This is a genomic window from Methylobacterium sp. XJLW, assembly GCF_003254375.1.
GTDB lineage: Bacteria > Pseudomonadota > Alphaproteobacteria > Rhizobiales > Beijerinckiaceae > Methylobacterium > Methylobacterium fujisawaense.
In genome coordinates this window covers 1,694,633-1,751,695 of the sequence record NZ_CP016429.1, presented here as the reverse complement: position 1 = coordinate 1,751,695, position 57,063 = coordinate 1,694,633, and the positions used below count along the sequence as shown (strand labels likewise).

47 protein-coding genes and 4 pseudogenes (2 of these 51 only partly in view) are annotated in these 57,063 nt (G+C 68.4%); 27 read left to right on the top strand and 24 right to left on the bottom strand.

What is annotated here, in order from left to right:
- Positions 1-560: the 3' portion of an amino acid ABC transporter ATP-binding protein gene (locus tag A3862_RS08105; RefSeq protein ID WP_043759968.1), read on the top strand. Its footprint begins 208 nt before the window's first position; the window shows 560 of its 768 coding nt (coding positions 209-768); its start codon lies off the left edge, out of view; it ends in the stop codon at positions 558-560.
- A 596-nt stretch (positions 561-1,156) separates the two neighbouring features.
- On the opposite strand, the gene A3862_RS08100 is transcribed toward A3862_RS08105, so the two are convergent.
- Entirely contained in the window at positions 1,157-2,608 is a 1,452-nt protein-coding gene (locus tag A3862_RS08100; protein WP_043347199.1) for a carbohydrate porin, read from the bottom strand.
- A 685-nt stretch (positions 2,609-3,293) separates the two neighbouring features.
- Here A3862_RS08100 and A3862_RS08095 point away from each other — a divergent pair.
- From A3862_RS08095 to eutC, 11 genes and pseudogenes are all read left to right on the top strand, one after another.
- Positions 3,294-4,853, top strand: a complete 1,560-nt coding sequence (locus A3862_RS08095; RefSeq protein WP_043347205.1) for an ABC transporter substrate-binding protein — start codon at positions 3,294-3,296, stop codon at positions 4,851-4,853.
- A gap of 56 nt (positions 4,854-4,909) precedes the next feature.
- Positions 4,910-5,890, top strand: a complete 981-nt coding sequence (locus tag A3862_RS08090) for an ABC transporter permease (RefSeq protein ID WP_043347197.1) — start codon at positions 4,910-4,912, stop codon at positions 5,888-5,890.
- On the top strand, positions 5,890-6,810 hold the full coding sequence (locus A3862_RS08085) for an ABC transporter permease (RefSeq protein WP_052083744.1): 921 nt from the start codon (positions 5,890-5,892) through the stop codon (positions 6,808-6,810). The genes A3862_RS08090 and A3862_RS08085 overlap by 1 nt, the downstream gene beginning before the upstream one ends.
- A gap of 5 nt (positions 6,811-6,815) precedes the next feature.
- The gene (locus A3862_RS08080; RefSeq protein ID WP_111474317.1) at positions 6,816-8,660 is read left to right on the top strand and encodes an ABC transporter ATP-binding protein; all 1,845 of its coding nucleotides are present in this window, start codon (positions 6,816-6,818) and stop codon (positions 8,658-8,660) included.
- A gap of 105 nt (positions 8,661-8,765) precedes the next feature.
- The gene (locus A3862_RS08075) at positions 8,766-9,524 is read left to right on the top strand and encodes a DeoR/GlpR family DNA-binding transcription regulator (protein WP_043347193.1); all 759 of its coding nucleotides are present in this window, start codon (positions 8,766-8,768) and stop codon (positions 9,522-9,524) included.
- A complete protein-coding gene (locus tag A3862_RS08070; RefSeq protein ID WP_111473497.1) occupies positions 9,517-10,809 on the top strand; it encodes a Zn-dependent hydrolase in 1,293 nt (430 codons plus the stop codon). The genes A3862_RS08075 and A3862_RS08070 overlap by 8 nt, the downstream gene beginning before the upstream one ends.
- Positions 10,806-11,786: a phosphotransferase gene (locus A3862_RS08065; protein WP_111473496.1), complete on the top strand. Its 981-nt coding sequence runs from the start codon at positions 10,806-10,808 to the stop codon at positions 11,784-11,786. Before A3862_RS08070 ends, A3862_RS08065 begins: the two co-directional genes overlap by 4 nt.
- 10 nt (positions 11,787-11,796) lie before the next feature.
- Positions 11,797-12,732: a phosphotransferase gene (locus A3862_RS08060; protein ID WP_111473495.1), complete on the top strand. Its 936-nt coding sequence runs from the start codon at positions 11,797-11,799 to the stop codon at positions 12,730-12,732.
- 2 nt (positions 12,733-12,734) lie between these two features.
- The gene (gene hisN, locus A3862_RS08055) at positions 12,735-13,523 is read left to right on the top strand and encodes a histidinol-phosphatase (protein ID WP_111473494.1); all 789 of its coding nucleotides are present in this window, start codon (positions 12,735-12,737) and stop codon (positions 13,521-13,523) included.
- A 29-nt stretch (positions 13,524-13,552) separates the two neighbouring features.
- A pseudogene (locus tag A3862_RS08050) lies at positions 13,553-14,954 on the top strand (ethanolamine ammonia-lyase subunit EutB).
- Entirely contained in the window at positions 14,951-15,742 is a 792-nt protein-coding gene (eutC, locus tag A3862_RS08045) for an ethanolamine ammonia-lyase subunit EutC (RefSeq protein ID WP_111473493.1), read from the top strand. The pseudogene A3862_RS08050 and the gene eutC overlap by 4 nt, the downstream one beginning before the upstream one ends.
- A 33-nt stretch (positions 15,743-15,775) precedes the next feature.
- Here eutC and A3862_RS08040 read toward each other — a convergent pair whose 3' ends face one another.
- The 8 genes and pseudogenes from A3862_RS08040 to A3862_RS08005 all read right to left on the bottom strand — a co-directional run.
- A complete protein-coding gene (locus A3862_RS08040; protein WP_111473492.1) occupies positions 15,776-17,332 on the bottom strand; it encodes an amidase in 1,557 nt (518 codons plus the stop codon).
- A gap of 43 nt (positions 17,333-17,375) precedes the next feature.
- Positions 17,376-18,101: an ABC transporter ATP-binding protein gene (locus A3862_RS08035; protein ID WP_164706355.1), complete on the bottom strand. Its 726-nt coding sequence runs from the start codon at positions 18,099-18,101 to the stop codon at positions 17,376-17,378.
- Position 18,102: 1 nt separating this feature from the next.
- Entirely contained in the window at positions 18,103-18,861 is a 759-nt protein-coding gene (locus tag A3862_RS08030) for an ATP-binding cassette domain-containing protein (protein ID WP_111473490.1), read from the bottom strand.
- Positions 18,858-19,919: an ABC transporter permease subunit gene (locus A3862_RS08025; protein ID WP_111473489.1), complete on the bottom strand. Its 1,062-nt coding sequence runs from the start codon at positions 19,917-19,919 to the stop codon at positions 18,858-18,860. Before A3862_RS08025 ends, A3862_RS08030 begins: the two co-directional genes overlap by 4 nt.
- On the bottom strand, positions 19,916-20,782 hold the full coding sequence (locus tag A3862_RS08020; protein WP_111473488.1) for a branched-chain amino acid ABC transporter permease: 867 nt from the start codon (positions 20,780-20,782) through the stop codon (positions 19,916-19,918). Before A3862_RS08020 ends, A3862_RS08025 begins: the two co-directional genes overlap by 4 nt.
- A gap of 5 nt (positions 20,783-20,787) precedes the next feature.
- Positions 20,788-22,023 (bottom strand): urea ABC transporter substrate-binding protein, encoded by a 1,236-nt coding sequence (locus A3862_RS08015; RefSeq protein WP_111473487.1) that lies wholly within the window; start codon positions 22,021-22,023, stop codon positions 20,788-20,790.
- 403 nt (positions 22,024-22,426) lie between these two features.
- Positions 22,427-23,052: pseudogene (locus A3862_RS08010) on the bottom strand (solute symporter family protein); the annotation flags it as partial.
- A 495-nt stretch (positions 23,053-23,547) separates the two neighbouring features.
- A pseudogene (locus A3862_RS08005) lies at positions 23,548-24,048 on the bottom strand (transposase); the annotation flags it as partial.
- Positions 24,049-24,740: 692 nt separating this feature from the next.
- Here A3862_RS08005 and A3862_RS08000 point away from each other — a divergent pair.
- Positions 24,741-27,383 (top strand): bifunctional diguanylate cyclase/phosphodiesterase, encoded by a 2,643-nt coding sequence (locus A3862_RS08000; protein WP_164706354.1) that lies wholly within the window; start codon positions 24,741-24,743, stop codon positions 27,381-27,383.
- Between the two features lie 290 nt (positions 27,384-27,673).
- Positions 27,674-27,805 (top strand): annotated as a pseudogene (locus A3862_RS07995) (transposase); the annotation flags it as partial.
- A 105-nt stretch (positions 27,806-27,910) separates the two neighbouring features.
- Here the strand turns inward: A3862_RS07995 and A3862_RS07990 are convergent.
- From A3862_RS07990 to A3862_RS07980, 3 genes are all read right to left on the bottom strand, one after another.
- A complete protein-coding gene (locus A3862_RS07990) occupies positions 27,911-29,596 on the bottom strand; it encodes a methyl-accepting chemotaxis protein (RefSeq protein WP_043759983.1) in 1,686 nt (561 codons plus the stop codon).
- Between the two features lie 432 nt (positions 29,597-30,028).
- On the bottom strand, positions 30,029-30,418 hold the full coding sequence (locus A3862_RS07985) for a carboxymuconolactone decarboxylase family protein (protein WP_043759985.1): 390 nt from the start codon (positions 30,416-30,418) through the stop codon (positions 30,029-30,031).
- Positions 30,354-30,782: a MerR family transcriptional regulator gene (locus A3862_RS07980; RefSeq protein WP_043759986.1), complete on the bottom strand. Its 429-nt coding sequence runs from the start codon at positions 30,780-30,782 to the stop codon at positions 30,354-30,356. The genes A3862_RS07985 and A3862_RS07980 overlap by 65 nt, the downstream gene beginning before the upstream one ends.
- Before the next feature lie 460 nt (positions 30,783-31,242).
- Between A3862_RS07980 and A3862_RS07975 the strand changes: the two genes are divergently transcribed.
- The 3 genes from A3862_RS07975 to A3862_RS07965 all read left to right on the top strand — a co-directional run bounded on the left by A3862_RS07975 (position 31,243) and on the right by A3862_RS07965 (position 36,018).
- The gene (locus A3862_RS07975; RefSeq protein ID WP_078947229.1) at positions 31,243-33,039 is read left to right on the top strand and encodes a putative bifunctional diguanylate cyclase/phosphodiesterase; all 1,797 of its coding nucleotides are present in this window, start codon (positions 31,243-31,245) and stop codon (positions 33,037-33,039) included.
- Between the two features lie 1,206 nt (positions 33,040-34,245).
- A complete protein-coding gene (locus tag A3862_RS07970; RefSeq protein ID WP_111473485.1) occupies positions 34,246-34,548 on the top strand; it encodes a hypothetical protein in 303 nt (100 codons plus the stop codon).
- A 162-nt stretch (positions 34,549-34,710) separates the two neighbouring features.
- Positions 34,711-36,018, top strand: a complete 1,308-nt coding sequence (locus tag A3862_RS07965; protein ID WP_236961856.1) for a TAXI family TRAP transporter solute-binding subunit — start codon at positions 34,711-34,713, stop codon at positions 36,016-36,018.
- A 75-nt stretch (positions 36,019-36,093) separates the two neighbouring features.
- On the opposite strand, the gene A3862_RS07960 is transcribed toward A3862_RS07965, so the two are convergent.
- Entirely contained in the window at positions 36,094-36,708 is a 615-nt protein-coding gene (locus A3862_RS07960; protein ID WP_111473483.1) for a hypothetical protein, read from the bottom strand.
- A gap of 128 nt (positions 36,709-36,836) precedes the next feature.
- Positions 36,837-37,505, bottom strand: a complete 669-nt coding sequence (locus A3862_RS07955) for a DUF892 family protein (RefSeq protein ID WP_124262957.1) — start codon at positions 37,503-37,505, stop codon at positions 36,837-36,839.
- Between the two features lie 336 nt (positions 37,506-37,841).
- Between A3862_RS07955 and A3862_RS07950 the strand changes: the two genes are divergently transcribed.
- A complete protein-coding gene (locus tag A3862_RS07950; RefSeq protein ID WP_043389152.1) occupies positions 37,842-38,273 on the top strand; it encodes a hypothetical protein in 432 nt (143 codons plus the stop codon).
- 114 nt (positions 38,274-38,387) lie between these two features.
- Positions 38,388-38,813: a hypothetical protein gene (locus A3862_RS07945; RefSeq protein WP_111474316.1), complete on the top strand. Its 426-nt coding sequence runs from the start codon at positions 38,388-38,390 to the stop codon at positions 38,811-38,813.
- A gap of 82 nt (positions 38,814-38,895) precedes the next feature.
- Here the strand turns inward: A3862_RS07945 and A3862_RS07940 are convergent, their stop codons facing one another.
- The 4 genes from A3862_RS07940 to A3862_RS07925 all read right to left on the bottom strand — a co-directional run bounded on the left by A3862_RS07940 (position 38,896) and on the right by A3862_RS07925 (position 43,565).
- The gene (locus A3862_RS07940; RefSeq protein ID WP_236961854.1) at positions 38,896-39,249 is read right to left on the bottom strand and encodes a GCG_CRPN prefix-to-repeats domain-containing protein; all 354 of its coding nucleotides are present in this window, start codon (positions 39,247-39,249) and stop codon (positions 38,896-38,898) included.
- Positions 39,246-40,535 carry an AraC family transcriptional regulator gene (locus A3862_RS07935; protein WP_164706353.1) on the bottom strand — a complete coding sequence of 430 codons (1,290 nt, stop codon included), beginning with the start codon at positions 40,533-40,535 and terminating at the stop codon, positions 39,246-39,248. Before A3862_RS07935 ends, A3862_RS07940 begins: the two co-directional genes overlap by 4 nt.
- 578 nt (positions 40,536-41,113) lie before the next feature.
- Positions 41,114-42,595: a carbohydrate porin gene (locus A3862_RS07930; RefSeq protein ID WP_111473480.1), complete on the bottom strand. Its 1,482-nt coding sequence runs from the start codon at positions 42,593-42,595 to the stop codon at positions 41,114-41,116.
- A 67-nt stretch (positions 42,596-42,662) separates the two neighbouring features.
- Positions 42,663-43,565 (bottom strand): PTS fructose transporter subunit IIC, encoded by a 903-nt coding sequence (locus A3862_RS07925; RefSeq protein ID WP_236961852.1) that lies wholly within the window; start codon positions 43,563-43,565, stop codon positions 42,663-42,665.
- Here A3862_RS07925 and A3862_RS07920 point away from each other — a divergent pair.
- Together A3862_RS07920 and A3862_RS07915 are read left to right on the top strand one after the other, a co-directional pair.
- A complete protein-coding gene (locus tag A3862_RS07920; protein ID WP_236961850.1) occupies positions 43,551-44,186 on the top strand; it encodes a LacI family DNA-binding transcriptional regulator in 636 nt (211 codons plus the stop codon). The genes A3862_RS07925 and A3862_RS07920 overlap by 15 nt on opposite strands.
- Positions 44,187-44,556: 370 nt before the next feature.
- On the top strand, positions 44,557-46,254 hold the full coding sequence (locus tag A3862_RS07915) for a dihydroxy-acid dehydratase (protein ID WP_043389141.1): 1,698 nt from the start codon (positions 44,557-44,559) through the stop codon (positions 46,252-46,254).
- A 60-nt stretch (positions 46,255-46,314) separates the two neighbouring features.
- Here A3862_RS07915 and A3862_RS07910 read toward each other — a convergent pair whose 3' ends face one another.
- The 3 genes from A3862_RS07910 to A3862_RS31035 form a co-directional block, all read right to left on the bottom strand.
- Complete coding sequence (locus A3862_RS07910; protein ID WP_043761640.1) at positions 46,315-47,727, bottom strand: FAD-binding oxidoreductase; 1,413 nt, start codon at positions 47,725-47,727, stop codon at positions 46,315-46,317.
- A gap of 86 nt (positions 47,728-47,813) precedes the next feature.
- Positions 47,814-48,296 (bottom strand): nucleoside deaminase, encoded by a 483-nt coding sequence (locus tag A3862_RS07905; RefSeq protein WP_043389139.1) that lies wholly within the window; start codon positions 48,294-48,296, stop codon positions 47,814-47,816.
- A gap of 313 nt (positions 48,297-48,609) precedes the next feature.
- Complete coding sequence (locus tag A3862_RS31035) at positions 48,610-49,326, bottom strand: hypothetical protein (protein WP_124262956.1); 717 nt, start codon at positions 49,324-49,326, stop codon at positions 48,610-48,612.
- 17 nt (positions 49,327-49,343) lie between these two features.
- On the opposite strand from A3862_RS31035, the gene A3862_RS07900 reads away from it, so the two are divergent.
- Together A3862_RS07900 and A3862_RS07895 are read left to right on the top strand one after the other, a co-directional pair.
- Positions 49,344-50,300 (top strand): antibiotic biosynthesis monooxygenase, encoded by a 957-nt coding sequence (locus tag A3862_RS07900; RefSeq protein ID WP_043760000.1) that lies wholly within the window; start codon positions 49,344-49,346, stop codon positions 50,298-50,300.
- A gap of 23 nt (positions 50,301-50,323) precedes the next feature.
- On the top strand, positions 50,324-51,463 hold the full coding sequence (locus tag A3862_RS07895) for a hypothetical protein (protein WP_043760002.1): 1,140 nt from the start codon (positions 50,324-50,326) through the stop codon (positions 51,461-51,463).
- A 97-nt stretch (positions 51,464-51,560) separates the two neighbouring features.
- On the opposite strand, the gene A3862_RS07890 is transcribed toward A3862_RS07895, so the two are convergent.
- The 3 genes from A3862_RS07890 to A3862_RS31460 all read right to left on the bottom strand — a co-directional run bounded on the left by A3862_RS07890 (position 51,561) and on the right by A3862_RS31460 (position 52,563).
- The gene (locus tag A3862_RS07890; RefSeq protein ID WP_043389132.1) at positions 51,561-51,926 is read right to left on the bottom strand and encodes a response regulator; all 366 of its coding nucleotides are present in this window, start codon (positions 51,924-51,926) and stop codon (positions 51,561-51,563) included.
- A 35-nt stretch (positions 51,927-51,961) separates the two neighbouring features.
- A complete protein-coding gene (locus A3862_RS07885; RefSeq protein ID WP_043389130.1) occupies positions 51,962-52,243 on the bottom strand; it encodes an STAS domain-containing protein in 282 nt (93 codons plus the stop codon).
- Between the two features lie 173 nt (positions 52,244-52,416).
- Positions 52,417-52,563 (bottom strand): hypothetical protein, encoded by a 147-nt coding sequence (locus A3862_RS31460; RefSeq protein WP_158498479.1) that lies wholly within the window; start codon positions 52,561-52,563, stop codon positions 52,417-52,419.
- 3 nt (positions 52,564-52,566) lie between these two features.
- Here A3862_RS31460 and A3862_RS32435 point away from each other — a divergent pair, with 3 nt between their 5' ends.
- The 4 genes from A3862_RS32435 to A3862_RS07865 all read left to right on the top strand — a co-directional run.
- Positions 52,567-53,799 (top strand): methyl-accepting chemotaxis protein, encoded by a 1,233-nt coding sequence (locus A3862_RS32435; protein ID WP_111473479.1) that lies wholly within the window; start codon positions 52,567-52,569, stop codon positions 53,797-53,799.
- A 528-nt stretch (positions 53,800-54,327) separates the two neighbouring features.
- Positions 54,328-56,406: a chemotaxis protein CheA gene (locus tag A3862_RS07875; RefSeq protein ID WP_043354087.1), complete on the top strand. Its 2,079-nt coding sequence runs from the start codon at positions 54,328-54,330 to the stop codon at positions 56,404-56,406.
- The gene (locus tag A3862_RS07870; protein WP_043354088.1) at positions 56,406-56,891 is read left to right on the top strand and encodes a chemotaxis protein CheW; all 486 of its coding nucleotides are present in this window, start codon (positions 56,406-56,408) and stop codon (positions 56,889-56,891) included. The genes A3862_RS07875 and A3862_RS07870 overlap by 1 nt, the downstream gene beginning before the upstream one ends.
- A gap of 48 nt (positions 56,892-56,939) precedes the next feature.
- A protein-coding gene (locus tag A3862_RS07865; RefSeq protein ID WP_111473478.1) for a HAMP domain-containing methyl-accepting chemotaxis protein crosses the window boundary here: on the top strand, positions 56,940-57,063 show its beginning. It continues 2,072 nt past the right edge of the window; the window shows 124 of its 2,196 coding nt (coding positions 1-124); its start codon is at positions 56,940-56,942; the stop codon falls past the right edge of the window.

Genomic DNA, 57,063 nt, shown 5'->3' with positions numbered 1-57,063 from the left:
CCATCGGGCGGAGCGGGAATGGCAGGGCCACGAGGCCGATGGCACGGCGCGAGCTGGCGTCCACGCGAACCAGCATCGCCATGGTGTTCCAGCACTTCGCCCTCTGGCCGCATCTGACCGTGCTCGGCAACGTGACCGAGGCGCCGGTCCACGTCCTCGGCCGTCCCAAGCGAGAGGCCGAGGAGGAGGGCCGCGCGATCCTGGCCCGTGTCGGCCTCACCGAGAAGGCCGACGTCTACCCGCACACGCTGTCCGGCGGTCAAAAGCAGCGCGTCGCGATCAGTCGCGCGCTCGCCATGAGGCCCAAGGTCATCCTCTTCGATGAGCCCACCAGCGCCCTCGACCCCGAGATGGTCGGAGAGGTGCTGAGCGTCATCCGCGAGCTTGCGCGGGAGGGGCTGACCATGGTGATCGTAACCCATGAGATGAGCTTCGCGCGCGAAATCGCCGACACAATCGTCTTCATGGACGGGGGCCGCATCCGAGAGATTGCGGCGCCAACGGATTTCTTCACCAATCCTCAGTCCGACCGGGCCCGACGGTTCATCTTCCGACCTTGATGGACCCTATAATCTCTCGCAGTACGACGTCTTTCTGAGCAAACGCACCGATGTGAGTGTTTGCTGCGATGGGATGGCCGCATCCGCCAAAGGCAGATTCCGGCTTGCGCCTTGTTTCCGTTGAAAGTTTTCAGAAGACGATTTTGCTGGAGCGGGTGAGCAGACACGTTGCTGAAGAAGCCCGTGCAGAACAGGTGTTCTTTGTCGGATGCCCAGATTGAACCGAGGTGCGCGCGAGGCCTCGCAGTCATCCAAGTATGAGGACGTTCTTGGATGAGAAGTCTCGACTGATCGTTGTGAAACATCTGACGAATCCGTGATCAAGCAGCACATCCTTGCCAACGCGCCGGCTCATCAGCCTCAGCGACGGGGCTAATTCCTCGATTCGATGCTGCTTGCCTCGACCAACTGCCCCTCCATCGTCCTTTCCCTGATGCGGCGGCAGATGACATTCCGTCTGCGCTTGGCGCTGTGTGACGGCCGCCTTAGCAATGTTCGCCTGCGGCCGGAATCGGTGCGGCGCGGCAGACAAGACTGTCACGCCGTCGCCGGAGAGGGGCTGGCCGAGCCCGTCGCTCAGCCAGAATTGGCAAGCCTCAGCCTGGAGCCAACCCGAGCAGCGTGCCGAGTGGGACCGACAGGGTGAAGCCGCCGTAGAAGCCGTCCTTGGGGCGGCGCGCCGTGTAGGGATTGAAGTAGGAATTGCCGTTCACGAGGTACTGGACCACCGGCTCAAGGATCACGCCGCCCGGCATGGCGAAATGGGCATTGAGCTCGAATACGAACTTGTCTCGGGAGAAGGGAGCGCCCGACCCGCCGGAGATGAAATTCGCGTCGGCGAGGAAGCGCGTGTAGTTCTCGTTGAGGCGCTGCCAGTTGATCTTGATGCCGTAGGTGTCGAGGGGACGGCCCTGGTCCGGCGCCTGCAGGAGCAATCCGACGAAGCTGTTGAAGCGGATCGGGATCGTCGGATCGAAGGCATATCCGGTTCCGGTATAGACCGAGATCGCGGTCGGGTGGGGATTGACCTCGCGTCCGCCATCGGCCCGCCAGAGGGTCTGCGTACCGGTCAGCACAATACCTGACGTCCCGGATTTCTGGAGGACCGGCGTGCCGGGATTGAGGCCTTTGGACGTGCCGAAGACGGTCTTGAAGTTGTCGTCATGATCGGCCGAGTTGTAGAAACCCGTCAACGAAGCGCGTCCGGGATAGGCTTCCTGCGTGTAATCGGTCACGCGGCCGATCTCGAACATGGCGAGGGCGCCCGACAGGCGCTCATAGCCCCAATCGTAGCCCGAGAGCACGTTGGTTCCGGGATTCACGCTGAAGGCGCCGGCCTGGATGTACGTGGTCGGCGATGTCTTGTAGGCGAAGTTCGCCCCCCAGACCGAGTAGAGCGGCGAGGTCCAGCCTGCATTGAAATACAGGATGTCCTGGAAGCAGGAGTTGATCGAGTTGCAGGGCGGCAGGGCGTAATAGCGGCCCGGATGGGTGCGGCCGACCTCGATGACGAGGCGGTCGTCCAACAGCTTCTGCTGATAGGTCAGGAGCGACAGGCGGTTGTCGTTCGGATTGTAGGGCGGCTGATACCCGATCGTGGTATCGCCGATATCGCCGGCCATGTTGAGGTTGCGCACCAGGCCGAAGAGCGTCTCGGTGAAATTGATGCTGCCGCCCGCGATGCCGGCAAGCTTCTGCATGTCCGCCGTCATCGACAGGACGAAATAGGCGGAGTTCGATTGCTGCCCCGTGCGCAGACCCGCGGACGGGTTGGCTTGGTAGAAGTCGTACATGTTGATGTCGAAGGTGAAGCCGGCCGCCGCCATCTCGGTCGCCCAAGGCGCGAGCGGACCGACGCGGATTGGCGACGTCGCCTTTGCTGCGATATCCGGGTTCGTCCGCGCCTGCGTCTGGTCGCTCAATGTCTCCACCGGCGTCGCGGTCTGAGCCGCGGCCGGAAGTGCGGTCAGGCCCGATCCGAGCACGAGCAGGCCCAGGACCGCGCCGGTCCCGGATGGTGAGGCGAAGCGCGAAATGTCCCCGATCATCGTGATCTCCGTTCGGGGGTCCGGCCGGCGCATGCCCGGGCGCGGACCGGCCGCGGGGCGGCAGGCCGAGCGGCCGGGAGCCGTCGGGACCCATTCGGTGCCGGTGGTGTGACTGGTTCGGCGTTCTGCGCGCCTTCTCGATGACGGGCCGATCACGGTTCGGTCGTCAGCCGAATCCGGTCTCGCCGAAGGACACCGCTACTCTTGCGGGTCCGAGCTCATCGCTGCCTCAACGTGTCATGAGAGATTCTGCATCGTCAATGGGGCGTGCATGGTTTTTGTGGAGTCTGACCGAGTCGAGATGTTTCGGCCACAGTTGAGCGCGAGAGGGCGGCATCGGCCCGTCATGGTGGAACTGCGATTTAATCCCGCTACTTTTGCTGAAGACGCCGGAAAACCGTCTACTTTGCGTTGTATATTCGCGAGTTTGCGTCTCGGATCGGCTCGATACATGAAGTCGAGGGCGATTTTGCTCACCGCATGGGCATCTTCGGTGCCAACGGACCGATAATCGGCAGCGTGTTTACTCTGTGAGCACGGTGCTCACACGTCACGCACCTTCGCGTCTACGCGCGGCGATGATCGCGAGTCCGCCGTACTTCGGCGATGCACGACACTGGCACGTGGCTTGCTGTGTGGTTTTTGACCGATGTGTGTCGTCGGTTCGAAGGTGGAGGGCGACGGGATGGATCGCAGGCGGTTCCTTCAGCGGCTCGGTACGATCGCCGCGTGCGCGCAGATCAACCCCGACTTCCTGATCGCCTCGGCCTCCGCCCAGAGCGCGCGGCCTCTGGTCTTCCTGTCGGCGGAGAACATCACCGGGAACTGGGACCCGACGGCCCACACGACGCTCTCGCAGAAGAACATCGAGGGTTTCGTGATGGGATTCCTCACCCGCACACCGATGACGCTCGATGATCCGGGCAAGGTGGTCTACGAACTGGCGACCGACATCAAGCTTCTCGACCCGCACCGCCTGCAGATCACCCTGCGCGACGGGGTCACATTCCACGACGGGAAGCCCTTCAAGGCCGAGGACGTGAAGGCGACCTTCGAGTACGGCGCGCAGCCCGATCGACCGGCGCAATGGTATCCCGGACCGACCGACACGCTCACGATCACGACGCCCGACGACCGTACGGTGATCGTCGACACGACGAAGGGCGGCTACCCGGCGCACCTCTTCGTCTTCCTGGCCTCGTTCCTGCCGATCATGTCGGCGAAGGACGTGGCCGAGGGCCCCGGCGGCGTCCTCGCCAAGCGCCTCAACGGCACAGGCCCGTTCCGCTTCGTCGAGCAGCGCGGCAACACCACGGTGCTCAAGGCCCACGAGGGCTACTTCAAGGGGAAGCCGGCGATCCCCGGCATCGACTTCACCTTCACGGCGGATTCGACCACCCGGATGCTCTCCCTGATGAACGGGCAAGCTTCCATCGTCGAGCGCCTGGAGCCCGAGCAGGTCGAGACCGTCAAGGGCAACCCGAAGATCGCCGTCAGCCGGATCGTCTCGGTCGAGAACAAGTATCTGTGGTTCCGTTGCTCCAAGCCGCCGTTCAACGACGTCCGCCTGCGCCTCGCCGCCTGCCACGCGATCGACCGGAGCGTGATCCTCGATGTCCTCGGCTCCGCGGGCCACGCCTCGTCGAACTTCGTCTCGCCGGTGAAGTTCGGCTATGTCGACCTGAAGAACTATCCCGCCTACGACCCCGACAAGGCGCAGGCGCTGCTGGCGGAGGCCGGCTTCCCGAAAGGGAAGGGCTTGCCGCCGCTGGAATACATCACCTCGGTCGGTTTCTACCCGAAGACCAAGGAATACGGTGAGATCATCACCGCGATGCTGAACGAACAGGGCTTTCCGGTCACCCTCACCGTGCTGGAACCCGCGGCCTGGAATGAACGCCTCTATCATCGCCCCGGCGGCGGGCCGGGCCACATGATCGATTGCGGCTGGTCGACCGGATCGCCCGAGCCCGACTTGGTGCTGCGCACGCATTTCCACGCGTCCTCGCACCGCATCACGGGTCTGGAGGATCCGGAGGTCGACGCGAGCCTCGACAAGGAGCGGAACGCGCCGACCCTGGAGGCGCGCAAGACGATCCTGCAGACCGAGACCATGCCGCTCCTGGCCGCCAAGGCGCCGGCCCTCTCGCTTTTCACCTCGGCGATGATCCACGCGATGCAGGCCGACCTGAAGGGCCTCTTCATCTATCCCGACGGCTCGATCGACGCCGCGCGCACGGCCTGATCTGCATCCCATCCCCGCCGCCTCCGGCGGCGCGTCACCCGTAGCCCCATCGCCCGATGTTCGTGCTCAGCTTCCTCGCCCGGCGCCTCGCGCAGGGGGCGATCATCATCACCCTGGTTTCGCTCCTGATCTTCACGCTCCTGCGCGTCGTTCCGGGCGACCCGGTGCGCCTGATGGTCGGCGGGATGGCGCCGGATTCCCTCGTGGAGCAGATCGCCAACCGGATGGGCCTGCGCGATCCGATCCTGGTCCAGTTCGGCCGCTACGCCGGGCAGGTGGTGCGCGGCGACCTCGGCCACAGCTTCGTGCGGCCCGCCAACGGCGCCGCCACGGGCGGCGCGAATTTCGACGACGCGACCCGGGCCGAGCGCGCGCCCGTTGCCGCCCTCATCGGCGAGGCCCTGCCGATGACGCTGCAGCTCGCTGCCCTGGCCCTGGCCTTCGCCCTGGCCTTCTCGTCGCTCGTCGGCATCGCCGCGGGGCTGAGGCCGGGCGGCCTCGCGGACAGGTTCGCGTTCGCGGTCTCGTCGATCTTCATCTCGCTGCCGAACTTCTGGCTCGCGATCGTGCTCGCGCTGCTGTTCTCGGTGAAGCTCGGCTGGCTCCCGGCGGTCGGCTACGGGGGCTTCTCCTACACGATCCTCCCGGCCATCGTGCTGGCGGTGGAATTGTCGCCGGTGCTGATCCGCACCCTCTCGGGCGCCGTGGCCGCCCAGATGGGCGAGGCCTATGTCGCGGTCGGCCGCATCCGCGGGCTGACGGAGACGCGGATCGTCGGGGCGCATGTCCTGCGCAACGCCGCCGTACCGCTGCTCAATCTCCTCGGCGTCCAGTTCTCCAGCCTGCTCGGCGGCGTGATCATCGTCGAATACATCCTCGACTATCCCGGACTCGGCCTGCTCACCATCAACGCCGTGCTCCAGCGCGACTTCCCGCTGATCCAGGGCATCGCCATCGTCACCAGCGCGATCTTCGTCGTGATCAACATCCTCGTCGATCTGGCCGCCACGATCATCGATCCGAGGCTCGCCTACTGATGAGCGTCGAGTCGAGCCTCACCCTCGGGTCCGTCCCGGTCGATACGGGACGCTCCCGCTCAATCGGGCGCCGTATCCTCGGACGGGCGGCCCGGGCGACCGGGTTCCGCATCGGCCTCGGTCTGCTCGGTGTCCTGGTCCTGGCCACCGTCCTCTATCCCGAGCTCAGCGGCCTCGATCCCGGCAAGATGGATGTCCGCGCCCGCCTGCTGCCGCCGCTCTTCGCCGGTCCGCACTGGAGCTGGGCGCACCCGCTCGGCACGGACCAGATCGGCCGCGACATGCTCGTCCGCTGCCTGATCGGCCTGCGCTACTCCTTCCTGATCGGCGGCGCCTCGACCGCGCTGACCCTCGTCATCGGCTGTGCGCTCGGGATGGTCGCGGGCTATGTCGGCGGCCGGACCGACGCGGTGCTCATGCGCATCACCGACGCGCAGCTCTCGATCCCCATGATCATCCTGGCGATCGCCGTGCTCGGCGTGTCCCGGCCGACGATCCCCGCCATCATCCTCGTGCTCGGGCTGTCGAACTGGCCCGTCTACGCCCGCGTGATGCGCTCCGTCGCCATGGCCGAGCGCGGTCGCGAGTACGTCCGGGCCGCGCAGGTCTCGGGGGCCACCCATGCCCGGATCGTGCTGACGCTGCTGACGCCGCTCCTCGTGCCGCCGATCCTGTTCACGTCGGTGCTCGACATCGCCCGGATGATGATCTTCGAATCGACGCTGGGCTTCCTCGGTCTGGGCGTGCAGCCGCCGACGCCGACCTTCGGGAACATCATCGCGGATGGCCGGAAGTATCTGCTGAACGCGTGGTGGATCGCCACCATGCCGGGTGTGTTCCTCGGCCTGACGCTCATCGGCCTCAACCTGATCGGCGCGGCGTGCGAGCGCGCGCGCAACGCGATCCACGGAGGCGCCTGATGGACATGCCGCCGGTCCTGTCCGTCCGCGACCTGAGCGTCGACCTCGCCGGGCCTGTCGCCGGGCGCCGTATCCTCGACGCCATCGCGTTCGACGTCGCGCCGCGGGAGATCGTCGGCGTGGTCGGCGCCACCGGCGCGGGGAAGACGGTCCTGGCGAAGGCCCTGGTCAACGGCCTCGAGCCGCCGCTCACCGCGCGTGGAACGGTGCGCTTCCGCGGGCAGGACATCCTCAATCTCGCCCCGCGCGCGATGCGGCCCCTGCGCCGGGAGATCGCCTATGTCGGCGCCAACCCGATGGGCGCGCTCGACCCCACGCTGCCCGTCGGCCACCAGATCGCCGAGAAGATGCGGGCCGTGAATCCCGCCGTCGCGGCGGCGGAGGCGCGCCGCCGGGTCGTCGCGCTGCTCGACGCGGTCAGGATACCCTCCGCCGCCCGGCGCTTCCACGATTACCCGTCGCAGTTCTCCGGCGGCATGATGCAGCGCGCGCTGCTGGTGGACGCGATGATCTCGGATCCGGCGCTCCTCGTCGCCGACAACGTCACCCAGCCCCTCGACGTGACCGTGGCCGCGCAGGTCATCCGCCTGATGCGCGAGCTCACGGAGCGCTTCCAGACGGCGATCCTGTTCGTCTCCTCGTCGCTTCCGGTTGCCCGGGAAGCCGCGTCGCGCACGCTCGTCATCGATTCCGGCCGCCTCGTCGAGGAGCAGCCGACCGAGGCCCTGATCGCCCGGCCGCGGCACGCCTACACCCGCGATCTGGTCGCCCAGATCCCGACCATCTGGACCCGCTCCCCCGCGTTGCCACGCACCGGCGAGCCTGCGCGCGACCGGTCCGAATCGAGCCCGGTCATCCGCCTGGAGGACGTGTCGCAGACCTACCGGGTGCGGGAGCGGGGGACCTTCGCGGGGACGAGCGCGCTCCGCGCCGTGCGCAACGTGACCTTCGACATCCACAAGGGCGACAGCTTCGCGGTGGTCGGTGAGAGCGGCTGCGGCAAGTCGACGTTGATGCGCCTGCTCAGCCGCCTGGAGCGCCCCAGCGGCGGCCGGATCCTGTGCGACGGGCAGGACATCGCGCCGCTCTCGGGACCGGCACTCCTCGGGTTCCGCCGCAAGCTCCAGCTCGTGCTGCAGGACCCGTTCAACTCGCTGCCACCCCGCACCGGCATCGGCGCGATGCTCGAGGCGCCCCTGCGCACCCACGGATGGCGGGATGCCGGCCGTATCCGCGAGCGCGTCCGCGCGGTCATGAACGATGTCGGCCTCAGCCCCGCGCTCTACGACGCGCTGCCCGTGGGCCTGTCCGCGGGCCAGCGCCAGCGCATCAACGTCGCCCGCGCGATGGTGCTCGAGCCCGAGATACTTCTGATGGACGAGACGCTCTCGTCGCTCGACCAGACCGAGCAGTTCCGGCTGCTCGCCCTGTTCGAGAAGCTCCAGCGGGCACACGGCCTCACCTACATCTTCATCAGCCACGACCTCGCGATGGTGCGCAAAGCCTGCAACCGCATCGCCGTCATGTACCTGGGGGAGGTCGTGGAACTCGCCGACAACGAGCGCCTGTTCTTCGATCCGGGCCACCCCTACACGAAGGCCCTGCTGTCGGCGATGCCGACCCTGGAGGAGCGCCGCTACCGCCCCGAGGAGTGCCTCCTCGACGGCGAGCCGCCGAGCCCGATCGACCTTCCGGCCGGCTGCGCCTTCCGCTCGCGCTGTCCCCGCGCCTTCGCGCCCTGCGCGGCCGAGGGGCCGCACCTCGTGACGCGCGGCGCGGGCGCGCTCGCCGCCTGCCACCGCGTCACGGTTCCCGGCGCACGGCCGGTCCACGCCGACGCGGCAGGTTAACAGATGACGCAGTCCGATGAATTGCGGCCCGTCGAGGACCATGCCAACCCGTTCCTAGGTTGCGTCCCGTCACGAGGGATTACAACCCTGGGGAGACGGACGCCGATGAGTATAACCGAGCCGCGCCTGCAACTGATCCTGACGGAGTTGCAGCGCGACGGTCGCGTATCGGTCAACGAGTTGGCGAGCCGCCTCGGAATCAGCACCGAGACGGTCCGGCGCGACCTGCGGGACCTTGAGATGCGCGGGCATGCCCGCCGGGTCTACGGCGGCGCCGTCATCGACCAGAAGAAGGACGATCAGCCCTTCGACGAGCGGGCGCGCGTCGGCATGCGCGAGAAGGCGCGCATCGCGACAGCCGCCCTGGCGCTGGTGGAGGACGGCATGACCGTCTTCATCGATACCGGCACCACGACCCTGGCCTTCGCCCGGCAGTTGGTCGGCCGGCGGATCACCATCCATACCAATTCCATCGGCATCGCCACCCTGTTCGCCGACGATCCGCAATCGCAGGTGACCGTGCTCGGCGGCGAGATGAAGCCGCATTACCGCGGGCTGTTCGGCCACCGCACCGTCGCGGCCGTGCGCGAGCACGTCTACGACCTCGCCGTCATGGGCATCGTGACCGTGCATCGCGAGCACGGCTTCATGGATCTCGGCCAGGAGGAAGCGGTCCTGCGCCGCGCCGCCGTCGAGCAGACCCGGCGCTCGGTGATCCTGGCCGACAGCTCGAAATTCGGGCGGCTCGGCACGATCCGGACCCTCGGTCTCGGCGACGTCGACACGCTCGTCACCAACGCGCCCCTGGCGAGCGACTTCGCCGACGCCTTCCGACACCTGAACGTGGATGTGCTCCATGCCTGAGACACCGTCGCCGTCCTTCGTGCGGATCGATGCCGCTCGCCTCCACGGGATGATGGACGCCGTATCGCGCTTCGGTGGCGGCGGCGACGGGTCGATGACGCGCCTCGCGCTCTCGGCCCAGGACGGCGCCGCCCGCGACTGGCTCGGCGCCTGGTTCCGGGAGAACGGGTTCACGCCGCAGGTCGACCGGATCGGCAACCAGTTCGGCCGCGTCGACCTCGCCGGGGGCAACGCGCCGACGATCATGGTCGGCTCTCACCTCGACAGCCAGCCCAATGGCGGCCGCTTCGACGGTGCCCTCGGCGTCGTCGCGGCCTGCGAGGCGATCCGTGCCGTGCGCGCGTCCCTCGCGGAGCGCGGGCTGAGGTCGGCCTGCAACTTCGTCGTCGCCAACTGGACCAACGAGGAGGGCGCCCGCTTCCAGCCGAGCCTCCTCGGCAGCAGCGTGTTCGCCGGCCAGGCCGAGCTGGCCTGGGCCCTGGAGCGGCGCGACGGCGCCGGGATCGCGGTCGACGAGGCCCTGGCAGCGATCGGCTATGCGGGAACCGACACGGTCCCGGTGCCGGACGCGTTCATCGAGCTCCACATCGAGGGCGGCCCCGTGCTGGAGCGCGAGGGGAAGCGGTTCGGCGCCTTCACCCGCTACTGGGGGGCCACCAAGTACCGCCTCGCCTTCCTCGGCCGGCAGGCCCATACCGGCCCGACCCCGATGGCCGAGCGCCGGGACGCCCTGCTGGCGGCCGCCTACCTGATCGCCGACCTGAAGGACATGGTGGCCGATTACGGGCTCGACCTGCACACCTCGGTCGGGCGGCTGGAGGTCTTCCCGAACTCGCCCAACACCGTCCCGAGCGAGGCGGTGCTGTTCATCGAGCTGCGCTCCGGCGCGCCGGCGATCCTGGAGGAGGCCGAGGCGCGGCTCAGGACGTTCATCGCCGCGGCGGCGGCGCGGGCCGGCGTCGAATCGGAGGTCCGCGCCATCGATCTGCGGCCCGCGGGCGCCATGCATCCCGGCCTCGTCCGGCTCGCGGAGCGGGCCGGCGCCCGCAATGATGCGCCGCCCCGGCCCCTCGACACAATCGGCGGCCACGACGCGATCAGCCTGGCGGCGGTCTGCCCGGCGATCGTGCTGGCGGTGCCCTGCCGGGACGGGGTGATGCACCATCCGACCGAGTTCGCCACCCCGGAGGATCAGGCCTTCGGCACCCAGGTCCTGGCCGACATGCTGATGCTGTTGGCCACGGAGGGTCTCGCGGCCCTCGGCACCGGGGGAGAGGTCCGGTGAAGGCGCCGGGCGCACCCGACGGCGCTCACGAGCGGCTGGCCGAGGAGGCCCTCGCGGCGATCCCCCTCCTGGCGAACCGGCCGGTCCGCTACGGCGTGGCGTGCCCGGGCGCGGCGTCGCCGTCGTACCACGGCGTCGAGTCGGCCACCTTCCTGGTGGCGACGGCGCCGGATGCGGACCCGGACTACTTCCTCAAGGTCACCGAGCCGGCCGCGGCCGCTCTCATCGACCCCGCCGCCGCGTTCGAGGCCGCGACGCGGATCGCCGCGCTGGGGCTCGGCCCCGAGCCGCTGCATCTGGCGCAGGCACAGGGGGCGATCCTGTTCCGCCGCCTCGGCCCCGAATGGCGCCCGGCCTCCCTCGACCGCCTGCGCCGGCCCGATGCCATGACGGCGGTGATCGGGGCCTTTGACCGCATCGGCGCCGGCGCGCCGTTCGGCCGCCGGTGGAGTGTCTTCGACGGCATCCGGACCCTGCGCGCGGCCCTCGGCGCCGAGGGCGAGACCCTGCCGGCGGACCTGCCGCCGGATGCGTGGTTCCTCTTCGACTGGGGCGACGCCATCGAGGCGGCGCTCGCCGCCGCCGGGACCGGGTGCCGTCCCGCTCACGCCGACCCGCACGCCTCCAACCTGCTGTTCGCGCCGGACGGCGCGCTGCGCCTCGTCGACTTCGACATGGCCTGCGATACCGACCCGCATCATCAGCTCGGCGCCTTCCTCAACGAGGCCTGTCCGTTCGAGAGCGAGATGCGACTTGGCATCGAAATCGCTGAGGGGACCTGCCGGGCGGACGTGTTCAGCCGCTGCCGCGCCTACGCCGCCGCCGATGATCTGTACTGGGGTCTGCGGGCGCTCGCGATGGACCGTGTCTCGCCCCGGCGCAGCCTGGAGTTCCGGAAATATGCGAGCTGGCGACTTCTGCGCTGCCGCACGCGGGTCAGCCGCCCGGATTTCGAGGAAACCCTGAGGACGCTGTGAGGAGCGCGGCATGATCCCTTTCGGAGGCGGACGCACCGAGGCCGAGCGAGCCTTCGAGGCGACCCTTCACCGGGTTGCCCCGTGGCAGGGGCGGCCGATGCGCTATCGGCCGGTCCTGGGCGGCATCAGCAACACGAACTGGCGCGTCGAGGTCGCGGGCGAGGCGCACCCCTATTTCGTGAAGATGCCCGGGCGGGGCACCGAGATGTTCATCGATCGGGCCGCCGCCCGCGCCGCGAGCCGGCAGGCGGAGGCGATCGGCCTCGGCCCGCGCACCTTCGACTATCTCGACGCGGAAGACGTGGAGATCGCCGAGTTCGTGGAAGGCCGCCGGCCCTCGACCAACCGCGACTTCGCCGACGCGGCCGTGCGCAGAGAGGCGATTGCCCTCTACCGCCGCTTCCACGACGCGCCTCTGCTGCCGCTCACCAAGACGGTGTTCGACATGATCGACGAGCACGACCGTCAGGCCGTCGACCTCGGCGCGCTGCTGCCGCCCGATCAGGCTTGGCTCACCCGTCAGACGCGCCTCGCACGGGCTGCCCTGGAGGCCTCCGGCATCGACCTCGTGCCCTGCTTCAACGATCCGATGCCCGGCAACTTCCTGATCGGCGAGGACGGTTCGATCCTGCTGATCGACTTCGAATACGCCTCCAACAACGATCGCCTCTACGACCTCGCGATCTGGAGCGGAGAAATGTTCTTCTCCGAGGACGTCGATCGCACGGTGATCGAGATGTATTTCGGTCGGTACAGCGACCAGCTCTTCGCTCGGCTGATGGTCCACAAAGCTCTGGCCGACGTGAAATGGTCGACCTGGGCGATGGTGCAGAACCGCATCTCGGACCTCGACTTCGATTTCTACAAGTACGGCATCTGGAAACACATGCGCGCCCGCTCGATCATGAACGACACGCGGTGGCCTGCTTTCCTGAAGGCGCTCTAACCATGCCGGAAGCGCTTCCCTCCGCAGGCGAGATTCTGGCTTTCGCGACCGGGCTCGCCGACGCGGCCCGACCGGTGGCGATGCGCCACTTCCGCACGGAACTCGACATCATCGCAAAGGCCGATGCGAGCCCCGTGACCCTGGCGGACCGGGCGATCGAGACGCTCCTGCGCGAGCGGATTGCGGCGCGCTTTCCGGAGCACGGCATCGTCGGCGAGGAGATGGGTGTGACGCCGGGCCAGGGCCCGGTCTGGGTCATCGACCCGATCGACGGCACCAAGAGCTTCGTGACCGGGCTGCCGCTGTTCGGAACCCTGATCGCCCTCCTCGACGGCGGCCGGCCGGTGGTCGGCGTCATCGACATGCCGGCCCTCGGCGAGCGCTGGGCGGGCATGCCGGGCGCGGCCACGTTCAACGGGGCGCCGACCCGGGCCAGCACCTGCCGGTCCCTCGCCGCGGCGCGGTTCTTCACGACCACGCCCGACGGCTTTTCCGGTTCGGACGCGGCGCGCTACCGGCGCCTCGTCGACCGCGTCGGCATCCGGCGGTTCTGCGGCGACTGCTACGCCTACGGTCTGCTGGCCTCCGGCCATTGCGATCTGGTCGCGGAGACCGGTCTCCAGCCCTACGATTACCTCGCCCTCGTCCCGGTGATCGAGGCGGCCGGCGGTGTGATCACCGACTGGGCGGGCTCCGCGCTGACCCTCGACTCGGACGGGCGGGTGCTCGCCGCCGCCACGCCCGACCTGCACGAGGCCGCCCTCGACATCCTGCAGGATCGGGTTCCCTGACGTCCGACAGCGCGCCGGGAGCGCCCGCCATGGCCTACGCGACGACGATCGAAGGCACACGCTTCACCTTCCCCGACCTGCGCCGCCTGCTCGCCAAGGCGACGCCGGAGCGGTCCGGCGACCAGCTCGCCGGCCTCTGCGCCGACGGGCCGGTGGAGCGCCTGGCCGCGCAGATCGCGCTGGCGGACCTGCCGCTGAAGACCTTCCTGGCCGAGGAGCTGATCCCCTCGGAGGAGGACGAGGTCTCCGACCTGATCGCCCGCCGGCACGACGCGGCGGCCTTCGCGCCGGTCTCGTCCCTCACGGTCGGCGCCTTCCGCGAGTGGCTGCTCTCCCCGCCGCCGACGCGCGGGCGCTCGCCGCCCTCGCGCCCGGCCTCACCCCCGAGATGGTCGCGGCGGTCTCCAAGATCTGCCGGCTGCAGGACCTCGTCGCGGTGGCCGCCAAGCGGCCGGTCGTGACGCGCTTCCGCTCCACGATCGGCCTGCCCGGACGCCTCGCCACCCGCAACCAGCCGAACCATCCGACCGATTCGTCCGAGGGCATCCTGATCTCGGCCCTCGACGGCCTGCTGATGGGCTCGGGCGACGCGGTCATCGGGGTGAACCCGGCCACCGATTCCCTGCCGGACTACATCCGCATCGTCGAGCTTCTGGAGACCCTGCGGCTGCGCCTCGACGTGCCGACCCAGCATTGCTGCCTCGGCCACGTCACCGTGGCGATCGAGGCCATGGCGAAAGGCGCGCCCGTCGACCTCGTGTTCCAGTCGGTGGCCGGCTCGCAGAAGGCCAATGCCGGCTTCGGCGTCGACCTCGCCGTCCTGCGCGAGGCCTCGGAGGCGGCGCGGGCGCTGGGCCGCTGCCCGGCGGGCGGCCAGGTCATGTATTTCGAGACCGGGCAGGGCTCGGCCCTTTCGGCCGACGCCCATTGGGGCGTCGACCAGCAGACCATGGAGGCGCGCGCCTACGCGGTGGCGCGCGAGTTCGACCCGCTCCTCGTCAACACGGTCGTGGGCTTCATCGGCCCGAATACCTCTACAACGGCAAGCAGATCATCCGGGCCGGGCTGGAGGACCACTTCTGCGGCAAGCTGCTCGGCCTGCCGATGGGCGTGGACGTCTGCTACACCAACCACGCCGATGCCGACGGCGAGGACATGGACGCGCTCCTGACCCTGCTCTGCGCGGCCGGCGTCAACTTCGTCATCACCGTGCCGGGGGCGGACGACGTGATGCTGAACTACCAGTCGCTGTCCCACCACGACGCGGTCTTCGCCCGCGAGACCCTGGGCCGTCCGCCGGCCCCGGAATTCGAGGCGTGGCTGCGCGACGTGCGCATCACGGACGCGCAGGGCCGGCTCACCAGCGCCACGGGTGAGTTGCCCCCGGCCCTCGCCGCGGCCACCCGGCTCCTGCCTGGGAGGGCCGCGTGAGCGACCCGACCGAGCCGGCCAAGCCGGCCCACGCGGGCACCCCGACGCTGCGCGATCTGCGCGGGCTGACCCAGGCCCGCATCGCCCTGGGCGCGCACGGCGCCGGCCTTCCCACCGGCGCGGCGCTCGCCTTCGGCCTCGACCATGCCCGCGCCCGCGAGGCGGTCTGGACGCCCCTCGACGCGGCCGCGATCCGCACAGCGCTGCGGGCCCAGGGCCTGGAGTCGGTGGAGGTCCGCTCCGCCGTGTCCGACCGGACGGAGTACCTGCGCCGGCCGGACCGGGGCCGCAGCCTCGCTCCGGAATCCGCCACGGTGCTCGACGGGCACGGGCCGGGCTTCGACGTCGCCATCGTGATCGCGGACGGGCTCTCGGCGACGGCGGTCGCGCTGAACGCGGTCCCCGCCGCCGCGGCGCTCGCGGCGCGGGTGCGCCGGGCGGGCTGGAGCCTCGCCCCGGTGGTCGTCGCGAGCCAGGGGCGGGTGGCGATCGGCGATCCCATCGGGGCGCGGCTGGGGGCGCGTTGCGTCGTGGTGCTGATCGGGGAGCGGCCCGGCCTGTCGGCCTCGGACAGCCTCGGCTGCTACGTGACGTTCGGCCCGGAGCCGGGGCTGGCCGATTCCCGGCGCAACTGCCTCTCGAACATCCGGGAGGGCGGCCTTTCGGTCGAGGCGGCCGCCGGGCAGATGGAGGCGCTGCTGCGGGCGATGCTGGCCCAGGGCACCAGCGGCGTCGCGCTGCGCCGGGAGGATCCCGCCGATCCGACGCCGGCTCTGCCGGCCGGGTAGCCCCCGCCGCCTTCGCGGCGGGGCGCTATCCCTTCAAGCCCGGAGGTCGGGGGCCGCGCGGTGGCGGGTCGCCTGCTCGTAATCGTAGGCGAGCCCGAGGAGGTCGGCCTCGCTCCAGAGCGGCCCGACGAAGATCAGGCAGAAGGGCGAGCCCGAGGCGTAGCGGCCGGCCGGCACGACCACGCCCGGCAGCCCGGCGATGTTGATCTCGCACACGGTGGTCTCGTGGATCGTCTCCGACCCGTGCAGGGACGGCACCGCGTCGCGGGTCTGCGGGAAGACCAGGGCGTCGAGACCCTGCTCCGCCATGACCGCGGTGAAGATGTCGAGGTAGCGCTCGCGCGCCGCCAGGAAATCCGAGAGATCCGGCGGGGCGAGGGGATCCGCGCGACAGGCCGCGAAGGCCGGCACCTGATTCATCCAGTCGAGGACGCCGCCCGGGGCCAGGGGATCTTCCGCCTTCGTGGCGGCATCGAATTCGGCGAGGGTCCGGTAGGCGGCCTGCGGACCGAGCCGTTGCAGATAGTGGTGGAGGTCGTAGAGCACGCTCTCGATGCCCCGGGCATCGTAGTGATCGAGGCCGGCGACGGGCTGGCCGAGTTCCGCGAAGCCGCTGCCCGCGAAGGGATCGGCCACCAGGGTGGCGCCCCGTGCGGCAATCTCATCCTGGGCCCGGGCGTAGAGCTGGATCGTCTCCGCGGAGAGGGCCCGGTCGCGCCAGCCCGGCCCGTAGAGCCCGAGGCGTTTGCCCCGCAGGGCCGTCTCGGACAGCTTGGCAGCGTAGCCGCCCTTCGGACGGCGGCCGATCCCGGCCACGGTCTTCGGATCGGCCGCGGTGTAGCCGGCCAAGGCATCGAGGGTCAGCGCCGCATCGCGCACGCAGCGGGCGATCGGTCCGACCACGTCGCGCGTGCTGCCGGCGAGCGGCACCACCCCGGTATTGGGCACCAGGGCGAAGGTCGGCTTGATGCCGACGAGACCCTGCGCCGAGGCCGGGTTCTGGATCGAGCCGCCGGTCTCCTCGGCGAGCCCCAGCACCGCGAGGCTGGCGGCGACGGCGGTCGCGGTGCCGGCGCTCGATCCGCCGGGCAGGAGGTCGGGCGCCATGGCGTTGAGCGTCGGGCCGGCCCAGCTGTCGTTGGCGTGGCTGCCCGTGGCGCTCAGCACGGGCACGTTGGTCTTGCTGAGGATGACGCAGCCGGCTGCGCGCATCCGTGCCACCACGGGCGCGTCGGTGGCGGGCATCAGGTCGACGCCCCCGGCCTTGGCGCAGAGGAAGTGCCAGCCGGCCGTGGTTGGCAGGCCGGCGACGTCCATCGTGTCCTTGATCACGACCGGCACCCCGGCCAGCGGCCCGAGGGCCTCGCCGGCGGCCCGGCGGCGGTCGATCGCCCGCGCCTCCTCGACGGCGTGCGGGTTGAGGAAGATTACCGCGTTGTAGCGCGGGTTGTAGGTCTCGATCCGGGCCAGGAAGGCTTGGGTCAGGGCCTCGGCCGTCACGCCGCCCGCGAAGGCGGCCTGGGCGTCGGCGACGGTCATCTCGGACAGCATCCCGGCAAGATCGGGCGCGTCGGTCGGGGCGGCATCCATCGGAAACTCCGGGCTTGGGACGGACAGGCGGGGCGTCGGCGGCTCAGGCCATGCCGACGAACTCGTCGATCAGCGATCGGTCGCGTGCGACCTCGGGCGGGACCTCGCGGGTGATGACGCCCTTCTGAAGGATCAGGATGCGCTCCGAGAGGCCGGTGATGCAGGTGAGGTTCTGCTCGACGAGGAGCAGCGCGATCCCGCGCTCGCGCCCGATCCGCAGGAGGATCTCGATGATCTCCTCGATGATCGAGGGCTGGATGCCCTCCGTCGGCTCGTCCAGCAGCAGGATGGTCGGCCCGCCGCACAGGCAGCGGGCGAGCGCCAGCAATTGCTGCTCGCCGCCCGACAGGGCGCCCCCGGGCCGGTCGAGATAGGCCTTCAGCCGGGGGAAGGTGGCGAGGATGTCGGCGATGGTCTCGTCCTCGCCGCGCTTCGACAAGAGGCAGCCCATGCGCAGGTTCTCGCGCACGCTGAGCGCCGGAAAGATCTCCCGGCCCTGGGGGACGTAGCCGAGGCCCATCCGGGCCCGGGCCGTCGGGCTGCGCCGGGTGATGTCGGCCCCCTCGAACCGGACCTGTCCGGCGGTGGCCGGCAGGTAGCCCATCAGGGTGCGCAGCAGCGTGGTCTTGCCCATGCCGTTGTGGCCGAGGATGCCGACGAACTCCCCCGGGCGTACCGCGAGGGTGACGCCGCCGAGGATCGGGATGCGGCCGTAGCCGGAATGCAGGCCCTCGACGGAGAGGAGCGGCGGGCTGGCGGGGTCGGTCATGTCAGGCGGCCTGCTTGCCGAGATAGACGTCGCGGACGCGGGCATCGGCCAGCACAGCGTCCACCGTATCCTCCATGAGGATCCGGCCCTGGTTGAACACCGTCACGGTCTTTGCGATCATCCGGATGAACGGCATGTCGTGCTCCACCACGATGAGGGCGTGGGTGCGGTTGATCTCGCGGATCAGCTCCGCCGTGCGGTGGACCTCCTCGTGGGTCATGCCGGCGGCGGGCTCGTCCAGGAGGATCAGCTCGGGCTCCTGGGCCAGCACGGTAGCGATCTCGACCCATTGCCGCTGGCCGTGGGCGAGCTGGCCGACGGTCCGCCCGGCGATGCCCGTGAGGTTGAGGCGGGTCAGCGTCTCGTCGACGATGCGGCGGGTGCGGGCGATGGACTTGCGCCGCCCGGCCGCCACGAAGACGTTCTCGTGGACCGAGAGGCCGTTGAACACGTTGGGCACCTGCGTCTTGATGCCGACGCCGAGCCGCGCGATGGCGTGGGGCTCGGCCCCGGTGATGTCGGTGTCGCGCAGGCGGATCCGGCCCTCGGTGGGCTTGAGCTGCCCGGTCAGGATCTTGAAGAAGGTGCTCTTGCCGGCGCCGTTGGGGCCGATCAGGCAGCGCAGCTCGACCTCCCCGAGGGTGAAATCGACATCGGCGACCGCGGTCACGCCGCCGAACCGCATGGTCACGCCGCGAGCCTCGACGAGGGGGCGCAGCGGCGCGCCGTGATGGCCGGTGAGCGGGCTGAGGGCGTTCATCGTGCGCTCCCCGTGGCGAGCCCGTCCTGCGCCGTGCCGGCGACCCTGCGCGGCCGCCGCTCCAGCAGGCGCAGGCCGAGGCTGCGGGCGACCGGGACGAGGCCCTGGGGCACCAGCAGAACGAAGCCGACGAGGACGAGACCGAGGCCGAGGTTGGAATCCACCGCGCTCTGGCTGCCGGCGGCGATGATCAGCGCCTGGATCAGCACCGCGCCGAGCATCGGCCCGATCAGGGTGCCGAGACCGCCGACCAGCACGTAGATGATCACCTGCGCCGACATCGGCAGGGCGAAGACCGTCGGGCTGATGAAGCCGCCCCAGTTGGCGTAGAGGCAGCCGGCGAGGCCCGCGACCCCCGCGGCGATCATGAAGGCGATGAGCTTGTAGAGGCGCGGGTCGTAGCCGATCAGCTGCGCCCGGGTCTCGTTCTCGCGGATCGCCACCACCACGCGGCCGAGGCGGCTCGCCAGGATCCCCCGCAGCAGGGCGTAGACGAGGACCAGCGCGCCCATCGCGGCGTACCAGATCCCCTCGATGTCCAGGGGCTCGTCGGGATGGCCGGGCGCGTTGAGGGCGGGGATCGCCGGGATGCCGTTGAAGCCGCCGAGTTCCGCCACGCCGATCCGGTACTGGCTGCCCGAGGTGGCGTTGACGAGCTGGAACAGGATCACCGACACGGTGAGCGTGATGACGCCGATATAGGCGTCGCTGATCCGGCCGTAGAACATGAAGTAGCCGAGCAGGCCGGCAAACAGCATCGGCACCAGGATCGACAGCAGCACCGGCACGCTGCTGTCGCCCATGTTGAGGACCGCGACCGCGTAGGCGTAGCCGCCGAGCCCCAGGAAGGCCGCCTGCCCGAAGCACATCACCCCCGCGAAGCCCCAGACGAAGCCCTGCGAGAGGCCGAACATCGCGAGCGCCGCGAAGCCGGTGCATTGAACGAGGCCGAACGTATCGAGGGCGTGCGGCGCCCCGAACAGGATGGCGAGGCCGAGGGCCAGGGTCGCCAGGAATCCCGCGGCGGAGAGCCGGCGGGCGGGGGCTGCGGAGGTCATAGGCTGCGCCTCAGGTAGCGGCCGGTGATGCCTTGCGGGAGGACGCGGATCAGCAGGATCGCCGCGACGAGGAGGGCGACGTCGCCGATGACCGGCGTCGTCTTGAACGAGACGAGTTCGTTGATGACGCCGAACAGGCTGGAAGCGAGGCCGGTGCCGGTGACGATGGCGGGGCCGCCGCCGAGAACGGTGATGAAGGCGCGGGCGATGTAGGCCGCGCCCATGGCCGGGGAGACGCCCGAGATCGGGGCAAGGACCCCGCCGGCAAGGCCCGCCAGGGCGGCGCCGAGGGCGAAGGTCGCCATGTAGATGCGGTTCGGCTGCACCCCTAGCGCCGCGGCCATGCGCGGGTTCTGCATGGTCGCGCGCAGGATCAGGCCGAACTTGGTGAAGCGCAGCACCAGGAACATCGCTCCCAGCGCGGCCAAAGCCGTCGCCACGATGACGAGGCTGTAGAGGCTCGCCCCGTAGCGCCCGATGTCGAAGCTGCCGACCGGCGTCGAGACCCCGCGCACCACGTTGCCGTAGAGCGTGGTGATCAGCCCGATCAAGCCCAGGCTGATACCCCAGGTGGCGAGCATCGTGTCCATCATCCGCCCGTAGAGGAAGCGGATGACGGTGCGCTCCAGGATCAGCCCGATCACGCCGACCACGAGGGGCGGCAAGACGAGCATCGCGATCCAGATGTTGACCCCGGCGCCGCTCGCCATGACCGCCGTGTAGGCGCCGAGCATCATGAACTCGCCGTGGGCGAGATTGATGATGCGCATCATCCCGTAGATCACCCCGAGACCCAGGGTGATCAGCACCAGGGTGGCGATGCCGGTGAGGACGTTGAAGGCGAGCAGTCCCGCGAGGTCCATCGCCCTCAGCCCTTCAGGTCCGGCGTGAACTGCTTGTTCGTGCGCGGGTTCTTGATGAGATCGCAGGCGCCGCCGGTATCGGCCGGGAACGAATCCGGGAAGGTGGCGAGGATCTCCCACTTCCGGTCCTTCGGCCGGGCCAAGTAGGTGTTGCGGATGGTGTGGTGGGTGGCGCCGTCCATCGTGACCTTGCCCGTCGGGGACTCGATGGACAGGCCGCTCTCCAGGGCGGCGATAACCTTGTCGCGCTCGATCGAGCCGGCCTTCTTCACCGCCTCGGCCCAGAACAGGATGCCTTCGTAGGTGGCGGTGTCGAGCTCGCTGAGATCCGTGACGTCGGCGCCGAACTTCGCCTGCATGCCGGCGACGAAGGCCTTGCTCGCGGGTGTGTCGAGGTCGTTGTACCAGCCGTAGCAGGTGATGATCCCGTTCGTCGTGGAGGGATCCATCGTCGTCAGTTCGTCGCCGAGCCCGAACACGCTCGACCCGACCGGGATCTTGGACTTCATGCCCGCCGCGTCCCATTGGCGATAGAAGCCCGAATGGTTGGCGCCGACCAGTGCCGAGAGGACGAGATCGGGCTGCGCCTGCTGGATGCGGCTGATCGCGGACGAGAAGTTGGTGACGTCGAGGGGGAAGAAGTCGGTGCCCAGCACCGAGCCGCCGCCGTCCTTCATGAACTTCGTCATCCAGCTCGCGGTGATGTGTCCGTAATTGTAGTCCGCCGCGATGATGTAGGCCTTCTTGCCCCAGGTCTTGAGGGCATAATCGACGATGTGGTTGACGGTCTGCGCGGGGGTCGACCCGGTGCAGAACACGTTGCGGTCGCAGACGCCGCCCTCGTACTGGGTGTTGTAGAAGTAGAGAGTCCTCGCGCGGTCGAAGATGGGCCGGATCGCCTCGCGCGAAGCCGAGGTGATTCCGCCCTGGATGACGTCGACCTTGTCCTTGAGCGCGAGCTGCTGGGCATACTGGGTGTAGAGCTGCATCGACGATTGCGTGTCGTAGGCGATGAGCTGGATCGGCCGCCCCAGCAGCCCGCCGGCCTTGTTGAGTTGCTCGACCGCGTACTCGGTGGTCTCGATCATCCGCTTGCCTTCGAGGCCCAGCGCGCCCGATCCGTCGAGCAGGCTGCCGAGCTTGATCGGTTCGGCGGCGAGGCCCTTCCGCGCGACGAACGGCATCGCGACGGTGCCGGCTGCGGACGCCATCGCCAGTTTCAGCACCTTTCGACGGTCCATCGCACTCATCCCCCGAACTCCTCTTGACGTCGCGCTTCGGGTCCGGTGACCGGAAGCGGGTGCAAAGGACATTCGCAAGGTCGATGCCAATCAATCTCACAGATCGGTCAAAAATCGGAAGCGCGGCATCGGCGGAAGCGACGGGACGAGGCGCAGGCGGGGCATCGTGACAGCAGACAATCCACACAACGATCACGACGCCGCGGCAGTGAACCGGGCCACGGTGCGGTCCTACCAAGCATGGTGTCCCGTCGGAGGGTCTCGCACGCACGCCGGCCTTCAGCGACGAGAACGCTCTCCGTCCCTCTCAGGCCTCTTGAGGCCGACAGACCGTCCGCCGGAGCTTGAACGCGGGGACAGGGCGTCAATCGACACCCCATCCCATTGCGTCGGAGGCCAGAAGTCAGCGTTCCGGATAGGCTTCCCGCGCCTTCCCGAACATGATCCGGTGGCGCATCTCGCGGAAGGTGCTCGCGACGCCGTCCTCTCGAGTGAGGAGCGAGACGGCGACCGCCACGATGAAGGACAGCGGCATACTGATGATGGCCGGGTTCTTCATCGGGACGAACCACCAGGCTCGCGAGGCGTCGGCGAGGTTCTTCCCGAGCATGTCCACCTGAACGGTGGGTGACAGCCCTATCATCAGGAGGGCGGAGAACGTCCCGACGCCGATGCTGGCGACCGCCGCCGGGGTCATGAACCGCTTCCAGGTGATGGACAGAAGCAGCGCGGGAAAGTTCGCGGAGGTCGCGACGGCGAAGGCGAGCCCGGCCATGAACGCGACGTTCTGACCCTCGAAGACGATGCCCAGGAACACCGCCAGGGCGGCGATGGCGACCGTCGCGATCCGCGCGACCGTGAGCTGCTCGGACTCGGAGGAATGCCCCTGGCGAACGACGTTGACCCAGAGGTCGTGGCAGACCGTCGCCACCCCGGACAGCGTCAGTTTTGCGACGACCGCAAGCATCGTCGCGAACGCCACGGCGCAGATGAAGCCGAAAACCCGCTTCCCCCGACCGTGAGGGCGAGTTCCAGGAAGAAGGTTAGGTCATTCCAATCGAACATGCCGCGCCCTGAGCCGATCGAAGCGTAGCTCGTTCGCTTGAGCCGCGGAAGTGGCGGGCGTCGCCACGAATGCTGGCAACCCTGGCCGAGCAGACGATCGCAGGACAGGACAGCATCCACATCATGGCGGAATCGGACCTTATGGGATCGCAGGCAAACTCGCGGGCTGACACGCTCTTCGACAATCGAAGGTGGAGCGTCCTGTGTGGAAGGCGCCCGCATTGCAAGTGACGAGTTGGGCTTCGGACGCGTTGGTCGGGTGCAGTCTTGTGTCCGGCCTGTCGATGCAGGCGTTGATGTTGACCGCTGGCCCTGATGGTATCCGCGCGCTGGGTCCCACTCTGCTTTGCGGGCCATGACGCCGACGACGTATTCCGGGGTGTCCCGCCTCCCGGTCTGACCGGTTCGCCATCAAGTCTCATCGTCCGCGCAACCTGGAAAAGTCTCCTCGCCGTGCCGTCAGGCGGCAATGGCCGCCGGTATGCGGTCGCTACCGCCGCGGGTCATGATCGCCCAGGCGACCCGTGCGGTGCGATTGGCCGCCGCAACAGTCACAACGCGGACCGGCTTGCGCTGGAGCAGCGCCGGCAGCCGCGGGTCGATCGAGGTCGGCATCGCCTTCGCGCGCCGGACCAGAGGGGGCAGGCCGATCACGAGCAGGCGGCGCAGGTCGCGGTCGCCCATGCGCGAGACCCGGGCCAGGCGCTCCTTGCCGCCGCTGGAGTTCTGCAGCGGTGTCCGGCCCAGCGAGGGGGCGAACCGTCGACCATTGCGGAAGCGCTCGGGCTCACTCACCGAAGCGGCCAGCGCCGTCGCCGTCGCCGAGACGATGCCGAGACCGGGGATCGTCGCCAGGCGCCGCGACAGGTCACTGTCCCGATGCCAGGCCAGCAGCGCCTTCTCGAGCCGGGTGAGCGGGATCTGCACGGCGCCGATCTGATCGGCCAGCCCGGTCACCACGACGGTGGTAATCTCCAGGGGGATGGCTCCTGCAGCCGCGTGGCTGCTGCGTCGACAGCGACCACATCGTGGCACTCAGGTGCCGTCAGTCGGAGCGGGCGCCATCCACGCCATCTGCTTCCAGACGCACCGATGAAAAAGCGGACGCTGGTCGACACGCCTCGATGGTCGTTGCGGGCAATGTTCTGCCCGCGGCATAGAGCCTCGACCTTGCCCTCCAGCCCGCCTCCGCCGCATCCGGAAAACCGGACGACGGCATCGATGCTCCGGGCGTGCGACGCCGGAAGCTCACCACCGGCATTGTTGGGGTTGCGCTCTGCGAGCTGAGTCTAACGGTGGCTGCACTCGCGTCACGAGTGGTCGCGACAGCAGCGCGCCGGCGGTCGCTTGCCTGTTCGCGGCGCTCTACGGGCTCGGAATTCTCAGTCTGGTCGAGGGTCGACGCTGTTCACACCGCCTCAACTTCGGGATGCCACGGTGAAGCCGCACGGATGGCAAGGCGCTTCGTCGAGCTTGTGTCAAACAACTGCCCAGACGGACGCTAAGCGGACATGCCTTCGACTTGGACGTTGCGAGGATCCTCCAGAGCGCGCCGGGCGATCCGATTGGCACGACATCCAACCTTGTCCGCAACGTCGCTTACGAGGGCAGGCATCGTCCTTGCCGTGGTCCTCACCGGGGCCGGGATTCTCGTGGCGCAAAAGCTCTACGACCTGGAGATCCGCAGCACCGAGCGAAGCCTTGTCAGCCTCACGACCCTGCTTTCCGAGCAGGCCGACAGGTCGATGCAGGCGATGGAGGTCATTCAGCTGGACGTGGCGAGGGAGCTTGCCAGCGCTCGATCGTCGGCCGACCGCTCGTTCGCGTCGCTTGGCTCGAGCACGGCCATGCACGACAAGCTTCGTGCCAGCGTCTCGGCCCTACCCCAGGTCAAGGAGATATCAATCATCGACCTCCAGGGCAGGACGATCAACTCCTCGATCGACCGGCCTGCAGATAAAGAATCGTCCCGTCCTTCTTTCCTCGAAGATCTCGGCCGTGATCCCTCCGAACGGAAGATCATCGTCGCCGGCACGGCCCGGCCGGACGGTTCAGGCCTGGATCTGATCGTCGCCCACCGCATCGCGGACATCGATGGCCGATCCGTCGGCTACATGATCGGAGCCGTAGACCTCCGCTACTTCGAGCGGCTCTATGCCAGGGTCTCCCCCGACGAGGCCGACGTCATCTCGTTCGTCCACACGGATCTGACCATGCTGGCACGCCATCCGCGTCCGCCCGGCGCGATCGGACGCAAGGTCCCGCCGCTCAAATGGATGCGGGTCCAAGGGGCGGAACGTCCCACCTCCGGCGTGGAACGCATGACGACACCGATCGACGGGCAGGATCGGATCGTCGCGGCCCAGCTCATGGAGCATTATCCGATCATCATGGGCACGAGCCGCACCATCTCGGCGACGCTGACCCCATGGCGGGCGCAGACCCTGCCCTTGACCGCGACGGTGGCGCTGCTCGTCGGCGGCGTGTTTTTCATCGTCAGGATCGCCAAGGCGCAGCTTCGCGCCCAAGAGCGCCTCGCCTCGTCCAGCGCGGCGCAGGCTGCCGCCGAGGAAAGGGCATCGGCGGACCGCCGCCTGCGGGACGAATACGCCCGGTTCGGGACCGCATTGGATAGCATGAGCCAGGGGGTGCTGCTGCTCGACCACGAGAGCAGGCTCGTCGTCCTGAACGCCCGCATGACCGAGCTGTTCGACATCCCGCCGCTCCTACGCGAAGCGGGTAGCCCTCTCGATGTCCTGCTCCGTCAGATCATCGCCTCCATGTCGAAGGCCGAGGGAGATCGACTGTCGGATATCCTCGCCGCCAGTGTGAGGGAGAGCCGCCCGGCGGCACTGGTCTGCGATCTGACCGACGGCCGCATCGTCGGCGTGACGACCGCAGCCGTGCCGAGTGGCGGCATCGTCTGCACCTTCGAGGACATCACGGAACGGCACCGCGCCCAGGCCATGATCGCCCATATGGCGCATCACGACGCGCTGACCGGGTTGCCGAACCGCGTCCTGTTGCAGGAAGCCACCGGTCGGCTGCTGGCCGAACGCGGGCGCACGCCGATGGATGGCGGCGGGGGGGCATTGCTCCTGCTCGACCTGGACGGCTTTAAACAGGTCAACGACGTCCACGGCCATCCCCTCGGCGATGCGCTGCTTCGGGCGGTCGCGGCGCGGCTCTCGGCTCTGATCGCCGCCCCCGACGTCCTGGCGCGCCTCGGCGGGGACGAGTTCGCCGTCGTGCGATTCGGGCAGGACGAAGAGGCGGATGCCGTTCGACTGGCCGAACGCATCGTCTCCGCTCTCGGAACCCCGTTCGTTATCGAGGGCGTCCACCTCTCGATCGGGACGAGCATCGGAGTGGCGCGGGCGGACGTGGCGGACGGCTCGCCCGAAACGCTACTGCGCAACGCCGACATCGCCCTTTACCGGGCCAAGGCCTCCGGCAGGCGCACATGGTGCCTCTACCAACCGCAGATGGAATGCGAGAACCGTGAACGGCGGCGGCTGGAGGAGGATCTCGGCTGTGCTCTGGAGAAGGGGCAGTTCGAGCTGCACTACCAACCCATCGTCGGAGCGGCGAGCCGCGCGGTGACCGGGTACGAGGCGCTGCTGCGCTGGCGCCATCCCACGCGCGGCCTCGTCCCGCCCGCCGAGTTCATTCCGATCTGCGAGGAGACCGGCCTCATCCGCGAGATCGGCTCGTGGGTCCTACAGCGCGCCTGCGAGGACGCCGCCGGTTGGCTGCCCGGCCTGCGCGTGGCCGTAAATCTCTCGGCCGTGCAGTTCCGAGAGAAGGAACTCGTCGCCGTGGTGGAACGCGCACTCGCACGTTCGGATCTGCCGGCGAAGCTGCTGGAGCTCGAGATCACCGAAAGCGTGCTCCTTCGGGACGACCTGACGAACCTGGAGATCCTGAAGGCTTTGCATCGGATGGGCGTGTGCATCATCATGGACGATTTCGGTACGGGCTACTCTTCGTTGAACTACATGCGTTGTTTCCCGTTCGACAAGATCAAGATCGACCAGACCTTCGTTCGGAACCTGTCGAATGGCAGCCAGGGCGTCGCCGTCATGCGCGCCGCCATCGCCCTGGGTCACGCGTTGGGCATCACGGTGCTCGCCGAGGGGGTTGAAACCGTCGAGGAGCGCGATTTCCTTGTCGCTGAGGGATGCGACGAGCTGCAGGGATACCTGTTCGGTCGACCAGAACGGATCATGGACGCGCGCCGTCGCTCAGTCGACCGTCACCCGCCTGCTTCATTCCGGAACCGCCGCAGTGCATAAAAGTTGCTGCGGCGCACGTCTCAACACCGTGCAGCCCATTTGTGGGCGTTTCTTCCCTGACTTGGGCCGCTCCTTCGGGAGTGGCCTTTCTCTCATTACGTTGTTGCCGCCCTGAACGTCCGGGCGATTTGCGTACGCCTTTCACAGACCGACATTTACGGCTGGTCTCGACAATGGCTGTGGGGAAAAGCCTGGGTTGTTAAGAGTGTCCGCCAGGGTGGTAGGGCGGGATGGACGCTTCGTAATGGGCGCGGACCGGGGCTACGTCTCGGGCGAGGAGATCCAGGCCTGCGAGTCTCGACCGCGAGATCGCCGAGCGTGCTCGCGAGCACGAGATGGCGCGCAGGCTGATGACCATCCCAGGTATGGGTCCGATCACCGCCACGGCGCTGATCGCCCTAGCTCCTGCAGCCGAAACCTTCGAGCTGAGCGGGCGGCTTTAAGCCGATCCGCTTTCGTAAGGGGATGTGGCGAAGCGGACAGCATGGTTGAGGCCGTGCTCCTGAAAAGCACGGCCTCGTTAGGCTCTATGCCGCCCTCACGGTGGCTAGGAAGCGCGCAACCTCAGCACTGAGGTGCTCTGACTGGCGCGACAACTCCGAGGCCGCGCCGAGGACCTGGCTCGCCGCCGCGCCCGTCTCCTCGGCCGCACCGGCAACACCCGCGATGTTGCTTGTCACCTCACCGGTACCCTGCGCCGCCTGAGAGACATTCCTGACGATCTCCTGAGTCGCCGCACCCTGTTCCTCGACGGCTGCGGCGATCGAGGTCGCAACGCCGCTGATCTCGCGGATCCGTTCGGTGATCCCGGTGATCGACGTGACTGCTTGACCGGTCGAGGCCTGGATCTGAGCGATCTGACCCGATATCTCACCCGTCGCCTTGGCGGTCTGCTCAGCGAGCGCCTTCACCTCAGACGCTACGACCGCAAAGCCGCGCCCTGCCGCGCCGGCGCGCGCCGCCTCGATCGTCGCGTTCAGAGCCAGAAGGTTCGTCTGCCCAGCGATCGAGGAGATCATTGTGACCACATCGCCGATGCGCGACACCGCGGCGCTCAGCTCCTGAACAAGTCCGCCGGTCTGACCGGCCTCGGTAACAGCGGTCCGCGCGAGACCCGCCGAGCCGGCCACCTGCCGACCGATCTCCTGAACGGACGAACCGAGTTCCTCAGCGGCCGCAGCGACGGTGTTGACGTTCGAGGCGGCCTCCTCGGCGGCCGCGGCCACCGTGGTCGACTGGCTCGCCGTTTCCGTCGCCGTGGCGGTCATGGTCTGCGCGGTCGCCTGCAGCTCGGTCGCTGAGGACGACACCAGGCCGATGATGCCGCCGACGGCGGCCTCAAAGCTGTCAGCCATCTGCCGCATGCCGGCCTTGCGTTGTTCCTCGGCAGCCAAACGGGCCTGGGCAGTCTCTGCTTCAAGCTGCCGGGTGCGGATCAGGTTGTCCTTGAACACCTGTACGGCGGCGGCCATCGCGCCAAGCTCGTCGCGTCGGTCGGCTCCGGGAACCGTGACAGAGGTATCGCCGGCCGCGAGCGTGCCCATCGTGGCCGTCATGCGGGTGATCGGGTGCGCGACGCGGAGGAGGCTGAACAGCGTCGCTCCAAGCGCAAGGACAAGGGCGACGACCATCGCGACGTAGGTCACGCGTGCTGTTTCGTCGACGTTGGACACGGTCGTGTCCGCCTCGTCCTGAGCACCCTTTCGATTGAGGGCCACAGCTTGTGTGATGATCTGAGACAGGCCTGAGTAGAGCCTCACGATCTCAGGCTGCGTAATCTCGGTTAGCGCCTCCGGCTGGCGGCCTGCATCCATCAGCTCGACCGCATGCTTGCCGATGGCTCCGAACTCGGTCCACTCTTGCACGAACCGATCGTGGAGAGCGCGCTCCTGGGGCGAGGAGATAAGCGCTTCATAGCGTTTGCTGACCTGTTCAGCGGCTTCGATTGCCGACAAGTACTGCTTACGATGCTCGGCCAGTTGCTGTGTGTCACGCGTCGCGGCTACGAGCCGGTACTGGCGCACGCGAGCCTTATCGACGGCTGAGTTCAGCTCGCCGAGCGTTTGAACGGAGGGCAGCCAGTTGCCTGCGACTTCGGTCGCGCTGTGACGGATCGCGCTGAGCTTGAGCAGCGTGAGGGCACTCTCGCCGGCTATAATGACTGCCAGTAAAGCAAAAAGGCCGGCAAGCGCGGCCTTGATCGAGATACGCATCGATGATCCGGCGGATAGTGGAACGCTACGAGGCGTCCGATGGCATACCATCCAGCAAGGGTTACCACCTGCCTAAACGGCTACGGGTATCGCGCAACCGTGAGATCTGTTTCTGCCGACAGGGTCGGCTCGACTGAAGGGCCGGACGCGGTATCACAGTGTAGATCACGGTTGCTCGCTCTCGAAGAACGACACGAGCAAGCTCGGCATGCGTCTAGGCCCGCAATCCCCCTGAGCCGACTTTGTGTGGCGGCCGGCGACTGACGGATTTCAAGAAGCCCGGGACATGTCCATGACGCCCGATCTGGGTCGTTATAGGAATGGCGGCTTTCGGTGATTTTCCGCTGGTCCGCTTTCGGGCGACAAACGCTTCGAAGCGGACCTCGTTATGACGTTTGCGTTCGACCCGCCGCAATCACATCGGTCGGCGCATCATTTCGCGAACACCTCTTTGGCAGCGAACAGGCCATTGAGTGCCGCAGGAAAGCCTGCGTAGACGGCCATCTGCATAATGATCTCGGTAATTTCTTCGCGCGAGAGACCAACATTAAGGCCCGCCTCGATGTGGACCTTGAGCTGCGGGGCCGCATTGCCCATCGCTGTCAGAGCCGCGATGGTGGCGATCTCGCGGGCGCGCAGGTCGAGGCCGGGGCGGCTGTAGATGTCGCCGAAGGGGAACTCGAGCAGGTAGGTCGCGAAGTCGGGGGCAATGTCGGCGAGCGAGGCGACGACCTTCTCTCCGGCCTCGCCGTCGATCTCAGCGAGTGCCCGTCGTCCGCGTTCGAGCCGGCTTTCGCTGCCGCTGTGGGGGAATTTCGTCATAGGCCTGTGTCCTCTCGTCCGGACCGGCGTAGCCGGTGATCTTGGTGTCGAGGACGAGGAGGCAGGCTTGCAGGTCAGCCACGTGGGCGCGGACGCGCTCGCGGTGCTGCTCCAGCATGTCCCGGCGCTCAGCCTCGGTGACGACGCCGCTCTCCCGCAAGGCTGCGTAGCGCAGCATCTCCCGGATCGGCATTCCAGTCGTCTTGAGACGGCCAAGGAACGCGATCCAGATCAGGATCGATGCGTCGTAGTCACGTTGGCTCGATTGGTCCCGGTCGGCATAGGGAAGCAGTCCGATCCGCTCGTAATAGCGGATGGTGTGAGCGGACAGTCCCGAACGCTTCGCCAGTTCACCAATCTTCATGAGCACCGTTCTCGCCACGACGCATCTGAGGCTAGGGGTTTGAGTGCGCTCTAAGTCAAGGCCCTATCCAGCCGCTATGTCTCGGTTCGCGCCATACCGCGAGCCAAGGTCGATGGGTTCCTGCAAAGGACCGCTTTCGGAAAAACCTAACAACGGCCGGCACGGCCGGCTTGGGTCGCTTCCGGAATGGCGGCTTGGGGTGAATTTCGGCTCTTCCGCTTCCTTTACTGAGCACGGCAAAAGCAGACGACCGGATGGGTCCCGCTCCCGACACTGCAGCGCTTGCCGGTGCGCATCGTGCAGAGGCCGGCCCGTGATACAATCGGACAAGCTGTAGTGAGCGCCTGTCTTTGGTTCGCTAAGTTGATGATTGTAAGTGCATATGCCCATCGAGTAGGCAGCTAATAAATTAAGATATCTATCTTATCGTATGCCAAATTCAACACGCTGACCGCATTCCATGTCTGCTCTCGATGCTTGGGAATTACCAACCTCTTGTGGCATTTGGTGTTGGTATTCCAATGCCACAGCTGCCTTCGTGCCGTGGCTTAGTCAGTCCTCTGTGCCGCACGAGCAACTGATTGAACAAAATCGACGCTTCGATGCAGCCTTGGAGAATATGAACCAAGGCTTGTGCATGTTCGATGCGGACCGACGTTTGTTGGTCTGGAACAAGCGATATCTGGAGATCTTCGGACTTGAGGCTGACCAGTTGCATGTCGGAATGAGCCAGCGACAGATCATCGAGATCTTGGTTGGCCTCGGACGTTACGCAGCTGGCACCACGGTCGATGCTCTGAGTGAAGGCACTCGGACCTCGCTTATCGAGGGGCAGGCTACGTCAATCCTGCGGGAGCTCGCGGATGGGCGAACGGTCTCAGCGACTCACAGGGCGATGAGCGGCGGCGGGTGGGTCGCGACCTTCGAGGATGTGACTGAGCGCCGCCGCAACGAAGACCGTATTACCTACATGGCGCGGCACGACGCCCTGACCGATTTGCCCAACCGCATGGCCTTGCATGAGTTTGGCAACGGAATGCTGGGGCAGCCTATGCCGGGTCGTTCCCTCGCCGTGCTGTGTCTCGACCTTGATCGGTTCAAGCTCGTCAACGATGGGTTCGGCCACGCGGTGGGCGACCAACTTCTACGGTGTGTCGCTCAGCGGCTTCAGCGAGAAGTTCGTGAAGGAACTACCGTCGCGCGGATGGGGGGAGACGAGTTCGTCGTCCTGCACCGGGTCAAGGACCTGAAGGCGGCGGAAGCGCTGGCGCGGCGACTGATCGCGTCAGTCAGCGCGCCCTACGAGCTCGACGGATTGCGGGTTGAGATCGGTATGAGTGCCGGAATTGTGTTGTCCGGCGAGATGGATCGTGACGTCACTCAGCTTCTGCAGAACGCCGATCTGGCGCTCTACCAAGCAAAATCGGACGGGCGGGGGACGTTTCGGGTCTTCGAACCCCAGATGGACGAAAGCGCACGAGCCCGCCTCAACTTGGAGCGGGAACTGCGCGAGGCGCTGACCAATGAGCGCTTTGAGGTGCACTACCAGCCGCTCGTCAAACTCAGCAGCAACGACGTGACTGGCGTTGAAGCCCTGGTTCGGTGGCGGCACGCCGAGCGGGGCCTCGTGAGCCCTGCGGTGTTCATTCCCATCGCAGAAGAAACTGGCTTGATCGTACCGTTGGGCGAGTGGGTGTTGCGGCGGGCGTGCGAGGATGCCAAGCGATGGCCCGCTCACGTCGGGGTCGCGGTCAACGTATCGGCCCATCAGCTGCGCCAGCGCAACTTCGCGACGATGGTGTTCTCGATTCTATCAGAAAGCGGCCTCGATCCGAGTCGGCTCGAACTGGAAATCACCGAGAGCGTACTTCTGGAAGAAACCGATGCGAACCTTGAGACGCTGCACGTCTTGCGCAGTTTTGGTATCCGCATCGCCATGGACGACTTCGGCACCGGCTATTCCAGTATCAGCTACCTGCGCCGGTTCCCCTTTGACAAGATCAAGATTGATCGGTCCTTCGTGCGCGAGATCGGCGAGAAGCCCGAGGCGGCCGCGATCATTCGGGCTATTATCGGTCTCGGCCAGAGCCTCAATATGACGACCCTTGTGGAGGGTATCGAGACGGACATCCAGCGTAACGCTGTCCTCTCCGAGGGGGCTCATGAGATGCAGGGCTTTCTGTTCAGTCCTCCGCGCCCTGCCCAGGAAGTCGATGCCCTATTTAAAGTCGAGCATTCCAAGAATAAGGTGGCGTAAGTATCGCGGAAAAATTCAATTTTACCACGCGAGAGCCCGGTGCCGGATCTATGCGCCATGAGGTGACTCATTCGATTGACCAGGAACGCCGAGGCGACCCTATCGCGAGGAACGGATGGCGAAGCCCGGAGGCGTTCACGCCGAGTTCGACCTCCGCCAGCTGAAAGCTGCGTAGCGCAATTGCGAGGCCGTCGCCAAAGTCAGCCAATTCAGTGTCACTGATCCGCAACAAGGCAGCGGGGGTGTCTGCTAACAGGACAGCAACGCGTGTCGCGACATGACCGCGTCGGGTCGCAACCGAAACACCGGCCTCGCGATGAAGCGGACGTCACCGTTCCGCCCGCTCACGACCGATTTCGTTGAAAAACTCGCGGTCGGCCTGGATTGAGATTTGACCCGAGGCTTGGCCGAGGGGCTCCCGCCAGACGGTCAGGCTAGATCACGGCGCGAGGCTCCCGCTTCGATGGCCGTCACGACGCGTTCACGCAGATCGGCGGACAGGGCATCCGGCTCTCCTGATCAGAAAGCCGTGCATCGAATCACATCTCCGTCCGTGCCAAAACCCCAGACGACTCAACTCGCTCGGATCGCGCTCTAGGGTGGAACCGAGCAGTTGCAGGGCTCCGCGCCAACGCAATGCACATTCCATTATACCCTCCGCTGCGTGTCCGGAGCGGATTTGGCGGAGTGTCGAGGAACTTGGCCGGAAGTGCGGAGCGTCCCCCTTCTCCGCCAGTCGTCCCCCTGAAGTGCTCTGTGGATCCGGCCGTGTCGCGGTGCGTGGTGGCCGGGGTGATGCTCTGCCGCACATCGTCGAACGGCTTGCGCCGGCTCAGATCGGGCGCCTGCGCCGGGCGGCTCCGGTGACATTCGTCACGGTCGCCGCTCGTCCGATCCGCGCCTCGGCCTGAGATCCGGAGAGGCGGCCCTCGCCACGCCCGGAGGGCCGCGCATCGGCCATGAGGCCCGCCCCGAACACCGCGGCGGGAAATGGCCGCTTCGCGCAAGCCGCCAGCTCGATCTCCCCATCAGGTCGGGCGTTCGGCGTGCGCGGGACTTCGTGGGTCGCCTCCCAGGACACATCGCCGAATACGGCGCGCGTCGCGCGGTGAGCGCAGTCCCTGTCCGGTTCGGTCAAGGAGCGCCCGCCGAGACGGGCTATGTGAGCGGAGTATCGTCCGTTCAGCGGCTGCCGAGGAGGTCGCCATGGCGTTTTCACCGTTTTCACGGGCCGGGGCCGCCCTCCTGATGCTCGCCCTTCCCAGCGGAGTCGCGGGTGCGGCCACCCGCGGGGAAGCGCAGATCCGCCTCGCGCAAGGTGGCATCGCCATCCCCAGCGAGGCGCAGCTCAACCGCCTCGAACGCGAGGCGATCACCACGCCTCCCCTCGATGTGAGCGATCCTCCGCCGGGCGTCGAACCGGGCACGCAGAGGCGGCATCGGGACCCGCGGGATCGCCGCAACGACCGCAGGCTCCCGGGGGAGAGGGGCGCCTGCGAGGCGTGCTGAACGGTTCCGGCCGGCGCCTCCGCGCGACACGCCCCCGGTCCGAAATCCCGGTGTGAGGTCACGATGCAGGATGCCAAGCCTGTCGCTGTCGATCCCGACCGGACGGGATCGGAAAGCCCGCGGCACCGCGCCAAGCCGCCCCGGCGGTGGAGCCGGGCGCTCGTGGCCGTCGCCATCCTGCTCGTGGCCGCCGGCGCGTTCGCGGTTGCGCATGTCTGGTCGCCGCACGCCAACCTGCGCATCACGCTCGGCCCCCCCGGCAGCACGGCCGAGCGGTTCATCACAGCCTTCGTGTCCGTCTCCCGGGTGCAGCATCCCCGCGTCAATCTCGACCTCGTGCGGGTCGACGACCTCGCGGGGAGCGCCAAGGCTCTGGAGGAGCGCCGGACCGATCTCGCCATCGTGCGCAGCGACGCGGGGGCACCCGCCAACGCACAGACCATCGTCATCCTGCGCCGGGACGTGGTCGCCTTGATCGTGCCCCCGCACAGCCCTGTCAGCTCGGTCGCCAACCTGGCGGGCAAGACCGTCGGCCTCGTGGCCGGGCCGCTGCAAGACACCAACGCGCGTGTCCTCGACATGGTGCTGAGCTACTTCAACATCCCCGCCAAGGATGTCGGCAGGGCCATTCTACCGATCGACGCGCTGGCCCAGGCCGTCCGGCAGAAGAAGGTGGCGGCCATCCTGGCGGTCGGTCCCATGGCGCCGGGCGAGATCGTCGATGGGGTCGCCGCCGTCGCGCGCGCCACGAAGGGCACGCCGGGCATCCTCGCGCTCGACGAGGCGGAGGCGATCGGCAAGCGGTTCCCCGGCTTCGAGGCGATCGACGTGCCCGTGGGGGCGTTCCGGGCGCGTCCCGCCACGCCCAGCGAGTCGGTCACGACGCTGGCGGTCACCTATCGGTTCGCCGCCTCGGAGCTGATGCCCAACGTCGTCGCGGCCGCCATCGCCCGGTCGATCCTGACCACAAAGGCCAAGCTCACGGCCGTGACGCCGCTCGCCGCGCAGATCGAGGCGCCCGATCCGGACGACAAGAGCCCGATCCTGCCCGTCCATCCGGGGGTCGCCGCCTATCTGAGCAACGGGGACCAGAGCTTCTTCGACCAAGCCCAGCAATATCTCTATCTCGGCGGCGTGGTGATCAGCCTCGCCGGATCGCTCCTCGCCGCCGCCTCGGCGGGCTGGGCCCGGCGCCGATCGGAGGCGGAGTGGCGCCCGGTCCGGCGCCTGGTCGAGATCGCCGACGCGGCGCCCGGCGCCGACCGTACGGAGCTCGCCGCCCTGGAGGGCGAATTCCGGGCGATCGTCTCGGCGATGCTGGGCTGCACCACCGGGGCCGTCAGCACCGACTGCCTGTCGGCCTTCGCGACGGCCCTGGCCCATGCGCGCGACGCCCTCGACCGCCGGCGCGCAAGCCTCGGCCCCGAGACGGCGCTTCCGTCCGCACCGACGCTCGTGGTCGCCCATTGACGGCGGGCCCGGGTCCGGGCGGTGGCTCGGGCCGGCTGCGGCCGGCGATCGAGCGACCGAAGCCGTGAAGGCGCTCTAGCGCGCCGCCGGCGTGCGGAGGAGCAGGACGCGCAGGCGACCGCCGCCCAGCACGCGGCCGATCTCCCGGTAGGCGAAATACGGGAGCAGCGCCACGAACATCACCCAGGCGAAAGTGAGCACGCCCCGCGGGCCGCCGGCCATCTCCGGAAGAACGGTGCCCGGCGCCTTCCCGTGCCAGGCCCCCACCAGCACCTCTTCGAGTCCGTAGGCCGCCACCAGGACGGCGGTGAACAGAAGGGAGCGGTACAGGATCCCGTAGACGAGGGGGCCGCGCGTGATGCGCCGGCCGAGGCGGAGGGATCCGAGCTTCGCCGCCTCGGCGATCAGCATGAATTTGGCCAGGACCAGGGCGTTAATCAGCCCGAGTGCGTAGAAGTGATAGCTCGGATAGTGCGGTATATCCTGATCGACCCGTGCGTAGATGTTGATGCTGAACAGAATCAGGGTGCCGAAAACGACGATTAGGTAGATCGCGAAGGCCAGGTAGCGCTTCGCTTCGGCGGCGGCCCGACGTCCCAGGGATCGGGACTTTGCGCGCCCGTCGGCACCCGGCAGCTCCCGCGGGGCAGGGGCAGCCGCCAACGCCTCTCGAGACGTGACAGGGGGCATGGCTCGTTCTCCGCGGCTCCCGTGCGCCCATGGTCCGCGCGCCGGGCGCGTGGACCATGGGCCGGTTCCGCATGCGCACCCGAAGCCCCGGACCGGGCTGCCCGGTCCGGGGTCTGACAGGCCGCGGGTCAGGCCGCGAGCTTGACGGCGTGCTTGCTCTCGATCGTCCGCCGGATCAGGCGACGGGTCCGCTCGGTGAAGGCCATCTTGTCCGCCAGGCAGCTCTCCAGCAGGACGCCGACCCCGAAGTGACCGCTCACATCGGCCATGGCGACGAGGGCGACATACTCGGCGATGCGCAGATGCATCAGGTGATTGGCCTTGATCAGGATGAACAGGGCCTTGGCGGCCGGGGCCTGGATCTCGGCCAGCTCGCGCCGGAAGTCTTCGAGGAAGACTTCTTGAAGCCGACCGTTGGAGGCAATCGGTTTCTCGCCGATCAGCTGAAAGCAGCGATCGAGCGACTTGACCGTCTTCTCTTGGATGAAGGCGCGTGACTGGAGCGCCTCTTGGATGGCCGGATCCTGCGTGGCTTGGCCCAGCTCCTCGTAAATCTTCGTCGCGCGCTCCGCGTGATGCCGCGCATCGCTCAACATGCGCACGAAAAGCTCCTTCGATGACTTGATCGGCATGGTCATCTCCTCACGCTGCATCGTGATCAACCGAGGCATCTCTCGAATGCCGAGACCGCTTCGCGCGTCCTTGAGCGGACCGGAGGCAGCGTTCTTCCGATCGCCGGGATGTGCGGAACGCGCCGACCGCCGTGAAGCCCGATCGGTCGCGCCCTGAGCGGGCACGCAAGGTCAGTTCCCTGCCTCGCCTCACCGCACCGAAGCGGAGGGCCCATTATGCAGTCGCGGCGATCCCATGCTTGATCGGGGAAGACACCGGCCGCCGGCGCGATTGACAACGGCTTCGGGCCGCCTGGGCGCCGGACGGAAGCGACGTGCAGGATGGAACGCTGCGGTCCGAGCGGCGCAACGCGGCTGCGCCGGTTCACCGGCACGCGAGTCCCCGCGGATCAAGCGGCGTCGGCAGCTCGGCGTACGGTACGGCCGAGACGTGTCCGAGGGGCCGCAGGGCTTCGTGTCCGGCGCCCCTCGGCAGGTCGTTCTCCTGAACGGAGACCATCCATGAGAACTCTGCAGATTGCGTCGGTGGCCTGTGCCGCCCTGATCATGAGCGGCATGGTGGCCGAAGCGCGTGGCTTCTACGGCGGCCGGGGAGGCTTCCGCGGCGGTGGTTTCCGCGCGGGCGGCGTCCAGGGCGTCCGGGTCGGCGGCTATCGCGGGGGGGTGGGCTATCGCGGCCGCTACGGCGCGGTCGGCCGTTACGGCGCGGTCGGCCGCTACGGCGCGGTCGGCCGTTACGGCGCGGTCGGCCGATACGGCGGGGTTGGCCGTTACGGATACGGATATGGCCGCTACGGCGTCCGTCCCTACGGCTACGGCCTGGGCGCGGCTGCCGTGGGCGCTGCCGCCGCCACCGGATACGGTGCCACCTACGGCCGCTGCGGACCCTACGCCTATTACGATGCCTATGCGGGCGTCTGCCGCCCGTATTGATCCTGCCGCGAGAGGGTCGAGGCCGGCAGGCCCCGACCCCCAACCCCCGATCATCCGGCCCGAGCCGGCGGCCCGCCCCGGCAGAGTGGCCCCAGAATGGGTTCGGCCCAAGCCATGACCTCCCGAATCGTCGCCCCTTTCCTCATCGCCGCCTGCCTGAGCGCACCCGCCCTGGCGCAGCCGTCCGGCTTGCAGCAGCCTGCGGCGCTCATTCACGGCAACTATTGTGGCCTCGGCAGCAATGCCCCGTTGCCGCCCGTCGATGCGCTCGATGCCGCCTGTGCGCGTCATGACGCCTGCACCCCCGTCGGCGGATTGCCGTCACGGGCCTGCAATCTGCGGCTTCAATGGGAGACGGACCGCATCGCGCGCGATCTGCGGCAGCCGGACGATATCCGCGCCCTGGCGGGCTTCATCGCAGCCGGGGCCGCGATCTTGCCGTTCGACCCGAATGCCCCGGTGGCCGTGCGGATTCCGGCCTCCGTGCGCTACGACGTTCCTCCGGCTCGCGTCCATCGGCCCGTCTACCGCGCCTATTAGGGCACGACCTCCGGTTGCGCCGGCCGGACAAGGCTGCGGGGCAGCCAAGTCCGGCCGGCGCGGTTAAGTCTGGCCGGCGCGGTCAGCGGCGGAAGCCGCCCCGGAACCCGCCGACGCGCCGTCCGTAAACGGCGCGGCCCCCGTATACGCGGCCCCCCCGATACACCCGCGCACCCCGATAGACGGCACCGCCCCGGTATCCGTAGCGGGCGCCGCCGCGGTATCCGTACACGCCGCCACCTCGGGGCCCGTAGTAGCCCGGTGCGCCGGAGACGTTCGGTCGGCAGGCGCCGTAGGGGCCCCGATGAAATCCGGGCCCACAGCCGCCGGCGGCCTGCGCGGCCGCAATGCCGAGGCCGCCCGAGCCGATGGGAGGCAGGCCCAGCATGGCAGCCAGGGTGAGGGCTGCGAGCGAGATTGTCCGTGTCGCTTTCATCGGGATCTCCTGAATTCGCCGGGTGATGCCATGCAATCCGGATTCTTGTGCTCGATTGACCAATGCTGTCTGCCGTCCATGGGAAAGCGGTCGTCCGGCGATCGCGGCCTTGGCGCCCAAGGGCGGCCTGAAAGGCCGGTCCGTTCCGTCCATTCAGGAAGGGGTACGGGATCGGGCGGCCCCGGATCGGCTGCCGCATCCGGAGGCCGGCTCCCACGCCTCCAGATGCTCGGCGTCGTACCGGACCAGCGTCTGAACGCGTGCGTGAAGGCGGCGGCTTCGGAAAAGCCCAGACAGGCCGAGATCTGCGCCAGCGTCATGTTGGTATCGGCCAGGAGCTGCTGCGCCGTCTCGAACCGGATCTGGGTGGCCACCGACCGGAAGCTCGTGCCTTCGGCCTTCAGGCGGCGGCTGAGGGTGCGCCGATGCACCGCCAGATGGCGCGCGACGGCTTGGCCGGACCACGGATCCTGGATGAACTCCGCGCGGAGCAGCCGCCGCAACCGGTCCGACATCGGGAGCGGAGCTGCCGCCCCGACCTGTCGGATGCGGCCTTCGGCGATCCGGTGTGCCGTCCGATCTGCGCCCGGGACCGGTTGCTCCAGAAGGCGCGCCGGAAAGGCGAGGGCCGCCCATTCCTGATCGAACCTGACGGGCGCGCGGAAGAAGTGCCAATAGGGATCGGTCTGCTCCGGCGGTGCCCGCGGCAGCAGAAGCTCCGACGGGGACCAGCGGGCGCCGCACAGGGCGCGCACGATATTGACGACGGTGGCGAGCGCCCCCTCCGCCTGCAGGCCCACTGCCGTCGCGCCGGTCTCGTAGGGAAAGTAATGAAGCAGCGCCAAGTCGGCCTCGACGAAGAGTCGGACCGCCGAGCCGCAGGTCCAGGCCCAGGGCCGGGTCTCCAGCACATGGAGGGCGTCGCCGATGGTCGCCGCGTTCCGGATCAGGATGTTGCTGGGCCCGAGCTTGGCGAGGGCAATGCGCTGCCCCACCAGCAGGCCGAGATGGCCGCACCGCGTGCGGTTCGCCCCCAACTGGAGCACGCGGCCGAGCGCGGCGTTCGAGATCGGGCTGGCATCGTCTCCGGACGCCCAGCGATCGCAACCGGCCTCGCGCAGGATGTGGACGGGATCGGCGCCGAGTTCCCGGAGAGCGGCACGGGTCGCGCTCGCGACGCCGCCATGAACGGTTTCGACGGAGGGGGAAAGATCCGCATCCGATGGGTGGAAGAATTCGAGACTGTCACAAGAGTCTTCGCACACGAGAGCGAGGCGACTGGTCATTGCACAAATCCCATCTCTCCAATTCGGGATCAATTCAAAATCTTGCCCTCCCGGCGGCATTGCGCTGGATCAATATTGTCAAAAAATCTGTGACATGTTTTGAATATGCAACTAAAATGCAGTATTCATGAATGGTTTTGTCCGGGCACAGGTGGTCGATCGGCGTTTTCGCAATCGTGCGTCGGTATCTGCGGCTCCGGCCATGTCGCGCACGGCGCGGCGTGGTGCACGGCGGCGGGGAAGGCCTGGCTCCCGCCCTCTCCGGAGAACAACGCGGCCGAGATCCGGGTGACGGACCGGGAACGGCGGGCGGCCTCGCGCGGGGCGATGCCGGCCCGGCGCCGCGCCTCCACCCGCAGCCGCGCCTCGGCCCGCAGACCATCGCGCTCACCGGCGGGACGACGGGCAAGGCGACGGACAAGTCGATGGACAAGGCGACGGGCGTGATGCAGCCCTATCCGGCCTGGAACACCGACATCGCGGCCCGCGGGATCGACATGCGCGCGCCGGAGAACCTGCCGGGCCCAGACGCCGCCGGCCTGCGCGATGCTGGGCCGACCGGGACACCCGGCCGGCGGTCACCGGCTGCCGGGACCGCGCGCGAGCCCCGCCAGGGTGAACAGATCGATCGACAGCTTGGCGCCGACCACGAAGGCGTCGGGGATGGTCTTGCGGTAGAATGGGAACCGGGTCTGGTCCGGATCGAGGATGTATTGCAGGTTCGGCGTCAGCCGGATCGCCGGATTGACCTGGATGCCGTAGTTCAGCTCCATCATCACCTGCTGCGTCGGGATCTTGCGGAACAGGCCGAGCGTGCCCTGCGCCAGGGCGATGTTGGACAGGGCGAGCCGGCTGAAGGCCTGCGTGTTGATGACGAAGCCGACCGTATCGAACGGCCGGCCCGCGAAGGTGCCGGTCTGCAGGGCGCCGATCTCCAGGAAGTGGTCCTCGACGAGCCGGCCCGAGGTGCCGGCCATCGCGACGCCGAACAGCGTCAGGCCCTGGATCGCCTTCGGATCCGGCCGCCACACCATCTGGTCGAACCGGGCGTAGACACCCGAGCGGCCGAACCGGGTCATCGCCGGCAGGCCGGTGAGCACCGCGGGCTGCCCGGTCACGTCGCGCACCGGATCGGCGTAATCCGAGGCGTCGTACCAGCCGCCGATTCCGTAATTGCGGGGCAGCACGTCGTTGGCGAAGGTGGTCGTGTAGCCGAGTTCGAACGGCACGATGGCGCCCGTCGCGCCCTCGAGCGAGAAATCGAGGCCGTTGTCGCCCGGCTGCTGATGCCGCGGGTTCACCTCGTAGGCGCCGACATGGAAAAACGTCGTGTCGGTGAGCCACGCCCTGGCATGCGCTCCCCAGCTGGAGACCGGCCAGAAGGTGAAATTCGAGGTCTTGAACACGAAGGTCGGGTTGCCGCAGGCTGAATTAGACTGGAAGTTGCAGTAGAACGGCGAGTTCAGGAAGCTGATATTGGCGACCAAGCGGCCGACCTCGACGTCGAGACGATTGTCGAACAGCTTCTGCTGGTAGGAGAGCAGCGTCAGCCGGGTGGTCTGGCCGCCGCCGTAGATCTCCTGCACGCTGGTGTTGTTGCCGATGACATCGTTCGACAGGCTGCGTCCGTGCCGGTTCGTCACCGCCACGTGGAATGCGCCGCCCTCGATCCCGGCGAGGCGCTGCAGGTCGCCGTCGATGCCGAGGACGAGCTGGCCGGCATAAGCCGCGCCCTGCCGGAGGCCGCCGACCGGGTTGATCGCCCCTTGCCCGGTGTAATTGGCCAGGAGACTGAGGCCGTTGCCGAGATCCAGGGTGCCGGGCGGCAGGGTCGGCGGCGTCGCGGTCTGCCCGAGCGTGTCGGCGGCGCCGGCCGCGCTGTCGGCCCCGTCGGAGCCCGGGCCGTCCGATCGCGGCGGCGGGCGGCTGGCCCGGCGCCGCAGCACCGGGCCGACGGCCGTGGCCGGCACGGCGCGGCCGGCCCCCGCCTCCTGGCTCCATCCGGGCTGCGGCAGCGCCAAGCCTAACGCGAGCGCGGCGCGCATCGCCAAACCGTTCATGACGGATCCCCCCGTGATGCTCTGTGGTGTCCGGGTCCGGTCGTGCGCCGGGCTCCGGATCGGGGCCTCAGCCCGGGCGCTTCTTGATGAGGCCCACCGTGAGCGCGGTGACCAGGGTGCCGGCGGCGAGCGCCAGGACGGCGCCCGGCAGGTTCGTGACGGCGTTCGGGATCGGCAGGACGAACAGGCCGCCATGCGGCACCTTCAGGGTCACGCCGAGGGTGAGCGCCAGGGCGCCCGCCACCGCGGACCCCGCGACCAGAGACGGGATCACCCGGAGGGGGTCGGCCGCCGCGAAGGGGATCGCCCCCTCGGTGATGAAGGCCGCCCCCAGCACGGCGGCGGCGCCGCCGGCCTCGCGCTCGGCTTGCGTGAAGCGGGCCGGGAACAGGCGGGTCGCCAAGGCGAGGCCCAGCGGCGGGGTCATCCCGCCGAGCATCACCGCCGCCATGGGCGCGTCGACGCCGGAGGAGAGCAGGGCCGCCGCCGAGGCGTAGGCGGCCTTGTTGATCGGGCCGCCCATGTCGAGCGCCATCATGCCGCCGAGGACGAGCCCGAGCACCAGGGCGCTCGCCCCCTGCATGCCCTTGAGCCAGGTCGTGAGCGCCGACAGCACCGCCGCGACCGGCACGCCGACCACGTAGATCATCAGGAGGCCGGTGATCGTGGTGGCGAGAAGCGGCAGGATCAGGACCGGCTTCAGGCCCTCGAGGTTCCTGGGCAGCCGGATATGCGTGTTGAGGAAGCGGGCGGTGTAGCCGGCGATGAACCCGGCCGCGATGCCGCCGAGGAAGCCGGCCTGGAGATTGGCCGCCAGCATGCCGCCGATCATGCCGGGGGCGATCCCGGGCCGGTCGGCGATCGAGTAGGCGATGTAGCCGGCGAGCGCCGGGACGATCAGCGCGAAGGCCGCCTTGGCGCCGATCTGCCCGAGGGCGTAGCCCAGGGTTCCCGCGTGGTCCGGCGCCATGGCGTCGATTCCGCCGACCCCGGGGGGCTCGGCGCGCGCCGGTTCGATTTCCCGGTGGTGCTGATCGACCGGGCCGGACCGCCAGGGGCCTACGACAGCGTCGTCCTCGACAACGTGGCGGCCTGCGCGACCCTCGTCGATCATCTGGCGGCCCAGGGCTACGGGCGGATCGGCGGCCTGTTCGGCTCGACGAGTTCGACCGCGCAGGAGCGCCGTGCCGGCTATCTGGAGGCGATGGGGCGGCACGGCTTGGCGCCGCAGATCCGCAGCGTGCCCCCGAACGCGGCCGCGGCGATGGCGGAGGCCACGCGCTGGTTCCAGGAGCCCGACAGGCCGGAGGCGCTCGTGGTCTCGAACGGGCTCATCCTGATGGGCGCCGTGCGGGCGGCCCGTGCCCTGAATCTCGCGCTCCCGCGGGATCTCGCGCTCGCCGGCTTCGACAACGAGCCGTGGACCGAACTCGCCGAACCGGGCCTCACCGTGATCGAGCAACCGGTCGCCGAGATCGGCACCCAGGCGATGCGCCTGTTGTTCGAGCGGATCGAGAGGCCGGATCAGCCGGTCCGGCGCGTGGTCCTCAGCGGCTGTCTCGTCCCGCGCGGTTCGACTGGGACACGGTGACGGTCTGCCTATGCGCGCGCGGCGCCGCGGATCGGGGTGTCTGCCGGGCGGAGCACGCCACCGGTTCCGGCCGCGCGGGGCGTTGGGTCGGCGGCCCGCGCCGGGTAGCGCCCGAAGCGGGTCTTCCGGCTACCCAGGGCAAACGCCATGCGGTAGCCTCCCGCCGGGCCCGGTCCGGACGAGCGGTCCCGGTCCACCTGCCGAAGGCTTCGGCGCGCACCTCCGGATGCCGGGCCGCGCCCGGCCGGATCGGCTGCGCGAAGGCTCCGACGGCCGGCACGGTCTCCGGTCGCGAAGGGCATGACCGACAGGGTGCCCGAGGCCCGGGACGACACCGCAGACATCCGCGCCTTCGAAACAGGATCCGACGATGACCGACGAACCGCACGGCCTCGATCGCGGCTTGACCAATTACGGCGACCGCGACTTCGCGCGCTACCTGCGCCGGTCCTTCGCCCGCTCCATGGGCATCTCGGTCGGGCTGCTGAACAAGCCGGTGGTCGGCATCGCGATGACGCCGTCGGGCTTCAACAATTGCCACCGGGGCATGCCCGAGCTGGTGGAGGCGGTCTCCCGCGGCGTGCTGGCGGCCGGGGCCCTGCCGCGGCCCTTCCCCACCGTGTCGCTCGGCGAGGTTTTCCTCAATCCGACCAGCATGATGTATCGCAACCTGATGGCCATGGACACCGAGGAGATGATCGGGGCCCAGCCCATGGACGCGGTCGTGCTGATCGGCGGCTGTGACAAGACCGTGCCGGCCCAGCTCATGGGGGCGGCTTCCGCCGACCTGCCGGCGATCCAGCTCGTCACCGGCCCGATGTCCACCGGGCGCCACCGCGGGCAGAGGCTCGGCGCCTGCACGGATTGCCGGGGCTTCTGGGCCAAGTACCGGGCCGGCACCGTCGATGCGGAGGAGATCGCCGAAGTCGAGGGACGGCTCTCGGTCACGCAGGGCACCTGCGCGGTGATGGGCACGGCCTCGACCATGGCCTGCATCGCCGAGGCGCTGGGCCTGTCGCTGCCCGGCACCGCGGCGATCCCCGCGGTGCATTCCGACCGGCTGGTGGCCGCCGAGGAGACCGGCCGGGCCGCCGTGCGTCTCATCGAGACGAAGATCCGGCCCTCCCAGGTCATCACCGAGAAGTCGGTGGAGAACGCGATCCGGGTGCTGATGGCGGTCTCGGGCTCGACCAACGCCATCGTGCATCTCACGGCGATCGCCGGGCGGCTCGGCATCCGGGTCTCCCCCGAGCGCTTCAACCAGATCTCGGACGAGACACCGGTTCTGGTCGATCTCAAGCCCGTGGGTCAGGGGTACATGGAGGATTTCCATGCCGCCGGCGGCATGGGGGCGCTGTTGCGCGAGCTGCGGCCGCTCCTGCACCTCGACACCGTCGATGTGGAGGGCCGCACCCTCGCCGAGCGCCTGGACGAGCCCGCCGGCTGGGTCGACCGCACGGTGATCCGCCCCTTCGCCGAGCCGGTCTCGGCCGTGGGCGGGTTGGTCGCCCTGTCGGGCAGCCTCGCCCCGGACGGAGCGATCTTCAAGCGCGCGGCCGCGACCCCGGCGCTGTTCGAATCCGAGGGTCGGGCGGTGGTGTTCACCGGCCTGGAGGATCTCTCCGCCCGCATCGACGATCCCGACCTCGACGTCGAGCCGGGCGATATCCTCGTGCTGCAGAACGCCGGTCCCCACGCCGCCGGCATGCCGGAGGCCGGGTATCTGCCGATCCCGAAGAAGCTCGCCCGGGCGGGAGTGACGGACATGGTGCGGATCTCCGACGCCCGGATGTCCGGTACGGCGTTCGGCTCGATCGTCCTGCACGTGGCGCCCGAGGCGGCGGTGGGCGGACCGCTGGCGGCGGTGCGCGACGGCGACCGGATCCGCCTGTCGATCCGGGACAGGCGGGTCGACCTGCTGGTCGAGGCCGACGAGATCGCCCGCAGGCTCGCTGACCACCGGCCGCCGCCGGCCCCGGCCCGGGGCTACAAGGCCCTCTACCGCCGCACCGTCACGCAGGCCCCGCACGGCTGCGACTTCGACTTCCTGACGAAGGTCGACGCCTAGGGCCTCGTCCGATCGCGCGGCCGGCCTGCGTCGTCGGGTCGACCGTCGCGACGTCCGATCCTATCCGACCTCTCGACTCGGCTCGGCGGTGAGGCCGTCGAAATAATCGAAGAAGACGCGGTCCGGATCGTACCTGTCCCGCAGGTCGCACAGCCTCCGCCACTTCTCGGGCGTGAAGGCCTGGGCGACGATCTCGGGCTGTTCGACCGTGTTGGTCTCGCCGATGTAGTACCCGACGTTGAACGGTTTCAAGACGGCGGTCACCGCCCGATGCCATTCGGCATTGACGGCGTCGGCATCCGCATCGTGCCACATCGTCCAGGGGCCGCCATAGATCTTGGAGGTGATCGAGCGCGCCATGTCCCGTTGCGGCCCCGGAACATGGGGCCCGCAGAAGATCGTCGTCAGGAACACCGAGATCGCCGAGGGGGCCCGCTGCCAGGCCGGCAGGATGGCCGCCATCACCGCGCCGGGGCAGTGGTCGGAATAGGTGGCTTCGACTCTGGATCGCACGCCCTCCGGGAAAAGCGCGCCGGAGGCATCGAAGAGCTGCTCGAAATCGAGGGGCGTGACCCGGGAACGCGACAGCGGCTCGACCGGCGCATCGTCCAGCGGCTGCAAGGCGCGCCGGGCCGCTTCCGGATCGTCCTCGAAGGCGGTCGCGGTGACCATGCAGACCCAGCCGTTGCTGCCGGCCGCCTTGTCCGCCAGCGCGGGCGGGGCCTGGACGAGGAACAGGGTCAGCTCGACGCTGGGCGAGATTGCCGGTGCGGCCTGCCCCAGCCAGGTGCCGACAGCCGGGGCATCCGCGAGCCGATAGAAGGACTGACTGCCATGAATCGCCTTCGGCAGCGGGTGAAGTTTCAGAAAGTATTTCGTGACGATGCCGAAGAAGCCCGAGCCTGCGCCGCGGGCGGCCCAGAAGAAATCCGCGTTCTCGGACTCGCTCGCCCGGATCAGCGTGCCCTCGGCCGTGACGAGTTCGATCGCCTCCAGGCTCTCGGTGCCGTATCCCCAGACCGTGGGGTTCCAGGCCATGCCGCCACCGAGGAAGTAGCCGCTGGCCTTGACCTGCGGACAATGGCCGGTCGGAAAGGCGAGCCCGTGGGCGTTGAGCGCCGTCTGGATCTCGCGATTGCTGAGGATGGGCTGGATGACCGCCCTGCGATGCTCGACATCGATCGAGAGGATCCTGTTGAGGCGTTCGAGGTCGATCAGGATGCCGCCGTTGCGCAGCGTCGGCTGGCACCAGTTGTGGCCGCCGCCGCGGACGACCACCTTGAGGCCATGCGCGCGGGCGAACTTTACGGTGGCGATGATGTCGTCCTCGTCGGCCACCTTCACGATCATGCGCGGCGCCCGGTCCGGGATCAGCCGGTTCCACAGATTCCCATGAAGGGCGTTCCGGAACTGCGCATCGCCCGCGTCGATGACGGGACCCTTGCAGAGCGTCCTCAGATCCTCAGCATTCATGGCCAAGCCCTGCACGAGCGAGGAACCCGCCCGGACCGATCTGCCTGAGCGGGTGCAAGGTTGCGGGCGGTCGCCCGGCCCGACCCTCAATAGGGGACGCGGTCCGCCTTCTGGGCGTATTTCTTCCACACCTCGACGGCTTCTTCGCGCATGATCTGTTGGGTCGGGATCGAGCGCTCCCCGACATCCTTCTTGAGCTCGGCGTAGATCATGCTGTCGTCGAAGCCGCCGTATTCGAGCGCGTCCTCGACCTGAGCCGCATAGTAGACATTTTTGATCCCGGCCCAATACGCGGCCGCCATGCACATCGGGCAAGGCTCGGCGCTGGTATAGAGCGTCGCGTTCCGCAGCTTGAAGGTACCCTGCGACTTGCAGGCCTTGCGGATGGCCTCGATCTCCCCGTGCCACGTCGGATCGTTCTCGGCGACGACGCGATTGGCGCCCTCCGCGATGATCTCACCGTCTTGGACGATCACGCAGCCGAACACGCCGCCGGCACTGTCGACCAGCGACGTCTTCTCCGACAGCGCGATCGCGCGGGCCATGAACTGTTCGTGTTTTTCGGTCATCGAATCCTCTGCTTCGTCATGTTTTCAGGCCAAGTGCGACTATGATCTGCGGCGATGTTCTTGTCGATGTCCGGGGGTATGATCGTCGATCAACGGATTTGAACTTGGCGCCGTATGATCAAGAATCCTGCCTCGGAGACCGGCATCGCCTTCGGTTCGGGACAGATGGTCTCGTGGGTCGATGAAACGGCGCAGGTTGCGGGGGGGGGATCGAGCCGCGCCCGCATCCGCCGCGATGGTTCTCGCAGATCAGGTCGTCCCGCCAAGGCCGTGCGTCCCGTGAAGCGCATGTCCGTTCGCCAATACCGGATGGTCATGATCCGACGACGATCTGACTAGACATGGCACCGCGAGACGCGTCAACGCCGTCAAGACATCCGCCGCAATTGAATTGTAAATATTCACGAATGCAATAAATATCTGAAGCATAGACGATCAGATTCGCCGGGGTCGCGGTTCCTGCAGCAGATCCGAGGCGTTGCAGTCGCGCCGTGGAGTTCGCGAAGTCGGATGGCGCTCGGTCTGAGACGCAGGAACAAGAAAAAATATTTCCGCCTCCGCCTCGTCCGTTTGGCCAGCGCGCCGCCTTTTTGTTGTCGCTCCGTCCCAGACCTGCGGCACGCGAGGCGCCGGCGCGCTGGAAAAAGTCCGGCGATTCTGGCTGCGTCCCCGAGATATAACTATCCTTTCGATGTTTTGGTTCAAAGAACGATCTATACATGTATTGTATTATATTTACAATATTTACATTGAACTTTTCTGCCAAGGCCTTGACTTTAACTGATGTCGGCTTGCTGATGGGGGCGTGCAGAGCGACGCCGCCGGCGGAACGGCGGCTATGCGATGCGAGACCAATCTTCGGCTGTTCCTCCTCGTCTTTCGTGGGGCGGCGGGCTTCTTCAAGTCTGCCGTGGTCGCGGTGTGATGGTCCCCGAACCGATGCTTCGATCCGCCCGGCGGTGTGGCTCGGTTTAGCGCCGAGGGCTGCACCCCGCTTCGCACGAGCGGGCGAGGGCAGGACGTCGTGCAACGGAAGTGCGTCGGTTCATGAGCGGTGCCTCGACGTCCGTCACCATCGTGACGCAGACGACCATCCGGCCGGAGAGCGCCGACGCCTTCGCCCGATGGCAGTCCGACACCCATGCCGTCGTGGCGACCTTTCCGGGCTTCATCGAGCAGCAGCTCATCCCGCCGCGGCCGCCGCTGCAGGTGGATTGGGTCATCCTGCAGCGCTTCAGCGGCCTGGAGCAGGCGCGGGCGTGGCTGGCCTCGCCCGAGCGGCAGGCCCGGATCGAGGGCGCCACGCCCATGCTCGTGGGCCGCGACGACGTCCATATCGTCAAGGACGATGCCAGTGCAGCCCGCACGTCGCCGGTCAGCGCGGTGATCAGCACCCGGGTGAAGCCCGGCCTGGAGGCCGCCTACCTCAAGTGGGAGCAGAAGATCGCCGCCGCCCAGTCGAAGGCGCCCGGCATGCAGGGCTACCGGTTCGAGCCGGCCGTGCCGGGGGTGCAGGAGGATTACGTCGCGATCCTGCGCTTCGACGGCGAGGCGAACCTGCAAACCTGGATGGACTCGCCCGAGCGGCGGGCCCTCGTCGCCGAAGCGGCGCCGCTGACCGCGGAATTCCACACGCGGACGGTGCAGAGCGGCTTCGAGCAATGGTTCCGCACCGTCGCCCCGGCCGGAGGCCCGGCGCCCGCGGCGTGGAAGATGAACATGATCGTCGTGCTGACGCTCTACCCCACCGTGTTCCTGTGGGGGGTCCTGGTCGGCACGCCGATCCTCTCCGGGATGCTGAAGCTGGATTTCCCGGTCGCCCTGTTCATCGGCAACGTGTTCAGCGTGCTCCTCACCGCGCAGATGGTGCCCTGGACGGCTCGGCGGCTGGGCTGGTGGCTGTCGCCGGCTCCGGGGCGGCGGGCCCGGGCCAACCTTCAGGGCGCCGCGCTGCTGATCGCCGCCTACGCGATCATGATCCTTGCCTTCTGGAAGCTGTCTTGACCGGGCTCCGGTTGCTATCCCGGATGAGGCCGTTCTCCGCGGCGGGTCTGCTGATCCTGGCCTGCGGATCCGGGCCGGTCGGGCCGGCCCGGGCCGAGCCTTCGCCGGATTCGGCCACGTCCCCGGCTCCGGAGGTCGCCGGGGCGGCAGGCGGCACGCGCGTTCCCGGGGCGCGGGCTCCGGCCCGCGCGGAGCGCCAGGAGGCCGGGGTTTCCGTGGCGGCCGCCACCGTGATGGCGGCGCCGCCGCCCTCGTACCTCGGCTTCTCCGACACGGTGGTCAGCTACCGCTTCCAGGGCCCGTCGGCGGAGCCCGGGCTCTTCGTGCGGCGTCCCGACGGCACGGCGCAGGGTGGGTTCGCCCCGCGCGAGGTGCCGAAGAACGTCGTCAACGTGTTTCACGCCGACTCATGGGCTTACGGCACCAACCTCATCTCCCTCGACATCCTCACATCCGGCTCCCAGGATCCTGCGGGCGACAAGCGGCGCCCGTTCAAGGATTACGGCGCGACCGAAATCTACCTGATCTATCGCGGCGTCCTGAGCTTCAACAAGATCTTGGATACCGAGACCTTCGCGATTCCAGGCTTCGTCAAGGATGTCGGCCTGTCGTTCGGTGCCGACATCAACACCAAGGACACGTATTTCGACGCTGAGAAGCGGGCCGGCACCTTCGGCCTCAGCTTCGCCTTCGACGTGCCGGCCGGGTTCGTGAACCTGAAGGTCCAGGGCTACAAGGACTTCTCCCGCAACGGCTTTGCGGGGAACGGGCCCACGCCGGGCATCCCCGGGAATGGCGCCGTGCCGGGCTTCGATTACTCGCACTTCCGCAGTGTCGAGTTCAAGTTGACCCCGGAATTCGAGATCACCTACACGATCCCGCTGCCGTTCACCGGGCTGCCGCTGTCCCTGGCCGGCTTCAACACGATCATCCTGCCCAAGGGGCGCTACGGCACGATCAACCAGAACGACACGCAATTGGAGTTCGCCTCACAGACGAACCTTGTCCTGGATGTCGGGCAGTTGCTCGCCGGGACCCCCAACCGGGTCGAGGTCTTCGCCGGGTTCCAGTATTGGCGCAACAAGTTCGGCGCCGACCCGCGGCGCACCATCAACACCGAGGAAAAGGCGCTGATCGCGGGGGTCGCCTACCACCTGAAGTGACGGCGACGCGCGTCACCGCTCACGGTGCGGGGGATGGCGCCGACGTCGTGGGGCCGGCGTCCCGGAAGGCCGCGCCGCCGGGACCGGCCCCGCGCCCTCAGGCGCGCACCAGCTTGGACACGACGGCCAGCAGCTGCTCTGGCTTGAACGGCTTGGTGATCCAGCCGGTCGCCCCGGCCGCCTTCGCCTGCTGCTTGATACCCTCGTCCGATTCCGTGCTCAGGAAGAGGATCGGAACGCCCGTGCAGGCGGGCAACGTCCGCAATTGCTTGATCATCTCCAGTCCGTTCATCACCGGCATGTTGAGATCCGTGATGACGAGGTTGAGGCTGGCGCTCTTGGCTTTCGCCAAGCCTTCGGCGCCATCGCCGGCCTCGATCACCGTGTGGCCGGCCGGGCCGAGGACGACCTTGATCATCTGCCGGATGCTGGGCGAGTCGTCGACGGCGAGGACAGTGGCCATGACAAGGATTCCGTTCTTGTGCTTGAAGCGTGGGCCTAGCGGAGTGCCTGGCCGGGGAGGGCGATCGCAGCGCGTTGGAACGCGCCGCTGACCGCCGGCGGCACATTGGCCAGCGCGATCTCCGTGGCTTGACGCTGTGCCGCCTTGTCCGCCGCGAGCACGATCTGGACGAAGGTGATGTCCGCGCGCTCGACCGCCGCGCAGTCCAGGGTGAGGCGCGTCGCGCCGGCGAGGGCCGCCGCCAAAGCGCCCTGCAGCGACCGGACCGTCCGGATGGTGCAGTCGGATTCGAGCGTGAGGACGGAAGCCTCGGACATGCGGGTTCAGGCCCTCGACGACAGGATTGGGCGCCGCTGCGCCTCTCCGGCGGAGACAACACCGCGGCGGGTAAATTCTTTCTGACCGACGGCAGACCAATCCACCGCTGTTGCCGCCGCCGCCGGACGCTGCACAGCTGGAATTCGATTCAGCATGGAACGGAATTCAAGCGTCAATACAGAAATCTGTTGTCTCGCTCTTGCGCTTCATTGCCGGTGATAACGCTTTCTTTAACGGCGATCCTTACCGTCGGGCCGACGCCGTCCATCGGTTTGCGGCTTGACCGGCGCGCGACGGTCGACGCCGAGAGATCCGACATCTGATGTCCTTCCAAGCTGCCCACGACATTCTCAGGCAGGTCCCGGCCCGCTTCCGGCGGGCCGACGGACGGCGCGGATCCGGCGCAGTGCCCGGCGCGGTGTCCGGCTCCGCGCTCGCGCCGCCGGATCGTCCCGAGACGGTGGCATCCCCCGCCGCCGATACGTCGCCGGCGCCGCAGATCGAGATCCCGGCCGACCCGGCGGCCGCCACGCGGTCGGCCGATCTGCTCCAGGCCTGGCTCGGCCTCTCGGCGCAGCAGCGGGGGCTCCTGGACGCCCTCATCGCCGAGCTCGGGATCGTCTCCGCGGATGTGGAGGCGAATGTCCACGGCCTGTCCAACCGCTTTCAGAACATCGCGGCCTCGACCTGCGAGCAGTCGGAGATCGTGCGCGGCCTCGTCGCCTCGGTTCAGACCGTACGGATCGACGACAAGACCCTGGACCTCGGAGATGTCGCCGCCGGCCTCGGCGAGACGCTCGCCGCGCTGATCGCGCGGATCACGCTGATGTCCTCCCGCGGGACGACCCTCGCGCAGGGGCTGGCGGGGGCGCTCGACGGCCTGTCGTCGGTCGAGGGCAGCGTGGCGGAGATCGAGAAGATCAACCGCCAGACCAACCTGCTTGCCCTGAACGCCAAGATCGAGGCCGCCCGGGCCGGCAGCAGCGGCGCGGCCTTCGCGGTGGTCGCCGACGAGGTGCGCGGCCTCGCCACGACCATCAACGCCCTGTCGGACGTGATCAAGCAGCAGATCGGCACCATGGCGGCCGACCTGCGCAGCAGCCACGCTCTGCTGGGCGACATCGCGGCGATCGACATGTCCGAGGAGAGCCGCACCGCCGAGCTGCGCGTCCGCATGGTGATGCGGGCCCTCGTCGAGCAGAACGCCCAGGTCGCCGGCGTCCTGCGCCAGACCGCCGAGACGACGCAGGCCATCACCGAGGACGTGTCGGCGGCGATCGTGGCGATGCAGTTCCAGGACCGGGCCAAGCAGCGCATCGAGAACGTCGAAGGCCTGCTGCGCGCGGCCGGTGCGGAACTCGGCCGTCTCTCCGGAGCGAGCGCGGGCGACGGCGCGGTGCCAGATTTCGGCGCCGACCCGGCCTGGATCGAGGCGGCGATCGCGCGCTGCACCCTCGGCGAGGTCCGGGCGCGCCTGACGGAGCGACTGCTCGGGGTCGCCCCGGTCGCGCAGCGCCCGGCCGCCGACGATCTGGACGGCATCGACCTGTTCTGAACCCGAGCGCGCCGCCAGGCGCGGTCCGCGGGCAATCCGGTCCGGCCCGGTCGGCGGTTGCGCCGCGGCCGGATCTGCCGCGACCGGCCCCACGTCTCATCCCCGTCTCTCCGCCGGCCGCACCCAGCAGGGTCGCGGCCCGCATCCGCATGGGATGCACGACGAGAGCCCGTGCCGGACCGACCGGCGCAGGATGCCGGATACGGCGATCCTGTGATCCACGGCTCACGCGATCTCAGTATCCGATAATCAAATTCTCTGGGCGATGGGCGGATATACTGTCCGTCAGGCATCGAAACCTCGGCGTTAACCGAAAATTTTTAGTCGGATTATATACAACCGGCGAAATCGAGCGGCGGATGATCGTCGTTTCGCGTCGCCGTGAGGGTGCGGCGCGACTCGGCAATCCAGCCGAACGCTTGGGTTCAAAGACATTCGCCCGGTGACAAAGTCGAAATCTTCGCGTTCGCTCGAAGCCGGGCGGTTCATTCTATATCTGTGTCTAGCGTGAGCGGGTCCGACCGTCCCATGACTGCTCTCGATCCAGCCGACGTCTTCCGGGCCGAAGCCGCCGAGCTTCTGGCCTGCCTGGAGACGACCCTGCTCGACCTCGGCGACAGGCCCGAGGACCGCGCCCTGATCGACACCGCCTTCCGCGCCCTGCACACCATCAAGGGCTCGGGCGCCATGTTCGGCTTCGAGCAGGTCGCCGCCTTCACCCACGACTTCGAGACCGCCTTCGACCGCGTCCGTCGCGGCGAGGTTCCGGTCGGCCACGACCTCGTCAACGTCTCTCTCTCGGCCAAGGACTATATCCGCGGCCTCATCGAGGAGCCCGAGGCCAGCGCGCCCATCATCGGCGAGGCCATCCTGGCCGAACTCGAGCAGCTCCTCGGCACCACCGGCCGCCCCGCCGCCGCGCCGTTGGCCCCCCATCCGGAGCCGGTCGCCGATCCCATCCCGATGGTGGAGGGCGGCTGGCAGATCGGCATCGCCTTCGCGCCCGACGTGCTGCGCAACGGTACCAATCCCCTGGCGCTCCTCGACGAGCTGCGCGACCTCGGCGCCTGCACGATCGTGCCGCGCCTCGACGCGCTGCCCGAACTGCCGGGCCTCGATCCCGAGAGCCTCGCCATCGGCTGGGACGTCACGCTGCGCGCGGCCGTGACCCGCGAGGCGATCGAGGATGTCTTCCTGTTCGTGCGGGACGAGATGACCCTGACCCTGGTCCCGGTCTCGCCGGCGCAGCCGGACGCCGCACCCGAACCGGTCGAGGCCGCGCCCGGGCCGTTTGCGCCGCCGACCGTCACGGCTCCGGCGGCGGGTCTCGCCGCCATCGCCTCCGTCGAAGCCCCACCCGTCGCGCCGCCGGCGATCGCGCCCGCGGCCCCGACCGCTGAGCGGAGCCCGGCGCGGCGGGCCGAGGAGCGGCCGGCCAGCAGCGTGCGGGTCGAGGCGGAGCGGCTCGACGAGCTGATGGACCGGGTCGGCGAACTGGTCATCGCCCAGGCCCGGCTGAGCCAGCTCGCCGGCCTGAGCGCCGATCCCGGCCTCAAGGGCATCGCGGAGGAGATCGAGCGCCTGTCGGCGCGGCTGCGCGACACCACGATGAGCATCCGCATGGTCGCCATCGGCGCGCTATTCGGCCGTTTCCGCCGCCTGATCCACGATCTCTCGCGCGATCTCGGCAAGCCGGTGGAGTTCGTCACCGGCGGCGAGGACACCGAACTCGACAAGACCGTGATCGAGCGGCTGGCCGACCCGCTCGTCCACCTGATCCGCAACGCCATCGACCACGGCATCGAGGCGCCCGGGCGCCGGGCCGCCGCCGCCAAGGCCGCGACCGGGCGTATCACGCTGACCGCCGAGCATGTCGGCGCCCAGGTGCTGGTGAGCGTGCGCGACGACGGCGCCGGGCTCGACGCGGCACGCATCCGCGCCAAGGCCGAGGAGAAGGGCCTGTGCGCGCCCGGCGCGGTGCTCACCGACCAGCAGGTCTACCAGTTCCTGTTCGCGCCGGGCTTCTCGACCGCCCAGGAGATCTCGGCCCTGTCGGGGCGCGGGGTCGGCATGGACGTGGTCAAGAAGACGATCGAGAGCCTGCGCGGCACGATCGACATCGCGACCGAGCCGGGGGGCGGCACGACGGTCGCCCTGCGCCTGCCGCTGACGCTGGCGATCATCGAGGGATTGCTGATCCGGGTGGGAGAGGGGCGCTACGTCATCCCCCTGGCGGCGGTGGAGGAATGCGTCGAGCTGCCCGCCGGCGAGCGCGGCGGGCGCGGGCGGGACTTCCTGAACATCCGGGGCGCGCTGGTGCCGTTCCTGCGGCTGCGCAGCCTGTTCGGGGCCGCGGGCGAGCCGGAGCTGCACCAGAAGGTGATCATCGTCGCGGCGGGCGAGGCCCGGGTCGGGCTGGTGGCGGACCAGATCATCGGCAACCACCAGACGGTGATCAAGTCGCTGTCGAAGCTGCACGCGGACGTGGCGACGTTCTCGGGGGCGACGATCCTGGGCGACGGCACGGCGGCGCTGATCATCGATGTCGGCCGGCTCGTGAGCGGCGGCGGCGCCGAGGGCGCGCGCGTGTATCAGGAGGTGGCGTGATGAGCGGCGGCGTGACGAGCGGTTCTCTCGGAACCGGACCGCAGGCGGGGTCGCGGGGCGGCCAGCAGGTGGTGATGTTCCGGATCGGCACGGAGAGCTTCGCGCTGGATGCCGGGATGGTGCGCGAGATCATCGATCCGATCCCGGCGACGCGGGTGGCGGGGGCACGGCCGCATATCGACCGGATCGTGAACGTGCGCGGCAACGTCATCCCCCTGGCCGACATCCGCGAGCGGTTCGGGATGCCGGCGGCGGCGGACAGCCCGGACACGCGCTTCCTGGTGCTGGAGGTTGCGGTGGGGGGCGATCCGGTGGTGGTCGCGCTGGTGGCCGACAAGGTGTTCGCGGTGACGGAGATCGATCCGGCGAGCTGCCAGGCGGTGCCGCCGGTCGGCACGACGTGGCGCCCTGAATACATCCGGTCGATCGTCAAGGCGAGGGATGAATTCATCATCGTCCCCGAACTCGAGCAGATCCTCAACTGAAGTCTTGTGGCTGTCCTGTCCAAGTGTTGCGTGCGTGGGGTGAGTACGATGCGTTTCTCGATCAAGGCCAAGCTCGCAGGCGGCTTCGGCGCCGTCCTGCTCCTGACCGCCGCGGCCGGCGGCGTCGGCTATCAGAAGTTGATGTCTTCCGAGGAGTCGATGAAGTTCGTCA

Coding starts and splice junctions, on each gene's coding strand:
- A3862_RS08100 (WP_043347199.1), bottom strand. CDS start 2,608: ATGATCGGGGACATTTCGCGCTTCGCCTCACCATCCGGGACCGGCGCG.
- A3862_RS08095 (WP_043347205.1), top strand. CDS start 3,294: ATGGATCGCAGGCGGTTCCTTCAGCGGCTCGGTACGATCGCCGCGTGC.
- A3862_RS08090 (WP_043347197.1), top strand. CDS start 4,910: ATGTTCGTGCTCAGCTTCCTCGCCCGGCGCCTCGCGCAGGGGGCGATC.
- A3862_RS08085 (WP_052083744.1), top strand. CDS start 5,890: ATGAGCGTCGAGTCGAGCCTCACCCTCGGGTCCGTCCCGGTCGATACG.
- A3862_RS08080 (WP_111474317.1), top strand. CDS start 6,816: ATGCCGCCGGTCCTGTCCGTCCGCGACCTGAGCGTCGACCTCGCCGGG.
- A3862_RS08075 (WP_043347193.1), top strand. CDS start 8,766: ATGAGTATAACCGAGCCGCGCCTGCAACTGATCCTGACGGAGTTGCAG.
- A3862_RS08070 (WP_111473497.1), top strand. CDS start 9,517: ATGCCTGAGACACCGTCGCCGTCCTTCGTGCGGATCGATGCCGCTCGC.
- A3862_RS08060 (WP_111473495.1), top strand. CDS start 11,797: ATGATCCCTTTCGGAGGCGGACGCACCGAGGCCGAGCGAGCCTTCGAG.
- hisN (WP_111473494.1), top strand. CDS start 12,735: ATGCCGGAAGCGCTTCCCTCCGCAGGCGAGATTCTGGCTTTCGCGACC.
- A3862_RS08040 (WP_111473492.1), bottom strand. CDS start 17,332: ATGGATGCCGCCCCGACCGACGCGCCCGATCTTGCCGGGATGCTGTCC.
- A3862_RS08035 (WP_164706355.1), bottom strand. CDS start 18,101: ATGACCGACCCCGCCAGCCCGCCGCTCCTCTCCGTCGAGGGCCTGCAT.
- A3862_RS08030 (WP_111473490.1), bottom strand. CDS start 18,861: ATGAACGCCCTCAGCCCGCTCACCGGCCATCACGGCGCGCCGCTGCGC.
- A3862_RS08025 (WP_111473489.1), bottom strand. CDS start 19,919: ATGACCTCCGCAGCCCCCGCCCGCCGGCTCTCCGCCGCGGGATTCCTG.
- A3862_RS08020 (WP_111473488.1), bottom strand. CDS start 20,782: ATGGACCTCGCGGGACTGCTCGCCTTCAACGTCCTCACCGGCATCGCC.
- A3862_RS08015 (WP_111473487.1), bottom strand. CDS start 22,023: ATGGACCGTCGAAAGGTGCTGAAACTGGCGATGGCGTCCGCAGCCGGC.
- A3862_RS07990 (WP_043759983.1), bottom strand. CDS start 29,596: ATGCGTATCTCGATCAAGGCCGCGCTTGCCGGCCTTTTTGCTTTACTG.
- A3862_RS07985 (WP_043759985.1), bottom strand. CDS start 30,418: ATGACGAAATTCCCCCACAGCGGCAGCGAAAGCCGGCTCGAACGCGGA.
- A3862_RS07980 (WP_043759986.1), bottom strand. CDS start 30,782: ATGAAGATTGGTGAACTGGCGAAGCGTTCGGGACTGTCCGCTCACACC.
- A3862_RS07975 (WP_078947229.1), top strand. CDS start 31,243: ATGTCTGCTCTCGATGCTTGGGAATTACCAACCTCTTGTGGCATTTGG.
- A3862_RS07970 (WP_111473485.1), top strand. CDS start 34,246: ATGGCGTTTTCACCGTTTTCACGGGCCGGGGCCGCCCTCCTGATGCTC.
- A3862_RS07960 (WP_111473483.1), bottom strand. CDS start 36,708: ATGCCCCCTGTCACGTCTCGAGAGGCGTTGGCGGCTGCCCCTGCCCCG.
- A3862_RS07950 (WP_043389152.1), top strand. CDS start 37,842: ATGAGAACTCTGCAGATTGCGTCGGTGGCCTGTGCCGCCCTGATCATG.
- A3862_RS07945 (WP_111474316.1), top strand. CDS start 38,388: ATGACCTCCCGAATCGTCGCCCCTTTCCTCATCGCCGCCTGCCTGAGC.
- A3862_RS07940 (WP_236961854.1), bottom strand. CDS start 39,249: ATGAAAGCGACACGGACAATCTCGCTCGCAGCCCTCACCCTGGCTGCC.
- A3862_RS07935 (WP_164706353.1), bottom strand. CDS start 40,535: ATGACCAGTCGCCTCGCTCTCGTGTGCGAAGACTCTTGTGACAGTCTC.
- A3862_RS07930 (WP_111473480.1), bottom strand. CDS start 42,595: ATGAACGGTTTGGCGATGCGCGCCGCGCTCGCGTTAGGCTTGGCGCTG.
- A3862_RS07925 (WP_236961852.1), bottom strand. CDS start 43,565: ATGGCGCCGGACCACGCGGGAACCCTGGGCTACGCCCTCGGGCAGATC.
- A3862_RS07915 (WP_043389141.1), top strand. CDS start 44,557: ATGACCGACGAACCGCACGGCCTCGATCGCGGCTTGACCAATTACGGC.
- A3862_RS07910 (WP_043761640.1), bottom strand. CDS start 47,727: ATGAATGCTGAGGATCTGAGGACGCTCTGCAAGGGTCCCGTCATCGAC.
- A3862_RS07905 (WP_043389139.1), bottom strand. CDS start 48,296: ATGACCGAAAAACACGAACAGTTCATGGCCCGCGCGATCGCGCTGTCG.
- A3862_RS07900 (WP_043760000.1), top strand. CDS start 49,344: ATGAGCGGTGCCTCGACGTCCGTCACCATCGTGACGCAGACGACCATC.
- A3862_RS07895 (WP_043760002.1), top strand. CDS start 50,324: ATGAGGCCGTTCTCCGCGGCGGGTCTGCTGATCCTGGCCTGCGGATCC.
- A3862_RS07890 (WP_043389132.1), bottom strand. CDS start 51,926: ATGGCCACTGTCCTCGCCGTCGACGACTCGCCCAGCATCCGGCAGATG.
- A3862_RS07885 (WP_043389130.1), bottom strand. CDS start 52,243: ATGTCCGAGGCTTCCGTCCTCACGCTCGAATCCGACTGCACCATCCGG.
- A3862_RS31460 (WP_158498479.1), bottom strand. CDS start 52,563: ATGTCGGATCTCTCGGCGTCGACCGTCGCGCGCCGGTCAAGCCGCAAA.
- A3862_RS32435 (WP_111473479.1), top strand. CDS start 52,567: ATGTCCTTCCAAGCTGCCCACGACATTCTCAGGCAGGTCCCGGCCCGC.
- A3862_RS07875 (WP_043354087.1), top strand. CDS start 54,328: ATGACTGCTCTCGATCCAGCCGACGTCTTCCGGGCCGAAGCCGCCGAG.
- A3862_RS07870 (WP_043354088.1), top strand. CDS start 56,406: ATGAGCGGCGGCGTGACGAGCGGTTCTCTCGGAACCGGACCGCAGGCG.